This is a genomic window from Anaeromicropila populeti (genome assembly GCF_900112775.1).
Classification (GTDB): domain Bacteria; phylum Bacillota; class Clostridia; order Lachnospirales; family Lachnospiraceae; genus Anaeromicropila_A; species Anaeromicropila_A populeti.
In genome coordinates, this window is sequence record NZ_FOYZ01000012.1 from 1 (window position 1) to 57671 (window position 57671).

The following is a 57671-nucleotide window of genomic DNA, read 5'->3' on the forward strand; positions in this document are numbered from 1 at the left end:
AATAGTACAAATGTACAGCAGTGGGGAGCTTCCAGTGCAGCATCTTATAATACCTGGAAGGTTGTCAGCACAGGAGATGGCTACTACAAATTGTATTCCCAGGTAGGAGATGGAAACACCTATGTATTAGATATTGCTGGAATGAAAACAGCAGATGGAACCAACGTTTTGATTTATACAGATAAAGGTTCTTCAAATCAGATGTTTAAGTTTGTGAAAAATTCCGATGGAACATATGGTATTTTATCGAAACTTGCAGGGGATGTCAGTGGAATTGAGATAGCATCCAGCAGTACTGGTTCAGGTGGAAATGTTCAGCTTTACCAGTATACAGGCAGTGCTAACCAGAAATGGACATTGGAAAAGGTAACATTAGCTACGCCAACGCCAGTAGTAACGCCAACGCCAGTAGTAACGCCAACACCAGCCGCTCAAACAAGTGTGCTTGACATTACTGCCAGCGGAAGTGGATGGAGTACAGGCTATAATTTAAATGTAACACTAAAGAACACATCATCTTCCAATATTACAAGCTGGAAACTCTATTTGCAGAAATCAGAAACAGATATTACAAATATCTGGTGTGCAAAAATGAGTACGACAGGTACAACAATTGAAATTACGCCTGAAAGCTATACCTCTAATATTTATTCTGGCGGAACGGTTTCATTTGGATTTGGTGCAAACGGAACCATCCCAACAAAATTAACCTATAAGTTCGTTTATGTTGTAAATGGAACAGAGTATACTTGTCAGGGAACCGACAGCAGTTTATAATTTGTATTCCTCGGAAAGACTTTTAATCACAGGGGTGGCCAGTTAAATGGCTGCCCCGTTTGTTCTGTGATAGGAACTACGTTGACAAACATTCATGTAAAATTTATAATAAATAGTATCAATGACAGACAGCAATATGTCTTAGTAGTAAAAGGGAGAGATTGATTATGGACGAACAAACTCTTTGTGTAAGTATTCTTCAAAACATTAATGACGGCGTTTACTTTGTTGATAAAGAGCGGAATATAACCTTTTGGAATAAGAGCGCTGAACGAATTACAGGTTTTACGGCATCAGAGGTTATCCATACATCTTGCTATCAAAATTTGCTTAATCATGTGAATGAGGAAGGCGAAGAGATTTGCAAAAATGGTTGTCCCCTTCATAAAACCATGCAGGATGGAATAACCCGAGAGGGTCTGGTTTATCTGCATCATAAAAATGGTTACCGCATTCCTGTTCAAATGAAATCCATTGCAATCATGGAGAATCTTGAAATTGTTGGTGCAATGGAGATATTTCATGACTATACAGAACAGAATACGTTATTACACCAGCTGGAAGAATTAAAGTCTTTGGCATTACGAGATCAGTTGACCAATCTTCCTAACCGGCGGTATATTGAATCCTTTTTAGAATTGAAAAAAAACGATTTTATGTCATTTGGAATTCCTTTTGGAATTGCTTTTATTGATCTAGATCGATTTAAAAGTATCAACGATCAGTACGGACACAATATAGGAGATGAAGTGCTTCAGGTAGCAGCTAAAACCTTTAGCAGAATGGTAAGAAACAGTGATTTAATTGGCAGATGGGGCGGTGAAGAGTTTTTAGGAGTTTTTTGTGGTGTTGACATGGACTCCCTGAGGAAAATATGTACTAAATTAAAAACCATGATTGAAAAATCCAGTATCAGCAGGGATATAGATTTGAAAATCACGATTTCCATCGGGGCAACGCTTTTTCGTCTCGAGGATACGATTGAACAGGCAATTCAGCGTGCAGACCAATTTCTTTATAAAAGTAAAGAAGCTGGAAGAAACCGCGTGACAACGGATGATAATAAATGATGAAATTGGGTATTTACATTTTTATCATTTTGTTGTATCTTTAAAGTATACCAATTAAGTGTATTATTAGAGGAGAATTTATGGGGATAACGCAGGAATGTGATTACGCACTAAGGGTAGTTCTGTTTTTATCAGAAATGGATTCTGATGATAAAACTGAGGCTAAAGTTATTTCAGAAAAGTTAAACATCCCGTTACGTTTTTTATTAAAATTACTTAGAAAACTAACTGTGGCAGGCATACTTAATTCTTACAGGGGTGTGGGAGGAGGCTATTCCCTTGCCAGGTGTCCAGTGGATATTTCATTGAAGGATGTAATTGTAGCAATAGATGGACCTATTTATATGAACCGCTGTCAGTATGACAGTGCCTATTGCTCCTTAAACCGCTGTACTACCTGTAAGATTCATCTGGCTTTGGATACGATTCAGACTCAGCTGGATACTCAATTGCAGACAGTCAATTTTCAAGAGATACGTTTATCAGGGAATCGCATTTTTCCAGAACATAATTAGGATACAATAGCCACATGGAAAAATTTTTATGTGGCTATAAACAAGGTGATTAGTAAAGGCTTTATAAAAATCAAAACTATACCATTTTGGTATACAATAGGAGGAATATGAATTATGTCAAATCAAAAAATATGTAGTACTTGTCAGTCCGCAGATACCATTTTACAGGAGTTTATTGCAAATCTTGATGTGGATACGTCCCATCATCGTGTAGAAACCCAAAAACTGAAATGTGGTTTTGGTCTTCAGGGTGTATGCTGCCGTCTTTGCTCCAATGGGCCTTGTAGAATTACACCAAGTTCTCCAAAGGGAGTATGCGGAGCGACAGCAGATACCATTGTAGCAAGGAACTTTCTCAGGGCAGTAGCTGCTGGTTCAGGCTGTTATATTCATATTGTGGAAAATACAGCAAGAAATCTAAAGGCTTTTTCTTCCAAAAATAAGGAAATTAAAAGTGAAGCAACGTTAAATAAACTGGCAGATTTGTTTGGTGTTAATGCTGAGAATATTAATGAAAGGGCGGAACTGGTTGCAGATAAGGTTCTGGCGGATTTATATAAGCCGTCATTTGATAAGATGGAACTGGTCGAACAGCTTGCGTATAGACCAAGATACGAGAAATGGAAGGAAATGGGAATTCTGCCAGGCGGTGCAAAATCCGAGGTTTTTGACGGTGTGGTCAAAACATCCACTAATTTAAGCAGTGATCCTGTGAACATGCTGCTTCATTGTCTGAGATTAGGAATATCTACAGGCCTTTATGGGCTTACGCTTACCAATCTGCTGAATGATGTTATGCTTGGGGCACCTGTGCTTAGAAAGGCTTCAGTCGGTCTGAGAGTCATTGATTCTGGCTATATTAACATTATGATTACAGGACATCAGCATTCTATGTTTACATATTTACAGGAAAGACTGGTGGAAGAGGATATTACAAAGCTAGCAGAAAAAGCTGGAGCAAAAGGTTTTCGGTTAATTGGCTGTACTTGTGTTGGTCAGGATCTTCAGCTGCGGGGAGAACATTGCCAAGAGGTATTTTCAGGTCATGCTGGAAATAATTTTACTAGTGAGGCGGTGATGGCTACTGGTGCTATTGATCTGGTTGTATCGGAGTTTAATTGTACTCTCCCTGGCATAGAGCCCATTGCTGATAAATATAAAATAAAAATGATTTGTATTGACGACGTGGCAAAAAAAGCAAATGCCGAATATATTCCTTATGACTATGAGGATAGTACTAGTCTTGTTGAATATATTGTGAAGGAAGCTGTTACAAGCTATCAGGACAGAAGGCCTTTGGTTGAAATAAATGTATCAAAGGAACATGGAGATGATGAAGTGCTTACCGGAGTCAGCGAAGGTTCCTTAAAGAAGTTCCTGGGAGGCAGCTGGAAGCCGCTAATTGATTTGCTGGCATCAGGTAAAATCAAAGGAATTGCAGGAATTGTAGGCTGTTCTAATTTGACAGCAAAGGGACATGATGTATTTACCGTAGAGCTTGCGAAAGAACTGATTAAAAGGGATATTATTGTGCTTTCAGCAGGATGCTCCAGTGGAGGTTTGGAAAATGTAGGGCTTATGTCTGCAAAGGCGGCACAGCTGGCTGGTGAAAATTTAAAAAGTGTATGTGAAGCGCTGGGCATTCCACCTGTACTTAATTTTGGCCCATGTCTGGCAATTGGACGGCTGGAAATGGTTGCGTCGGAAATCGCAGAAGAGTTAAATGTTGATTTGCCACAGCTTCCACTGGTACTATCTGCACCCCAATGGCTGGAGGAACAGGCACTGGCAGACGGTTCTTTTGGACTGGCGCTGGGACTCCCACTCCATCTTGCCCTGCCACCTTTTACGACGGGAAGTAAGCTTGTAACGCAGATATTGACAGAGGATATGAAAGCATTAACAGGCGGCCAGCTGATTATTGAAGGCGATGTAAAAAGGGCTGCGGATCAGTTAGAAGAAATTATTGTGAACAGAAGAAAAGAACTTGGTCTATAAAATACCTGACAGAAAGAGGTGATTTTTGTGAAACGGATTATGATAAATAAGGATTTGTGCTATGGGTGCCTCAGCTGTAGTTTAGCCTGTATGGCAGAGCATGGTAAGGAGAAAACGACTCTTTATCATCTGGATTTGGAGAATAAGGAAAACAGCAGTCGTAATTTTATCGCACTGGATAGTAACAATAAACCAGTTCCGATTTTCTGCCGGCATTGTGATGAACCAGAGTGTGTGGACGCCTGTATTAGCGGGGCTATGACTAAGGACAAGAATACAGGCTTGGTTACTTATAATCAGGAAAAGTGTGCATCCTGCTATATGTGTATAATGTCTTGTCCATATGGAGTTTTGAAGGCCGATGACAGTGCTAGAAAAATAATCATGAAATGTGACTTTTGCGGAGAGAACAGTATGCCAAAGTGTGTTGAAAGCTGTCCGAATCAAGCAATCTATCTAATTGAGGTGAATGCCATATGAAATATGTGATAATAGGTGCCGGTGCTGCGGGAATCAGTGCTGCAAAAACGCTATTGGATTTTGATGAAAAGAACCAGATTGTTCTAATTTCTGAGGATGAAAAGGCATATTCCCGATGTATGCTTCATTTTGTAATCGCTGGTAAACGAGATATTGATACCATTTCCTTTGTGGATGAAAAATTATTTGATTCCGACAGAATCTCATGGATAAGTGGAAAAAAAGTGACGGAGCTTATATTTGTTGAAAGGGAAGTAGTATTGGAGGACAAAAGTCATGTTAGTTATGATAAGCTGTTGATTGCAGCAGGAGCAAATGCTGTTATTCCGCCAATTAAGGGCATGGAACACAGTAAAAATGTGTTTGTGCTCCGGAATATTGGGGATGCCAATGCCATCAGAGAAGTGGCTTCTTTTGCAAAGAGGGCTGTTATTATTGGTGCCGGACTAGTTGGCCTGGATGCGGCATCTGCCTTATTGAGTCTTGGTTTGGAGGTAACGGTTGTTGAGATGGCCGATCGCATTCTTTCTCTACAGCTAGATTCTTATTCTGCCAGCCAATATCAAAGGGTTATGGAGGACATGGGGGCTGTCATCTATACAGGTGTTTCTGTAGTTGAGGTGAAACAAAACAGAAATGGTTTTGTGGAGACGGTTCATTTAAATAATGGAGCGGTATTAGAATGTGATTTGGTAGTAACTGCCGCAGGGGTACGGCCTAATACAATCTTTATTCCTGATAATAGTCTGGAAATGAACCGCGGGATTCAGGTAAACGATTGTATGCAGACTTCTATTCCTGATGTATTTGCAGCAGGAGATGTTACAGGCATTACAGGAATCTGGCCAGCGGCAACAAAACAGGGCAAAATAGCAGCTTATAATATGGCAGGAAAGGACGAACATTTTGACGACTATTTTTCTGCTAAAAATGCCATTCATTTATTTGGCATAGGAACCGTAGCAATTGGAATGCCTGTGGCTCCCGATAACAGCTATGTGGAAGCTGTCTGGAAAAACGACGCTGTCTATAAAAAAATAATTTATAAGGACGGAATTGTTTATGGAATTATCCTGCAAAATGATGTTTCCAGAAGCGGCTTCTGGACTAGGGTAATTAAAGAGAAATGGAAGATAAATACTTCTGTAAAAAATATTTTTGATGTGACTTATGCAGACTTTTTTTGCATAAATGAAGAGGGTGAATATACATTTAGGCAGCAACCGTAGGATTTTGTCTGAGCAGGAATCTCTTTAGAAGAGTATCAATTGAAAGAAGAGTTCAGTGAACATTGAATTACGGAGTTAGAAAATGGTATTGCACTAAGCATGAATAAATGTTAATGAATGAAGAACAGAACGTTCTTTTGTTGCTAATTGTATTCTGTATCGTTTCGATCTTGCCATAGAAAACACTGCCAATCGTTTCCTTTTAGCATTTAATAAATTGCTTATAAGAAAATAACAATTTATTTAATGCCCTTGCTCTTTTCGGCGAAAGTATTACAGAATCCATTGATACAGTTTTTTAATAGAATAGCTATTATTTTACAGATACAAAGAAACTTCCAAAAAGATTTTCTTCGTATCTGTTTTTTAGTAGATCAAAAATAACCCAACTTGTGTTACAATAAAAAGGATAAAAAACATCAATGCAGTCTCCACGACATAACGATAAAAAATCTATAAAGAAATCACCATCTATCATTCATGAAAAAGCAGAACTCAATTATTAAAAAGTTCAAATCCCAAGGAGGAACCCCTATGAACCAACACGATGTATATTTATATGGAATGATTTTAATTACTAACAGCTACCTGTTAGCTGGGAAGTATCCAGAGCCGGATACTTACGGAGAAATTACACAAAAATATGTGCTGCCAGGAGGAGAAACTGGAACCAGTGCTACCGTATTAGCAAGTCTTGGATGTCAGGTGAAAATGGACGGTACCCACATGGGGAAGAATACCTATCCCAAAATTGCAAAGTTTTATGAAGACAAGACCGTTGATATAACCAGTCTTTATCTGGATGACAGCTTTGACGGACTGGAGGACTATGTCATAATTGATCAAACTACCAGAACTCCATTTGGTATGTTTCAACAATATTTCTCTGATGAAAAGAAAAGATGGAATGCGCCATTAGAGGAAGATATTATTTCTTGTAAAGTGGCAGGCATTGATCCATTTTTTCAGGCTCAGTCAGAAAAAACGGCTGAACTCTGCCAAAAACATCATAAGCCATTCGTAATGATAGATGCCCCTTATGACAGCATTTTACACCAATACTCCAGTATACATGTGATTTCAACAGAGTTTATACATAACCAGTATCCAGAGGCAGACCGGAACCAGCTGTTTGAAGAATATACCCAAAGGACAAATGGACTTGTACTATTTACCCATGGTGCCAAAGATATTATGTACGGTAGAAAAGGTGAACCTGTCAGACATTTTCAGCCTTACCGCGTTCCAGTGGTCAGTACGCTGGGGGCAGGAGACACTTTTAAAGCAGGCTGTGTCTATGCACTTCTGCACCAGATGAACGATGAAGAAACTGTAAAATTTGCCAGTGCAGCTGCGGCTTCTGCATGCAGTTCATTTCCTATCCCATTAGATCCACCTACTTTAGAAAAGATCGAACGAATTTATTCTTGACATACGAATAAAACTTGCTATACTTTATTTATCCCCTAATGGGGGATGCCTACAAAAGAGGGATAATAAATACATAGGATAGTTATCCCCTATAACTTTAGCGTGGTAAACTGCTACTGTTGTAACAAAGAAATGGAGGAAAGTATGAAAAGAAAAATTGCTTTAGTATTAGTAATGGTATTTGTAATCAGCACCTTGGCTGCATGTGGAGAAAAAAAGTCTTCAAAGGAGCAATTTGTAGTTGGTTTTGATGCAGAATTTGAACCATATGGATTTAAAAATGAAGAAGGCGAATACGTTGGTTTCGATTTGGACTTGGCACAAGAGGTTTGTAACCGTAGAGATTGGGAGTTAGTAAAACAGCCAATTGACTGGGATGCTAAAGATATGGAATTATCATCAGGTTCTATCGACTGCATTTGGAATGGATTTACAATTAATGATCGTGAAGATAAATATACATGGAGTTCTCCTTATGTAAATAACAGTCAGGTATTTGTAGTAGCTACAGATGCAGGTATTGAAAACCAGGCTGGTCTGGCTGGTAAGATAATAGCCGTACAAAAAGATTCTTCTGCACTGGCAGCAATCAATGACGAAGCAAACCAGGCATTAAAAGAATCCTTTGCTGAAGTTGTGGAGCTTAGTGATTATAACACAGCATTTATGGAATTAGAAATGGGAACAGTAGATGCCATTGCAATGGATATTGGTGTGGCTAAAGCGCAAATGTCTTCTCGTGACAATGCCAAGTTTACTATTTTGGAAGAATATCTATCCAGTGAACAATATGGAGTAGGCTTTCTGTTGGGAAATGAAGAGTTAAGAGATAAAGTAGAAGCAACGCTGATGGATATGGTTGAAGATGGAACCTTTATGAAAATTGCAGAGGATTGGGATTTACAAGATAGCGTTTGTTTAGGTGAATAACCAATTATTGCTGGAGGAAGTATTATGAGTTTAGATTTTATGTTTTTTGAGTTAGGTAAGGGATTTATTACTACCGTAGAAATATTTATTCTGACCTTGCTCTTTTCCCTGCCACTTGGATTACTTATTTCCTTTGGAAGAATGTCAAAGCACTTTATATTGCGCCTTATCACAAAGTTTTACATCTCTGTAATGCGTGGAACTCCACTGATGCTGCAATTAATCGTAGTATATTTTGGTCCTTATTACATTTTTGGTGCCCAGCTGGGTCGTTCCTATCGTTTTGCAGCAGTAATCATTGCATTTTCTTTAAACTATGCAGCTTATTTTGCTGAAATATACCGTTCTGGAATTGAGTCAATGCCAATTGGCCAGTACGAAGCGGCTAAGGTGCTTGGCTACACGAAAGTACAAACATTTTTGAAAATTATTTTACCACAGGTCATCAAGAGAATTTTACCAGCTATTACAAATGAGACAATTACTTTGGTAAAGGATACCTCTCTGGCGTTTGTTCTGTCTATTGTAGAAATGTTTACGACTGCCAAACAGATAGCGGCTTCTGAAACGACAATTATGCCATTAATGGTCGCAGGGCTGTTCTATTACATCTTTAATTTAGTAGTTGCACTGGGAATGGAGCAGATAGAAAAGAAACTAAATTATTATAGATAGAGACAGGATGTGAAAGGAAATTATATATGAATATATTAGAAATCAATCACATGAAAAAAGCATTTGGAGACTTACAGGTTATTAAAGATATTTCCTTATCCGTAAAGGAAGGAGAGGTTTTATCCATCATTGGACCGTCTGGTTCTGGAAAATCAACCATTCTCCGCTGTGCAACCATGTTGGAAAAAATGGATAGTGGAGAATTAATATATCTGGGAGAAGCTGCGGCACGAAACAATGGTGAAGGAAAAAGTGTATATTCTTCTAAAAAAGATTTAAAAAGAATGCACCAATATTTTGGTCTTGTTTTTCAGAATTTTAACCTTTTTCCTCACTACAGTGTTTTGAAAAACATAATGGATGCCCCAATGGCTGTAAGTAAAATAGGAAAAGAAGAAGCAGAAGAACGAGCCATGTCTTTGCTGAAAAAGCTGGGGTTAGAAGAAAAAGCAAAAGCCTATCCTTGCCAATTGTCTGGTGGACAGCAGCAACGTGTATCCATTGCAAGAGCATTAGCACTTCAGCCAAAAATGTTATTTTTTGATGAGCCAACCTCCGCGCTGGATCCTGAGTTAACAGGAGAAATACTAAAAGTGATTAAGGAACTGGCAAAAGAAAAAATGACCATGATTATTGTAACTCATGAAATGCAGTTTGCCAGAGAGCTTTCGGACCGGATTATTTTTATGGAAAATGGAGTAATTCAAGAGGAAGGTTCTCCTGAACAGATTTTCGCAACTGATAATGCCAGAATTAAAGAGTTTATTGGTAAATTCGTTGGATAGCATGGTAAAGGAGGAATTTTGTGACAAAGGAACATCCAGAAACAAAAAAAGTAATGGATAGAATGTCCCGGGCAATCGGACATATGGAAGCAATTAAAAGAATGATTGAAGAAGAGAGAGATTGTCGTGAAATTCTGATTCAGCTTTCCGCAGTAAGGTCCGCAATAAACAATGTTGGCAAAATCATTTTACAGGATCACATTAATCAATGTGTGACAGATGCACTAGAAACAGGAGATACCAAGACATTAGAAGAGTTAAATAGTGCAGTTGATAAGTTTTTAAAATAAACAGTAGAATTAGATAATTTGCTACAATGCTTGTATTAAAGTGTTGTAGCTTTTTAATTGAGAAGAACATGAGAACATCGCAATATATTACATCAAATTCTACATATTAAACATAAGTTCTACTTTTTTAGAAAAAAATGTCCTATAGTAATAATATCAATAAAATATAGGAGGAATTTTAATGAAACGTTTAAACAAAATATTATCATTCGTTTTAGTGTTTGCAATAATGGTTACCGTGATACCAGTAACCGTATCCGCAGATACAGCGACGGGGAGTGGAACTGTTAATTTATTCTCAGGTTCCAAAGCAGCATCTACCTGGACACAGGTACTCACTTATGACACAGTTAAAAATAATGGAACTTTTAATCCTGCCATTATTAAAGAAAATGGATACTTTCAGGCAACTTTTACAGGCAATAAAGAAGGGCTTCAGATGATTTTTCAGAGCTGGTCAGGCGGATCTGGATGGGCCATTGTAGTGCCATCTGAAATCACAACATCACTTGATGGTTCTTATTTGGCAAAATTTACATATAGTGATATTACCGCTTCATACGGAACAAATTTTTCAGTGCTGGATAGATTGTATTTCAACACTACAACAGGTGCTATCACATTAACTTCCCTGGATTATGTATCTGAGGCACCAGCACCAACTGAAACCGTAGAACCAACAATAATACCAACACCAGTACCTAGCGCAACCGTAGAACCAACAATAACACCAACGCCAGTACCAAGCGCAACTGTTGAACCAACTGTAACACCAACGCCAGTACCAAGCGCGACCGTTGAAACAACAATAACACCAACGCCAGTACCAAGCGCAACTGTTGAACCAACTGTAACACCAACACAATCAGCGCCTGCTGATGAAAATAGAATAAATCTATTTAATGGTTCAGAAGATGTTCCAACATGGACACAGGGACTTCGTATTCCAACTTTGAAAAATGGGGGTGTTTTAGATACTTCCGTTGTAAATGAAGACGGTTACTTTGCAGTAACGTATACAGAGTCTAGAGACAGCTTGAAATTAATTTTCCAAAGCTGGTCAGGCGGAGGAGGATGGATTACAGTATCTCCAACCATTATAAAAAAGAATTCTTATAAAAACTATACAGCAATTTTCGATTACGATACAGTTGCTGCTGACTATGGCACAAAATTTACAGCATTAGATGCAATCTATGTGTTAACAACAAACGGAGCCATTACATTAAAATCAGTAGATTATGTTACAAGTGGTGTGCAGAATGCAATAGCAGATGCCTCCCCTACACCTGTACCAAGCGTTGAGCCTACTTATGTACCAGGTGAATTAGCAGAAAGAACCTTTTTGCCAGATGATACTCACGTTAAAGCAATAGGAAGAACCTATGTTGATGCTGATGGCACAAGATGGATTACCAATACAGCATCTGGAATTGAATTTACATTTACAGGTACAAAAGCATCTGTTACAGTCAAAACAAGCTACACAGAAGATACTACAAATCAAGCTAGAATCGGTATTTTTGTAAATGGTGCCTTAGTAATGGATGATATGATAGACGAAATGGAAAAAACATATACTTTTTTTCAGAACGCAACATCAAAAGCAGTGTCGGTACGAATTATTAAATTATCTGAATCCCCATTTATACCATTGGCAATCAGTAATATTTCTGTAACTTCCACAGCTGATATTCAGCCAGAGCAGGAAAAGACTCATAAGATAGAATTTATTGGTGACTCCATAACCTGCGGATATGGTGTAGACGACGAAAACATTTATGGTGGATTTAAAACAGCAACTGAAAATGGTTCTAAAACATATGCTTATAAAACAGCTGCCGCATTAAATGCAGATTATAGTATTATTGCAGCAAGTGGCTTTGGTATTATATCAGGATATACGTCTGGAGCAATCAATTCAACACAGACAATACCTCCATACTATAACGACCTTGGTTTTTCCTGGTATTCCTTTGCAGATGGCAGTAATCCTACCAATATGGAATGGGATTTTAATCAGTTCCAGCCAGATGCTGTAGTAATTAATTTAGGAACAAATGATAATTCATATTGTGGAACTAATGCCTTAAGAAAAGCAGAATTTGTAGAAGGTTACATTGCTTTCTTAAAGCAAATCCGCGCTAAAAATCCAGACGCAATGATTTTTTGTACATTAGGTATTATGGGACAAGAATTATATCCTCAGATTCAAGAAGCGGTTTTACAATATACTGCGGAAACCAATGATACCAGAGTAACCTGTATGCAGTTTGATGTACAAGCTATGTCCGATGGAATTTGCGTAGACTGGCATCCATCTGAAAAAACGCATACAAAAGCAGCTGACCTTTTAACCGATTATATTGGTTATGTTATGGGCTGGTAAATATAAAATAAAAATATAGCAGTCAAATTGTAATTTATATGTATATTATAGACATACTATTAGTATCTAGAGTAATTAGAAATGGAGGTACTAATGTATGTCTTTTCATTTGCAGAGAGAACAGCAGTTCAAGGAACTGGAAGATTTTATTGATTCCGTTCCGGAAAAAACAAGTTCTCTAATTACTGTGCTGCATAAAGCACAGGAGATTTTCGGATATTTACCTGAAGATGTACAAAAATTTGTTGCAGTTAAATTGGATCAGCCTATTGCAGAAGTAAATGGAGTTGTTACCTTTTACTCTTATTTTACGGAAACACCTACTGGAAAGCATATTATCAATGTCTGCATGGGAACCGCCTGTTTTGTAAAGGGATCTGCTGAAATTTTAGATGAATTTGAACGAAAGCTGAATATTAAAGTAGGTGAGACTACGCCAGATGGTAAATACACCCTTCAGGTTTTGCGGTGTGTCGGAGCATGTGGTCTGGCTCCTGTTGTTACAGTGGACGACAGGGTCTATGGTCATTTTACAAAACAAATGGTTGGAAAAACCTTAGAGGAATATAATTAGGGGGTGTCAGGTTGAACAGAATTAACTCGTATGAAGAATTGCAGAAGATAAATCAGGAAAATTCCGAAAAATTAAAAATGAGAACGCCTTCTCACGAAGAAGAGCTGGCTGTTGAAAATAAACGATGTCAGCGTATTATTACAGTGTGTGGAGGAACTGGCTGCCAGTCCTCTGACAGCACGAAAATCATGGATTGTCTGAAACAGGAAATTGAAAAGGAAGGTCTTTCCGATGAAGTTACAGTATCTATAACGGGATGTTTTGGATTTTGTGAAAAAGGTCCTATTGTCAAAATAAATCCAGACAATACTTTTTATGTTCATGTTACCCCTGCTGATGCCAGAGAAATTGTAACAGAGCATCTGCTGAATGGAAGAGCTGTCCGAAGGTTACTATATGAAGAACCTGCTGTGAAACAAGCAGTTAGGCGGCAGGATGAGATGTGCTTTTATAAAAAGCAAAACAGAATTGCATTACGAAATTGTGGCTTCATTAATCCAGAAGATATTACAGAATTTATCGGTGCCAAAGGCTATCTGGCACTTGGAAAGGTGCTCACCACGATGTCACCTGATGATGTAATTAAAGTGATAACGGATTCAGGTCTACGTGGAAGAGGCGGTGGAGGTTACCCCACAGGAAAAAAATGGTATTTTGCAAAAATAAAGGAAGCGGATCAAAAGTATATTATTTGTAATGCTGATGAAGGAGATCCAGGGGCATTTATGGATCGCTCGATTCTAGAGGGAGATCCAAACAGTGTGTTGGAAGCAATGGCTATTGCTGGATACTCAATTGGTGCCTCCAAAGGTTATATTTATATCCGTGCCGAATATCCGCTGGCAGTTAACCGTATTATGATTGCGTTAAACCAAGCAAGAGAACTGGGACTTCTGGGTAACAACATTCTCGGAACAGATTTTCATTTTGACGTTGAACTAAAGTATGGTGCTGGCGCTTTTGTCTGCGGAGAGGAAACAGCATTAATTCATTCTATTGAAGGAAAACGCGGGGAACCAACGAATAAACCTCCTTTTCCAGCAGAAAGTGGATTATGGGAGAAGCCAACTTGTGTAAATAACGTGGAAACCCTGGCAAATGTTCCAGCCATTATTCTAAATGGTGCTGACTGGTACAGTTCGATTGGAACAGCAGGTTCAAAAGGAACAAAAGTATTTGCACTGGCAGGAAAAATTAATAATGTAGGTTTAGTAGAGGTTCCAATGGGAACTACGTTACGTGAAATCATTTATGATATCGGTGGTGGCATTAAAAACGGAAGAAAATTCAAGGCAGTTCAGACAGGTGGTCCGTCTGGCGGCTGCATTCCTGCGGAAAATCTAGATCTGCCCATTGATTATGAATCCTTGACTGCCATAGGCTCCATGATGGGCTCTGGCGGCATGATAGTAATGGATGAAGATAATTGCATGGTAGACATCGCAAAATTTTATCTGGAATTTACCGTAGAAGAATCCTGTGGAAAATGTACACCATGCAGAATCGGTAACAAGAGACTTCTTGAAATATTAACGAGGATTACCAACGGAAATGGCACAGAGGACGATTTAAAGACCTTGAAGGAACTGGGACAAATTATTAAAGACACTTCGTTGTGCGGACTTGGACAAACGGCACCTAACCCTGTTTTAAGCACAATGAAATATTTCTGGAATGAATATGTGGCACATGTAAAGGAACACAGATGTCCTGCGGGGGTGTGTAAAACCCTGGTTCAGTTTGAAATTACAGATAAATGCATCGGTTGTACTAAGTGTGCCAAGAACTGTCCTGTTTCCTGTATTTCTGGTGATGTTAAGAAAAAACATCTGATTCATCAGGACAGATGCATAAAATGTGGTGCCTGTTACTCCAGCTGCCCAGTTAACGCTATTATCAAAGTTTGATAAACTCCTGAGTTTAAGAAAGAGGTGAATGTTTTGAGTTTAGTTACGGTTACAATAAATGACAAGAAATTGCAGGTGGAAGAGGGCACCAGTATTCTAGAAGCGGCAAAATCAGCCAATATCTATATTCCTACATTATGCCATATGAATCTTCATGGCGGAGTAGAGCACAATCCAGGTTCCTGCCGGGTCTGTGTTGTTGAAATTGAAGGAAGAAAAAACCTTGCTCCTTCCTGCAATACAATGGTAGCAGAAGGGATGGTGATAAATACTAATTCCATTCGTGCGATTACATCAAGAAGGACAGTTGTGGAGCTGCTTTTGTCAGATCATCCTCAGGACTGCCTACTTTGTGAAAAAAATATGCATTGTGAATTACAGGCATTGGCAGCAGATATGGGAATTCGCGAAATGAAGTATAAAGGTGAGATGTCTACATTTCCAAAGGATTTTTCCAGTGCATCCATTGAACGAAATCTGGATAAGTGTATTCTGTGCCGAAGATGTGTCACTGCATGCGGGAAAATTCAGACCGTTTCTGTACTTTCAGCTGTAAATAGAGGCTTTCATACCATCATTTCACCTGCATTTGGGCTGCCTATGGTTGATACCAACTGTACCTTCTGTGGCCAGTGTGTTTCTGTCTGTCCTACTGGGGCATTAACCCAGGTAAATAATACCACAAAAGTATGGGAGGCACTGAACCATAAAGATAAATTTGTGATTGTTCAGACAGCTCCCGCTGTTCGTGCTGCTTTGGGGGAATGTTTCGGAGATACCAGCGGCAAAGCTGTCACTGGCAAAATGGTTGCGGCTCTTCGTGCTATGGGCTTTGATAAGGTGTTTGACACCGATTTTGCAGCAGATTTGACTATTATGGAAGAGGCAGCTGAATTAATTGACCGAATGAATAATGGTGGAAGGCTTCCTATGCTTACTAGCTGCTGTCCAGCATGGATTAATTATTTTGAACATGAGTTTAAAGACATGCTTGATGTGCCATCCAGCTGTAAATCACCCCAGCAGATGTTTGGAGCAATTGCAAAAAATTATTATGCTAAGAAAATGAATCTTAACCCTGAAAATATGGTTGTGGTATCTGTCATGCCTTGTCTTGCTAAAAAATATGAGGCGTCCAGGGAAGAAATGAAAAATGATGTGGATATTGTAATTAGTACGCGAGAGCTTGCCAAAATGATTAAAGAGGCCGGAATATCCTTTCATTCTCTTCCAAATGAGGAATTTGACAGCTTTTTGGGTGAATCCACTGGGGCATCGGTTTTATTTGGAGTAACAGGTGGTGTAATGGAGGCAGCGCTTCGAACCGCCTATGAATGGATTACTGGTGAAGGGTTAGAAAACGTAGAGTTTTCCATGATTCGTGGCTTAGATGGTATAAGGGAAGCAACGGTTCAGATAAAGGATCGGGAAGTAAAAGCTGCCATCGCCAATGGACTAGGCAATGCCAGAATCCTTTTGAATAAAATAAGAAATGGAGAAGCAGATTATCAGATTATAGAAATTATGGCATGTCCAGGAGGCTGTATTAATGGCGGCGGCCAGCCGTATTTGCGTGGAGATTATGAAGTACTGAAAAGGAGAGCCGGCGCGCTATATGAAGAGGATCAGAATAAGCCAATTCGTAAATCCCATGAAAACCCTGCAATCATCAAACTTTATGAAGAATTTTTGGATAAGCCTAACAGCGAAATTGCGCACCATTTGCTTCATACCCAGTATTTTTATAAAGAAATTTCATAGCTGAATTTGCTGTTGATAAACCGAAGTACAAGAATTGTATTTTATATAGATTCTTGTACTTTTATATATATCAATAATGCAAAACAAATTGAATTTATTGCGGAGAAATTGTATCATTAAGTATGCAAAAAGCATAGAATTATAATGAAAAAAATGAAAGTGCTTACAATTCATTTTATCGCAAATAATTAGCAATGATATGGGGATTGCTTTGCTGTAAAATGTTGTAACGAAAGGAGAATGTATAATGCGTTTACACAAAAAGATAGCGTCTGTATTACTATCTGCGGCTGTGGTTGTTTCTTCATTAGCAGCACCTAGCCTTAGAAATTCTATTTCATCGGATTTGTCAGTTACAGTTCAGGCAGCTGCCAATAGCACCAGCACCTTTGACAATCTTGATCAAAGTGCCATGGTTACGGCAATGGGAGCTGGATGGAATCTTGGAAATCAGCTGGAAGCAATAAATAATGGCTATCCAGGGGAAACAAACTGGGGTAATCCTGTTATTACAGAAAATTTAATTAAAGCAGTTAAGAACGCCGGTTTTAATACAATTCGTGTTCCGGTCTCTTACATGAATTACATAGGAAGTGACTCCAACTACACGATTAATGCTACATGGCTTAACCGCGTTCAGGAAGTAGTTGACATGTGTATTAATAATGGTCTTTTTGTTATGATTAATATGCATGGTGATGGCTATACATCTATCACAAATAGCTGGCTGCTCTGCGGAAGTTCTAACCAGACTGCTATTAAAGCAAAATACGGTGCTGCCTGGAAACAGATTGCAGAGCGTTTTAAAAACTATGACGAGCATTTGATTTTTGAGTCTATGAACGAAGAGTTCAATGGAAATTATGGTACACCTGATGCAACAGCATATAGCAATATTAATGATTATAATCAGATTTTTGTAAATACTGTAAGACAAACTGGTGGTAATAACGATAAACGGTGGCTTTTAATCCCTGGCTGGAACACAAATATTGATTATACAGCAGGAAATTATGGTTTTAAACTACCAACAGACAATTATCTGTCCAGTACCCTTTCAGGCAAAAAGAGAATTATGATTTCTGTTCACTACTATTCTCCATGGGAATTTTGTGGAACGGAATCAAGTGCTGTTACCCAGTGGGGAAGTACGGCGACCAATAGTTCAAAGGTTGCTTCATGGGGCGGTGAATCTTATATGCAGCAGCAGCTGAACATGATGTATACTAAATTTGTTCAGGCTGGTTATCCTGTGGTGATTGGTGAATACGGTTCAATTGACAAGTCCGCATATGATTCTAATAATGCAGCATGCCGCGCAGATTATGCCAAAAAACTCTGTTCGTATTCAAAGTCCTATGGTTTAGTTCCTGTATTATGGGACAATGGCTATAATGGTACTTATGGATTTGGTGTATTTAATCGTAGTACTTGTGCTGTAACACAGCAGAACATTATTTCAGCTATTATGTCTGTGTATACTGGCTCCACTAGTACACCAACACCAGTTGTGACACCTACGCCAGTGGTAACACCAACTCCAGTGGTAACACCTACGCCAGTAGTAACACCAACTCCAGTAGTAACACCAACTCCAGTGGTAACACCAACTCCAGTAGTAACGCCTACGCCAGTGGTAACACCAACTCCAAGTGCTTCAACAGGTGGTTCTTTACCTAGTGGAATTACATGTGAATATAAGGTAGTAAGCGACTGGGGAAGCAGCTTCCAGGGACAAATTGTATTAAAAAACAATTCCACTAAGACTTACAACGGATGGACTTTACAATTCAATTACAATAGTAAAATTACTAGTTTATGGGGAGCCCAGTTATCTGGACAATCTGGAACAAAGGTTACTGTGAAAAATCCATCTTGGGATGCAACCCTTGCACCTGGTTCGTCTGTAACAATTTATTTTATTGCCACACTGGGAAGTGACAAAAATACACCTGTGAATTATTCATTTAGTTAAAGGTTGGAGAAAATGAGGGGTATGTAAACGTAATGAATGTGTTTAACTAGTTATTAGGACTTTTGCAAAATAGGTTAGAAATAATCTGTGGAGCAAAAGTTCTTTTTTGTACATCAGAAAGAATATTTATTATCTATTCCATAAAATATGATAATTACCAGGGGGATTTATTCATTTTATGCAACTAATATGGTGAAAGGAGTTGATAAAATGAATGAGAATTCAGCTATAGATACCTGTAATATTAGTAAAAGCTTTGGTGATTGCAGAGCTATTAACAATTTATCCATTTCTGTTCCTCAGGGAGAGATATTTGGATTTATAGGTAAGAATGGTGCAGGAAAAACAACCTTTATGAGGATAATATGTGGGTTGATGAAAGCAAGCAGCGGAAGTTTAAAGGTAAAGAAGCATATAAGCTTCTTGCCACAGAATGTCAGATTTCGTGATAACATGAATGCTATTGAGGTAATACAATTCTTTGCTAAATTAAGAAAGGGCAACATAGAGGAATGTATAGCATTTGCAAAGGAACTGGAAATTGATTTATATAAAAAAATCAGTAGTCTTTCACCAGGACAGCAGAGAAAACTGCAGCTTGTTATAGCAACCATTGGAGAACCAGAAATTCTTGTATTAGACGAACCAACAGCTGGACTAGATCCAATGGGTGTTCAACAGGTCAGAGGAATTATAAAAGTATTAAACCAAAAGGGATGTACAATCTTCATTTCCTCACATGTTTTAATGGAACTTGAAAACCTATGCCATTCTATAGCGGTAATTGAAAAAGGTGAGCTTCTCTATGAAGGAGCCTGTAGTATAGTTTACGAGATAGAAGCAGAAGGTATAGACGAAAAAACAATTAAGCTATTAACACAGTTGAAAAAGAAAAAGTTTGAAGTGAAGGGTAATATGTTGATTGCGGAAGTCAACAGGCACGAGTTACCAGATGTACTGTGGCTTCTTTCTGAAAATTGTATTAAAGTTTACGGTGTTAAGCGGCAAGGAATCGAGGCTCTATATAATCAACTTATAAAGGAGGCATCTTGTAATGAACGACATCATGATTTTGTTAAAGAGGGATATTAAAAACAGCTTTCATAAAAGGCTTGTTATAATGCTTTTATTTCTGATTTTATTTCAATTCTGGTTTATTCTCGGTTCTGACAGCATTGAGCAGGTGAGAAAAACAGGAATAATGAATTATATGGCGGTGGTTTTTTCAATTAATTTTTTAGGAACAATTGTAGCTTCTATTTTGAACTATGATGGAATATCAAGTGAAAGGGAATCTAAGTTTTTGGATTTAATACTTACGGTGTTTTATTGATACCAAGACTGTTTACAATGGCAGTAGATAGTTTGAGTAGTTTATTTTGTTTCAATGAAACGGTAACACAGATAATCTACTTGGTCTCACCGGCCCTTACTATGAATGCTTTAAGTGGTTATTCAGAAATAAAACAGGTTGTATGTGCATTGCTTTTACTTGCATTTTATCTCACAGTTAATGTAATATTAGGTTTATATGTGTTTCAGAGACAAGATGAACTAAATTACGGCGAATAAATAAATTTTATATGGGAGTGAGGATTAGTTATATGAAAAAGAAGACATCTTTAATTGTACTGATGATTTTTATCGTCCTTGCAATATTAATAGGTTTTGTTCTTGTTAATAAGGGCGATGGTCCTGTTTCAGGTATGATATTGGCAGATAAAGTTTTGGATAATATAGATGAATATAACAGTGCCGAAGAAACGCAAGGCAGCGAAATCTACCTTGTAGTATCAAGTGCATACAACAAATTAGAAGAAGAATATAAAACCAGCATTCCAGAATCCGAGAATTTATATGCAACCATCCACATTGTAGAATGTCCTAAAGGTTCTGAGTTTACGGGAAAATGGTTGAAAGATGACGAAGTCATTAAAGAGGATGTAGTAACTTTAGCTACGGATTCTGAAGGTGTAGTTACGTGTATGCTTGATGGTGATAATGTAACCAAAGGCAGTTATAGTTTTGAATTATATGAAGGAGACAGAAAGATATTGGAAAAGACATTTTCTGTAGAATGAGTATGAATATGTGGATAAACGAGGTAAAAAAGAAAGAGTATTTTACTGATCAATATGCTCAATGTTTTGATTATGTTTACTCATATATCTATGCCAGAACAGCAGGAAATAGACAAATGACGGAGGATATTGTACAAGAGACTTTTTCTGCTGCATGGCTAGCTCTTGATCGGTTTAATAATAGAAGCTCATTTCGAACATGGCTCTGCTCAATAGCGAAAAACAAGCTTAGGGAAAGTTATCGTAAATCGATTTGTAGAGAAAAGTATGAGATTCTAGATAATGACAGCTGTATTGAATCTGTCAGTAGCTTTGACCTGGAACAGTTTGAAATTGACAAAGAAAAGCGCCAGTGTGTACAAAAGGCTCTTAATCAAATAAACCCCCTTTACAGGTATGTGCTGATTTTGAAATATATGGATGATATGAGTGTAAAAGAAATTGCAAAAGAATTAGAAAAATCGGTTAAGAGCGTGGACGGTATACTCCAACGGGCAAAAACAGCATTTGAAAAAGTGTATTCGAAGATGAAAGGTTGTGATAAAAATGATGGACGATAGAAAAGTTGAAAAGCTTATTAAATCACTAGATACGGAAGTGATATCACCTGAAGGAATGAAAGAAAAAATTTTATTGAAAGTATTTTTAGAAAATAAAAATGAGCCTGTCTTGACGTCCTTCGAAAAATTTATTTTTGTAAATCCATTAAGATTTGCATGTGTTATATCTGTAAGTGTGTCTGGAGCTTTGTGGATGGTTTTAGGTAGTAGTTTTTCAAAATTGATAATTGGTATTATGGGATAGGTGGTGAACTCAATATGAATATTTTGTATCAATCAATATTTGCTCCGCTTGGCGTTTTTAATAATAACTATGTGAAATATAGGTTTCAGACAGCAATGATTATAGTACTTTCTACTGCGGTTTTAGAAACGATACTTGCTCCAATTATATATTTCTGTACTTATAGGAACAGGTATAAAATTAATTTGGATATCAGTAGTATGTTCCTTAGACTGGTCGTTGTAATCATCACCTGGGTTGTTGTATGTACAGTTTTCTGGATGTTCTCTAAATATTTTCACAAAAGAATAAGCTTTAGTCAGACAGTATCTATATGGGGGCTAAGCTATATACCAAATTTTTTATGTATTATTTTATATAATATCCTATTGATAAAACCAGAGATTTATAATGGAAGTGGGTTTTCAACCTTTATTATCAGTTCACTTTTTATCATGTTTCTTATCTGGAAGGCGATATATTACTTTATGTACATGCGCTCTGTACTTAATACCACATTACGTGAGATTACTATTATTACGGTAGTATCAGCACTTTTATTTGTTTCATTGATAGTGATAGAGTTCATGGTTGGGGTACAAGTGCCTGTTTTATAGATAACATTTCACTTATATATTTACGATTATGTGGACAGGAAATTGTGGAGTATCTGTCAAGCAAATATTCTTTGGTTTCTTTTCATGATGAGCAAGCAAAAAGAACTGTGATTCAAAATGTTCTATATGATGAACTGTGTGCCTTTCAAGGATTAGATGAAAAAGATTTAGATAATTATTTTTGCGCAGCCAGATATGTTACATGCCTCAAGAAATTTAATATACAGATATGAAAGATCGACAAATAAAGATATCCTCTTGAATTAATGCTAAAGCAAATATTAATCCAAGGGGATTATTTTATGGCTAGACAAAGGAAGGTTTCACATAAATTTATCAGTTTAAAATAGCATCAATTTCTGCTAACTCATCATCAGTAAAATCAAGATGTGACAGCATATTAACATTATTAATAATTTGAGATGGCGTACTTGCGCCTACAAGCAGAGAAGTCAGTTCGCCAGTTTTTACCGCCCAAGACAATGCAAGCTGGGCAATCGTTTGATTTCTATTTTGCGCAATGTGATTAAGTTTATGTACTTTTTCTATAACAGCATCTGTAATATTTTTTTGAGTTAAAAAGTTACTATTCTGATCGGCAGCTCTGGAATTTTCAGGAATCCCATTAAGATATTTATCAGTAAGAATCCCTTGAGCAAGTGGTGAAAATGCAATTGATCCAATTTTCTTTTCCCTGTGAACCTGAATCAATCCATTTTTTATTTGTTGTTCCATCATAGAGTACTTGGTTTGATGAATAATTGCGGGTGTTCCTAATGAATTTAAAATGTCACATGCTTTTTTTAGTTGCTCTGGCTGGTAGTTGGATAAACCAATATATAGGGCTTTACCAGAACGAACGACATGGTCTAATGCAGACATTGTTTCTTCAAGGGGAGTAGAAGGATCTGGTCTATGATGATAAAAAATATCAACGTAATCCAGTCCAAGTCTGCTTAAACTTTGATCCAGACTTGCAATTAAATATTTACGACTTCCCCAGTTTCCATAAGGACCTGGCCACATAACATATCCAGCTTTCGTAGAAATAATACATTCATCTCGATACGGATATAACTGGTTATTAATTATTTTACCAAAATTCACTTCCGCAGCACCACGGTTTGGACCATAATTATTAGCTAAATCAAAGTGGGTAATTCCACAATCAAAAGCGGTTGTAATCATTTGAGTCATGTTTTCTAGTGTATTCGTATTTCCAAAATTATGCCATAGACCTAAAGAAACAACAGGAAGTTTTAATCCACTGTTACCACAACTTTTATAAATCATGGAACAATAGCGCTGTTCATTTGCTAAGTACATCAATATATTCTCCTTACATTTATAATAATTAACATAAATATTATTATAGCACAAATAGTCTGTCTATATAAATAATAAATTGTACAATTCAATATTTATATGGCACATTTAAGTGCAATATGGTATAATGTACTAAATAAAAACAATTGGAGAATTATGATGGAACGTATTAAAAATATGAAGGAATTTTATTGTTCAACTCCCAGATATTGCGACATTCCTACTTTTATGAGAATTCCGCAATATGGTCAGATAGACAATCCGGATATTATAGTCATAGGAATACCATTTGATGATACTTCTAGCTATCGTTCTGGATCTCGATTTGGACCAAGGGAAATAAGAAATGCATCAACCTGTTTAAAAAAATATAACAGATGTTTAGATGTAGATATATTTGCTGACAGCATTACTGTAGATTACGGTGATATTCCAGTGATTCCTGGGTACATAGAAAAATCATATACATTAATTTCTGAGTGTATAAAGAAAGTAGTTGTTCATGATAATGCCATACCCATTTCAATAGGCGGTGATCATGGAATTATTTTGCCAGAATTAAGAGGGTTAAAAGAGAAACATGGAAAGCTTTCTGTAATCTCATTTGATGCTCACAGAGATTGCTCGAAATCCCACTTTGGAGAATTGTATGGACATGGTACAACTTTAAGACGTGCCATAGAAGAGGAACTAATTGAACCATCCACATCGGTAATCTTAGGAGTAAGAGGAAGTGGATACTCACCAAATGATTATAAAATAGCTCAAGATTTAAGTTTTAATCTTATAGACATGGAAACATATATCGAATCTAACCCAAAAGATATTGTAAAAACCATAAGAGAGACAGTTGGGAAAAATAAATGTATTCTGACATTTGATATGGACTGCGTTGATCCAGCTTATGCGCCAGCAATTAACACACCTGAGATTGGTGGTTTCACTAGCAGGGAATGTTTATATATGATACGGAATTTAACAGGTATTAATATCGTGGCAGCCGATCTGGTTGAAGTGAACCCACAATATGATAGTGGAGGAATTACTAATTTCCTGGCAGCAAGCATTCTATTTGAAATCATATCTGTGATTGTTAAAAATTTAAAAATATGATTTGGGTAATGTAAATCTGATATTCATTATTAATAAAGGGGAAAAGGAAAATGAACTGGAAAGAAAGCAAAAAAGGAGTATGGCAGTTGTATACTGGCAACGCCTTAGATGAGGAAAATAAAATTATTGCAAAGGGTGAAGGTATCTATCTTTGGGATGTGCAAGGCAAAAAATATATAGATGCTCTAAGTGGTCTTGGAGTAGTAAATATTGGGCATTGTAATCAACAAGTTGTGGCGGCAATTAAAGAACAATCGGAACAGTTAGAATATATTAGTCCTTTTATGGGTTTTTCGCATCCATCCGTTTTAAAACTTGTTGATTTATTATCACCTCTAATACCAATAAAAAATCCCAAATTCTATTTTGTGAATAGTGGTTCCGAAGCAGTTGAACGTGCTATTATGATTGCTAAGCAATACCACATAAGAAGGAATATGCCGAACAAACAAATGATCATTGGACTTGAAGGTTCATTTCATGGTTCCACATTAGCTTGTTTCAGCGTAGGTGGTCTTCCTAATCTTTCACATTTTTATGGTCCATTGCTGCCAGGTACGATAAAGGCAGACTGTCCAAACTGTTACAGATGTGAATTTCAAAAGGAATCTTGTAATTATTATTGTATTCAGAAACTCAAAAAACTGATTCAGTATTATCGAAGTGAAAATATTGCAGCATTTATTATGGAACCAATAATGAATGCAAAGGGAATTGTAGTACCTCCAACGGGGTATGTAAAAAAAGCATATGAACTATGCAGAGAAAATGACATTTTGTTTATATGTGATGAGATTGTAACTGGATTTGGAAGAACAGGAAGCATGTTTGTTGCTCAAGAAGCAGGGATCCAACCAGATATTATTACAGTTGCCAAGGGATTAAGCAGTGGCTACATACCTATTAGTGCGGCTATCATCAGCGAGCAGATCGCAGATGAATTTACAAAAAGAAGCTCCATTCAAAATGTTTACGGAAGTACTTTTGGAGGTCATCCAATTGCATGTGCTGCTGCGTATGCGAATGTAAAAGTAATACTGGAGGATAATTTAGTTGAAAATGCCAATGAAATTGGGCAGTACATAGAGGAAAAGTTCAAGTCCCTATATCAATTCAACTTTGTAGGAGATATTAGAGGGCGCGGACTTATGTGGGGAATAGAATTAGTAAAAGACAAAAAATCTAAAGAACGTTATCCTTTGAGTATGAAATTAAGTCAACGTATGGAAAGCGGATTGTATGAAAAAGGACTTCTTTGCCGGGTAGCAGCAGATGTAATCAGACTTTGCCCACCATTGATATCATCCAAAGAGGATATAGATAACATTTATACAATTCTGTATGATTTCTTTTCCAACTTGGATCTTAATAATAATTTATAGAAAAGGAGAATTTTTATGTCAGTACCATACTTTAAATTGTCACAAGATGAAGTAAACCAAAAGATTGATAAATTAGTGCAATATCTAGTTGATTGCAAAATGGATGATGTCTGTGTAATCAATCCGAAAGAATTAATCTTTGATAAAAAAGTACGAATGAAATGCAGATATGCATGCAGGGTGTATAACACTAATCTTCGGTGCCCGCCCAACGCACCTTCTGTAGAGGAATGTAAGGAGTATGTACATTCCTTTGAAAAAGGAATTATTTATAGAAAAACAGCTCCCGCAGATCATTTTGCTGGAGAAGACGCAAAAAAAGATTATAAATGGACTAAAGTTTCTAAGTTCATTCAAGATACCTCCGCTGAACTGGAGTCCATGGCATTTTATGAAGGGTTTTATCTGGCAATGGCTTTCGGAGCAGGAAGATGTCGTCAGTGTGTTGATATCGGTGGAAAGTGTCAGGGACTTGCCGATGGCGTATGTCGTCATCAATTAGAATCAAGACCTTCACTAGAAGGAATTGGGGTTGATTTGATTCGTTCAATATCAAATTTAAACTGGAATTTCTCTATTATTGGAAAAAGAAGTGAGATAGCAGATATTGAAATAGCAGGATATATAGGTTTTATTGCATTATATTAGAAGAGTTCTTTATAACTAAGCTGGAGGTGGAAAATATGAAGTGTCAAAAGGAATTATTTGATATTGAAGAAGATGTTTCTTATCTAAATGGTGCATTGATGAGTCCGTTGTTAAAATCATCAGTAGAAGCAGGAATTGAAGGAATGAAAAAAAAAATGCGTCCATATTCTTTGACAGAAGGCGATTTTTTTGAACCTGGAGATATCATCCGAAAGGAATTTGCAGATATTATAAACTGCAAAGAGCCAGAAAGAATAGCAATACTGCCTTCTGTATCTTATGGAATGTCAATATTGTCAAAAAACATTAAACTGGATCAAAGAAAATCTATTCTTGTAGTTGGCGAAGAATTTCCTAGTAATTATTACCCCTGGAAAAAAGCAACAGATGAGCAGGGCGGTATTTTAACTGTAATAAAGGCGCCTTCCGTTCTTGAAAACAGAGGTGAGCTGTGGAATCAGCAAATATTAGCTGCGATTGATGAGAATACAAAAGCCGTGTGTATCGGAAATATTCATTGGACATGTGGAACAATCTTTAATCTAAAAGAAATTAGAAAACGAACAAAAGAAGCAGGTGCCCTACTTATTATTGACGCATCTCAAACAATAGGTGCCTTTCCGTTCTCGCTTCAGGAAGTTGAAGCCGACGCGATTATTGTTGCCGGATGGAAATGGCTTTTAGGACCATATAGTATAGCATTAGGATACTTTGGACCGGCATTCGATAATAGTGAAACAATTGAAGAAAATTGGATTAATAAAAAAAATTCAAATCAATTTGATAAATTACTTTATTATCAAGATCAATACATTCCGTCAGCACAAAGGCATAATGTTGGTGAGTTTTCAAACTTTACTCTTCTTCCAATGATGATTAACGGAATTAGAACAGCCAAAAAGTGGGATGCACTGCAAATTCAAGAGTATTGTGCAGATTTAATCAGACCATTTGTTCCAGAATTTCAAAAGTTAGGGTGTTGGATTGAACATGAAAATTACCGTACCAGTCATGTATTTGGCATTCTTTTACCTGATGGCACTTCTATAGAAGCCTTAAAACAGGAATTGTCTAAAAATAAAGTTTATATTTCGGTCAGGGGGAATTTTTTGAGAATATCTCCTAATGTTTATAACGATGAAAACGATATAGAAAAATTACTTATTTCAGTTAGAAATGTTATCGAACATATTACGACATTTAATAATGAAAAAATTAATTATGGACTACACTAATTTATGAAAGAGGTAAAAATGAAACTTGAAAATATTAAAGAATATATGTCTAAAAATAAGGACAGTTACCTTGAGTATTTTGAACGTGGGCATTATTATAAAAAACGATATGAAGAAGTTCTTTCAGATGTCTTAAAATTGGTTTCTTTTATAAATGAAAAGAAGGTTAAAAAACAGGAACGTATTGGAATTGTTGGTACTAATTCTTATGCATGGGTACTGGCTGATCTAGCATGTCTCATTGGTGGATGGGTTTCTGTAACTTTTCATGAAAAGAATTTTGAAATGCATAAAGAACAACTAATAAATCAATTTGATGTGAAACTTGTTTTTATGGATGAGAAGTATTTTGATGAAAAAGCAGATGATATTTACATTCAACTTTCTTTAATACCACAAATTATTGAAAAATTTGAACCATCTGTTATAGAAGGAGCAGCATTTACAGATGAAGATATTTTTACAATTATATTTACATCAGGAACAACAGGAACACCAAAGGCACTTTCTATTAAAATAGAAGGAACTAGTCATTTTATTACAGGAGTGTGCGATTTATTTCAATTCAATAACTCTGATAAACTGTTCATTTTCCTTCCATTATCTGTATTAACATGCAGAACATATATATATGGTGCATTACTACATAATTTTCATATAGCACTTTCAACAATGGATACGTTTTCTCTTGCCATGAAAAAAACTCAGCCAACTGTTATGCAAGGAGTTCCCTATCTCTTTGAAACAATACATGATACTTTTTATAATATGCTGCGAGAGTCCAAATTTAAATTATTTTTTGTGAATATTCTTTTTGGACTAAATAATAAAAATCTGATACCTAAAAAAATGATGAGAGCAGCACAAAATAAATTTTTTAAAGAATTTCATAATTTCTGGGGTGGAAAAATGAGATTGATGATAACTGGCTCAGCCAGTATCAGTGCTAACATTATACGATTTTATCAAAATACGGGGATTAACTTATACGAAGCATATGCGACAAATGAAGCTGGACTATTAACTATAAATTATCCAGGAAAATGTAAAATTGGAAGTGTAGGAACTACATTTGTTGGACGTGAGATTATAATTAGTGATGAAGGTGAAATCTTGATTAAATCAGATAATCTTGCCTATCGTTATGAAATGGAATCCGATGAGTTTAACAGTCGTGTTTTTCGAAGTGATGGTTACATTGCTACTGGAGATATGGGCTTCTTTGACAAAGAGGGATTTTTGTTTCTTCGTGGTCGTATAAAGGATATCATCACAATGAGTAATGGTGAAAAAGTAATGCCTGGAGCAATAGAAAATAAACTAAAGGAATCTCCTCTTATTAAGCAAGTTTGTATTTATGGAGAAAAGAGCCCTTTTTTAACTGCTATAGTAACAAAAGGAAATCCTAAAGTAACAAAAGAAATGATTGAAAATGAATTGGAAAAATACATGTCAGAACTAAAGGAAGTTTCAAAAATTAAACAAATTATTTTTACATCGGAACCCTTTTCGATAGAAAATAAATTACTAAATGTTAATATGAAGATGGATAGAAACAAAATTTTTGAACAATACAAAAAGGAACTAGCAGAAATCTATACAAGCTGAGGAGGCGCTATATGCTGATTGATATACATACACACTTAGGATATTCAAAAGTTTATTCCGATTATTTTATCAATGGAATAATAGAAAGTATAGAAAATCCATTAAAGGAACAAATGGGGGCAGCATTTAATAAAGCCATCGTAAGTAATATTATCAGAGGCTCATTAAATGATAAAGATGGGTCCAAATTAATCAAGCAAATGGATGACGCTGGAATTGATAAATGTGTACTGCTCATGACAGACTTTGGATATGAGGATACTAATATGGAATTTTCTGTTTCAGAAATATTGGAAGTACATAATCAAGTAAGAATAAAATATCCAGATAGAGTAATCCCCTTTTTTGGAATCGACTGTAGGAGAGATGTGTCCTATGTTGACCTCTTTGAAAAAAGTATTCGGGATTATCATTTTGCAGGTTTAAAAATATACCCTCCATGTGGATTTGATTTAACGGATAAAAGATTATTTCCATATTATGAAATTTGTCAGTCATATGGAATTCCAGTATTATCCCATACAGGTGATTCATTGGTTACTATGCATAATGATTATGATTATATTGGACAAGTGAAAGACTTAACGAAAATGTTTAAGAACCTTCAGTTTATTCTTGCCCATATCACTTTTGAACGATTTGAAGAGAATATAAGGTTAGCATCTGAGCTAGAAAATGTCTATTTTGATTTGGCTGCGTTTCAATTAGATTGGGGAAAAGAAAATTTAACCTATAAGGTAAAGAAAATATTTGAACTGATACCAGATAAGATATTATTCGGTACAGATTGGCCAATCTATAGTATGTTAGGACAGCAGAAAAGATGGGTTGATTATTTTAGAAATAATGTTGAAATTAGCGAAGAAAATAAAAAGAAACTGTTCTATCTTAATGCACAAAATGTACTAAAAATTTGAGGTGAAAGTATGGATGATGAAAAAATTAAAAAGGTAGTTTTAGAAATAATAAAATCAATTGTTCCTAAAAACATGAAAAAAACAGTAACTTTAGAGATGGAACTTAGAGATGAATTAAATCTTGATTCGATAAAATTAATTTCATTGGTTACAATTTTAGAAGAAAAGGCTAATTTTGATTCTATGCTTGCAAGCAGTGAAGTGGATTTTACAGAAATTATGTCTGGGAATGATTTGGTAAAGGTAGTTCTTGAATATCAAAAGTAGTTAACAGGAGGAACGTTGGATGCATATAGTTGAAATTGAAAGCAAAAATAATACATATAGTTTTGATTATTTAACTTGTTATGAAAAACCAATGGCACTAGCATTATCGGTATTTTCGGAATTTGAACCAAATTTATTTTTGCTCTATTTAAAGACAATTCAAAGTTATCACATGAAAAATTTTCAAGAAGAAAATATTATTATTCCTGACTTTGAAGATACCATACAGTGGATTATTGAAGAAAAAATGAAAAAAAATCTCACTATCGAAGATATAGAATGTGATGAAATATTCATATGGATTGAACAGCAAATAGAGAAGAATATTCCAGTTATGCTTACTGTGAATTTGAAAGAACTCTTTTATTCACAATACTATAAGGAAACAGATTGGCCTTATTTAATGCTGATAAATGGATATGATGCAGAAAAAAAATTGTTTTATGTGATTGATACTACTCAGACAGAGTATTTAGAACTGAAAGAAGGGCAGGTTTATGAGCAGTTTGTAATTACATATGAGATGGCATCAAATATGATTCAGTCTTATAAAAAGGTGATGAAACGTGCATATGCTGCAACTATTACAAATTCAGATAACAATACGGCTACTAATACAGATAAAACGTTTCTTTCAGAATTTTTGGATTTTTATTGCAATGCCAGAGAAGAACAGCCATTTAAAGAACTTACTTTTATGAATGAAATTTTGGATAAAGTAAAAGAAGGCAAGGTAGTAAAAAGATCTAGTATTTTTGAACTTACAAATCATGTAGAGTTCTTATTTACCAGAACATTAAGTTATAAAGAATTTTTATACAAACTTTTAAGTGATTATATGATTCATTTCGTAGAGAAAGAAGAAAGATATATAACAATAGAAAAAGAATTAATTTCTAGTTGGAAAAAGTGTTTAAATACAGCTTCTCTTGGAATGAATTTGAACAGAGAATTTGATCCAGAAAGACTTTCCAAAAAAGCCTGTGAGCAGGAAAAAGAAATGTTATGTACAATCATGAATGGATTATCGGCTCAAAAGGATTCAAACCAAATAGTAACTGCACATAAAAAGCTGAATGAAGAAGATGCTATATCAGAAAAGACAAGAGAAATTATTAAAACTACATATGAAGAACCTCAAACTGATATAGAAAAAGAATTACAAGAATTTTGGCAGACTCTGTTTAAAAAACAACGTATTGGTGTATTAGATAACTTTTTTGATTTGGGGGGTAATTCATTAACAGGTGTTAAAATTCAAGCTACTGTTATCAAAAAATTTAATGTAGAACTTCCAATGGACATATTTTTTACTGCACCTACAATTCGTGAATTATCTATGTATATAGAAGAAAACAAAAACCGAAATCTGTTTGTACCAATAGAAATTGCACCTAAAAGTGAACGATACATTTTGTCATCTGCTCAGAAAAGATTGTTTATAATGAATCAGTTCGAACCAGACAGCACAGTGTACAATATTATGCTTTCCTTGGAGGTAAAAGGAGCTGTCAATACTTCATTGGCAGAAAGCTGTTTAAATGAAGTGATTATGAGGCATGATAGTCTTAGAACTAATTTTCAAGTAATTGAAGGAACAGCATATCAAGTGATTAGAACATCGCTAGAAGTAAAAGCGGAATTAGCATTTCTTGAACCATGGCAGATAGATGATTATTTAGAACAAATAGATAAACCATTTCGATTGGATAGAGACGCATTAATTAGACTGCACATCATTCATATAGCAGTTGAACATAGAACAATCTTGTGCTTTACAGCACATCATATCGTAGTAGACGGAACATCCTTTGGGATTATTGTAAAAGAATTTGCAGAACTGTACAATAATAGAAAGCTGGATGATGTAAAACTCCAATACAAAGATTTTACAATTTGGCAAGAACAACAACAGCAAGGTGAAAAATATAGAAAACAAATTGATTACTGGGTAAATAAAATGAAGGACAGAGCTCCAATGCTCAATCTGCCTTACGATTTTGCTAAAAATAATACAATGAATTCTACTGGAGATATTTTAAATTTTAAGATAAATCAGGAATTGACAAAAAAAATAGAACTGTTTTCTAAAGAAAACGAAACAACTCTATTTATGGTTCTTTTTGGTATTGTCAATATTGTATTACATAAATATTCGTCACAGGAAGATATTATTATTGGAACTCCAATTGCTGATAGACCACATGTTGATTTACAGGACATGGTTGGAATGTTTGTGAATATGATGCCTTTAAGAAATTTTCCTAATAAGAATAAAAAATTTAGAGATTTTTTAAGGGAAGTACGTAACAATGCATTGGAAGCATTTGAAAATCAAGATTGCCAGTTTGATGTATTAATTGAAGAGTTGGGGTTAAAAGGGAATACCATAAATAATCCAATGTTCAATGTTGTGTTTATTCTGCAAAATATGGACTTGAGCGATGTTTTGCTTGAAAAAGAAATTGCTCATCTAAAGCAATTAAAAAACAAAACATCAAAATTTGATATTACAATTGAATTAATGCAAGTTAAGGATGGAATAGAATGCCTCATAGAATATAGTACAGAATTGTTTAAAGTACGTACGATAGAAAGGCTTGCCCAACATTTTATTAATTGTATTTCTTATGTATTACAAAATCCAGATACCCGCATATGGGAAATTGACTGTATGGGAATAGATGAGAAGAAGCAGCTCCTTTTCGATTTTAATCATACGAAAAAGGAATACCATTTCAAAGAAAGAATATTTGATCAATTTATAAAACAGGTGGATGAAAATGGAGAAGCAATAGCAGTTGAATGGAATGGTTTGGCTTATACATATAAGCAGTTGAGTGAGGATTCATCCAGAATAGCAAATACTTTAGTAGAAGCAGGATTACAGATTGGTGAAGCAGTGGGTGTCTTTTTAGAACGTTCATATGAAATGATTGCAGCGGTTATGGGTATTGTCTGTGCTGGTGGTGTCTATATTCCGTTAGAACCCTATCTTCCTGATGACAGAGTATTGACTATTTGGGAAAACTTAAATGTTAAATTTATTATTACATATAGCAAAGAGTTACAGAGAATTTTAGAGTTAACAGAAGAAAAAGACCTAATTCATAAAGTTTTATCTATGTCAGAGCTTGATGAAGATACACAGAATAAAACAGCAAAAAAATACGATAAGTACATTTATTCCAAACAAGATATATGGAAAAGATCCATGCGAATGCCAGATGTAAATGTAAGTCCAGAAGACCTTGCATATATTATTTTTACTTCTGGTTCAACCGGTAATCCTAAAGGTGTTATGATTCAACATACTAAAGCAGTCAATTTGATTGAATGGGTGAATAAGACCTTTCAGATATCTCCGAAGGATAAGGTATTAGCAGTAACTTCTATAAGTTTTGATTTATCTGTGTATGATATATTTGGCCTGCTATCAGCAGGTGGAACTATATATATGACATCGCGAGAAGAGTTAATGCATCCAAAGGAACTTCTTCAGACAATTGTGGAGAAAAAAATTACCTTTTGGAACTCAGCTCCTCAGACATTGATGCAGTTAGAACCATTTTTTGATGAAACTAATGCAAAAGAACATTGTCTTAGCCATGTATTTCTCAGTGGTGACTGGATACCAGTTTCTTTGCCAGACAGAATAAAGCAGACTTTCTCAGGAGTAGAAGTTATTAGTCTGGGAGGTGCAACAGAAGCAACAGTATGGTCTAATTACTACATAATAGATGAAGTAAAATCTTATTGGAAAAGCATACCGTACGGAAAGCCTATACAAAATGCTGCTTACTATATATTAGACAGTAATTTAATGTTATTACCAGTTGGTATACCAGGGGATTTGTATATCGGAGGGGATTGTCTGGCGTTAGGTTATTTCAATGAGCCAGAACTGACAAAAAAACAGTTTATATCAAATCCATTTGTAGAAGGGGAAATAATATATAAAACAGGTGATTTGGCAAAATGGCATACTAATGGAAATATGGAATTTTTGGGCAGGGCTGATACCCAAGTGAAAATACGTGGATTTCGTGTAGAACTAGGTGAAATTGAAGGTACATTATTGAAGTATCCAGGTATAAAAGAAGCAGTTGTAATTGCTGGAGAAGAAAAGTGGCAAGAAAAAAAACTGTATGCCTTTTTTACCAGTTCAAAAGAAATTACGTATGCTGAATTAAAGGAATTTTTGCTAAAGAAGCTTCCAGATTATTTTATTCCGGATGTCTTTATTCCGTTGGAAAATTTTCCAGTTACTGCAAATGGGAAATTAGATAGAAAAAAACTTTTAGAACATAAAAAATCAGAAAAGCTAGATACTGGTGTGAAGTATGTAAAGCCTCAAAATCAAACAGAAGAACTACTTCTTTTTATGTGGAAGGAAGAATTAGAAATACAAAACATTGGTGTTAATGATAATTTTTTTGATATTGGTGGGAACTCTATAAAGTTCATACAATTTACCAATAAACTAAAAGAAAAAATGAATGTAGATATACCTGTTGTACAATTATTTCAAGATGCAACAGTAAGTGGCATATCAAAAATATTGTTAGATATAGGAAACAATATTAAAAAGCCAGATAATCCAGACAAACAAATATCAAAAAATGTAGCTGTTATGAAAAATAAAATTAACCTGATTCGAAAAAATAAGTAAATAGTTGGAGATGAAATATGGGTAACTTAGATGAAAACTATGAATATACAGGACTAGAAGTTGCCATTATTGGAATGGCTGGAAAATTTCCAAATGCTGATAACGTAGAAGAATTTTGGGAATTGCTGATAAACTCCAAAGATGTGGTAACTGTATTATCGGATGAACAAATGCTAAGTGACGGAATATCTGAAAACATAATAAAAGATGATAAATATGTGAGAAGAAAAGGTTTATTAAAAAATTTATGGGGATTTGATGGGGAGTTTTTTGGATATTTAGATAAGGAAGTTGAAATCATGGATCCTCAAATAAGGCTATTGCATGAAGTAACCTATGAGGCATTGGAAGATGCGGGTTACTATTCTGGCTCATTTAGTGGAGACATTGGTTTATATGCAGGCGGCATTTCCAATAGAGTTTGGGAAACTAAGGCTGTAGGTCTTAGAAGTAGCTTTCAGGAAATGTTTGATGCAATACACTTCTTAGACAAAGATTTTTCCTGCTCCAGAGTTTCGCATAAACTGGACTTGCAAGGTCCAAGTATATCTGTATCAACAGCATGTACGTCTTCTTTAACAGCGGTACATTTGGCCTGTAGAGGATTGATGACAGGTGACTGTAATATTGCAATAGCTGGAGGCTATTCCGTAATGCTTCCTGAAAACTCTGGACACTACTATGTCGAAAATTCAATTACATCAAAAGATGGTATGTGCCGTCCCTTTGATGCAGATGGGACAGGAAGCTGTGGGGGAGATGGAATTGGCCTTGTTGTCTTAAAACTTTTAGAAGATGCAATTCAAGATAATGATAATATTTATGCAGTGATTAAAGGAACTGCCATTGACAATGATGGAAGTGACAAACCAATGTATACGGCCGCAGGTATAAAAGGAATAGAGAATGCTATAAGGAAAGCAATTAATTTTTCAAATGTACTTCCAGAAACAATTAACTTTGTAGAAACTCATGGCACTGGTACGCAAATGGGAGATTATTTAGAAGTTATGGCATTAGCTTCTGCATTTGATACAGAACAAAAAGAATACTGTTATCTTAGCTCACATAAACCTAACATTGGTTATTTAGGACCTGCCTCTGGAATAGTCGGTTTAATTAAGGCAGCATTGTCATTGAAACATCGCTTGCTTCCTGCGACCTTAAACTATGCACATCCTAATCCTAATATTACATTTTCAAAAACTCCGTTTACTGTAAATGCAAAGTTGATACAGCTGGAAAATTTACAAGGGACATTAAGATTACGTGCCGCTGTAAATAATATTGCAGTTGGTGGGACAAATGCACATATAATTTTAGAAGAAGCACCAGAGCAGAAAGTGCAGAATATTCAAAAAGAGTGGTATTTGTTACCCGTATCAGCAAAATCTGAATGGGCGTTAGAGCAGTTCGGAATATCTTTATCAGAATTTTTAAAAACGCAGAAATCGGTTTCTATGTATGATGTGGCTTATACCTTGCAAAAGGGCAGAAAAAAATATGATTTTCGTCAATTTATCCTTTGCAATGGAGTACAGATGGCTCATGATAATTTCTTACGTATGCCTTCTACCTATGCAAAAAGAAACGAAATACGAAAGGAACGAAATATAGTGTTTCTTCTTCCCCACATGAATACAAAGAGTATTATTTATTTTCAAAAGTTATATGAACAATATGATTATTTTCACCAATTGCTGGATCAACTCTTTACGTTAACAAAAGCTAAATTTGATGTAGATATAAAAGAACTGTTTTTTTCTGAAGTACAAGTTAGTAAATATAACGAACTTCTTGTATTTACAGCAGAATATGTTATGGCAAAATATTTTATCGATTCTGGTATTAACCCCAATGCAATTGTCAGTACTGGCACGGGGGAATTTGCTGCTGCATGCATAACAGGAAGCTTACAGCCAGAGGACGCTTACCGGCTTCTGATGGCAAAGGTTAAAATAAAGGAAATGGCAAAGGCTTATATATATTTTACAATCTATACAACAAAAACAAATATAGAAAAGTATTTTGATGGCTTGTGCATCCTTTTCGTAGAAGAAACGTCCTCAAAATGCCTTGTTGGCGTTAATGCAGAACAAAAGAAAGAATTTTTATTGATTGCAGAAGAAAATGCTATCAGAATCTATGAAGAAAAACAATTGGATCAAATTTATTATGAAATAACAGATGACATGATGAAATTATATGAGAAATCTTTAGAGCAGATTGAAGTACAAATGGACAAGTTTGAATTTATAGAGTTCTGGAAAAACCAGCTTACCAATCCAATTTGTATGTACTCATGCTTTGAAAAAGCTATAAAAGAATCAAAAACAAATGTCATTATCAATTTAGGACCAGGTAAAGTTTTTCACAGACTTATTCAGAGTTATGAAAATGAGGGCACAGAACATATTTTATTAGATCCTTTTAGAAATATTAGAGAGGACTTTGACGAAAATCAGAAAATGCTATTTTGTGCAGGAAGTTTATGGACTTTAGGCGAAAACTTTGATTTTGAAGTTTTAAATAATGGTGAAATAGGAAGAAGGATTTCTTTACCTAAATATCCGTTTCGACATAAAGTAAATAAATTATAAAGGAGGTATTGGTTTGATTTATTTTAATAATGCTGCTACTAGTTATCCCAAACCACAATGTGTACTGGATGCAGTTTCTTTTTATGCAGCACACCCACCGATAGACGCAGGAAGATCGTCTATGGTTGAAGATGAAAAAGACGTCATATTATCTTGCAGGAATAAATTGGCAAAACTGTTTGGTGCAGCAAATAGTAGTTGTATTTCCTTTACTTCTGGTTCTACCCAATCAATTAATATGATTGTAAAAGGACTTGGATTGGATAATAAACACGTTATTACTACAACTACGGAACACAGTTCGGTTGTCAGGGCACTGAAGGTGGCGGAAAAGGAAAGAAATGTAAACTTGTCCTTTGTGCCTTGTGATGAACAAGGATTTATACATGTTGATGACATCAGAAATCAGATTAATAAAGATACAAAAGCAATTTTTGTTAATCATTCCTCAAATGTTGTTGGTACAGAAGTTGACTTATATGCAATTTCAGAACTTGCACATGATGAGAATTTATTACTTATTGTAGATGCTTCTCAATCCGCAGGGACGATACCTATAAACGTAAGGGAACTGGATATTGATATTATGGCATTTACAGGACATAAATCTTTACATGGTATTGCAGGCATTGGTGGACTATATGTAAAGGAAGATGTGGATATTCAGCCATTAATTGTTGGAGGTACAGGTGTAAAATCTACATCGCTTTATCAAATCGAGGAGCGTCCAATTTATTTTGAAGCTGGAACACAGAATTTTGTAGGAATTGCATCATTAGAAGCAGGTGTATCTTATATATTGGATAAAGGAATTGATGCGGCTAATGTAGTGAAAAGCAAACTTTATTATTCATTACGTGATAAATTAGAGAACATTCCTGAAATAAAATTGTATGGAACAGACAAATATTATTCACCGATTATTGGAATGAATGTAAATGGAGTGGATCCAAAAGAGGTTGGAAACTATTTGTCAAAGCGGCACAATATTGTTGTCAGAACAGGAATATTATGTGCACCGTTAATTCATCATAATTTGGGTTCAGATCCAAATGGTCTTGTTCGAATCAGCCTTTCAAGTTTTAATACAGAAGATGAAATATTAACTTTTGTTGATGCAATTAAAGAAATGATTGATATTTCAAAAACAAACCAGGAGGAATTGCATCTGGATAATTCAAATTTGTCCTGTGTATAAAGCAATATGAAAATAAAAGAAAAGATTCTACAAGATAAGAAAAAATATTTGGATGAATTGTATGAAATTCTTCAAATTCCAAGTGTTGCTGTTGAAGGTAACGGAGTATATGAAGTTGTAGAAAAAATCAAAGATATGTTTTTAGAAATTGGTGTTGAAACAAATACATTTGAGGTAAATGGTTCTTATCCTTATTTATTTGCTGAATTTGGAGAAGGTAGTTTTACTTTATTAATTTACGATCATTATGATGTACAACCTACTGGAGATTTAAACTTGTGGAAATCCAATCCATTTCAGCCTGAAATTCGCGAAGGAAAAATATATGCAAGAGGTGTGGCAGATAATAAGGGAAACTTGATGCTGCGACTGCAAGCAATCCGCTTGCTAAAAGATAGATATAAAAAAATCCCTATTAAAATCAAATGGATTATAGAAGGTGAAGAGGAACTGGGTAGTCCAAACTTAGAGGCATTCTCACAAAAATATGGACATCTATGGAATGATTCAGACCTTTGTCTTTGGGAATCTGGTGGTGTAGACGAAAGTGGAAGACCAGTCATTCTATTTGGATATAAGGGAATTAGTTATATGGAACTATCTTGTAAATTAGGTGAAAAGGATTTACATTCAGGAAATGCTTCTTATTTTGACAGTGCAGTATGGAAATTGGTACAGGCATTGAATACTTTGCGTGACAAAGATGGATATTTAACAATTCCTAAATTGACAGAATGTATTGAAAAGCCCACAGAACAAGAAATGCAGTTGTTGATACAAGAAAAGTTTGATGCGGAAAAGTTTTTAAATGCCAAAGGAAGAACAGATTTCATTGGTAACCACACAGATAAAATAGAAATATTAAAGAGGCATTATTTTTATAATACATGTAATATATCTGGATTATGGGCTGGTTATACAGGTCAGGGAATAAAATCTGTTATGCCATGTGAAGCACATGCAAAACTTGATATTCGTTTGGTCAAAAATCAAAATTCAAAAGAAGTGGCTGGCATAGTGTCAGAACATTTGAAAGAGCATGGCTTTGATGACATCACAGTTCGCGAATTAATCAATGAACCTGTATCAACAACGGATATTGATAATCCAATTATTAATTTTTTAATTCAACAAATAGAAATAAGTTTTGAAAAAGAAGTGAATGTGAAATTAAGTGCTGCGGGAACAGGACCAGCATACTTTTTAAGTACGCAGTACAAGATTCCTATTTTCAGCTTAGGAGCATTATATCCTGGAGTAAATGCTCATGCTCCCAATGAACATGTTCGAGAAGATGATTATTTTACAGCACTATCTGCAACTTATGATATTTTATTAAGTTTATCTGAATACAAAAGTAAAGATAAGAGGTGAGAAAATGAGCTTGCGAACTACATTTTATAATATTATTATGTATCCAGTTTTCCATTCGGCTCGAACACGAATTGATAAGAACATCGATTTATTACATATTCAGACTATACTTGATATATGCTGTGGAACAGGTACCCAGTTAAAACGGCTGAACAAAAAAGGGTACCATGGAATTGGTGTTGACAATTCTGAGCAAATGCTTGAAGATGCAAGAAAAGGTAAGTATGCTCCAGAATGTAGAAAACAAGATGCAACAAATCTAGAATTTAACAATGATTCTTTTGATTTGGTGTTGTTATCGCTTGCATTACATGAAAAAGAACTTACTATGGCACAAAAAATGGTACATGAAGCAGTTAGAGTTACAAAAAAAGGGAACTATATCATGATTGTTGAATTTTGCATTGAAAAGGATATTTCTATAATACACAAGATGCTTATTTATTTCATAGAAAAAATTTCAGGAAAAGAACACTATTCTAATTTCTTGAATTTTAAAAATAACTTGTTGTTAGATAATATGATTGATAAAGATACTATGAGATTAGTAAAACAAGATATTATGAAACAAAATGGCATACAAATTAATATTTATAAAAAAATTTAAAGATGAGAAGGAGAATGACACATGTACTGGACACGGGAAGAAGTAACCAATAAATATATATTTAAATATTCAGATGGAAAAGATCCAATTAGTGAAGCAGACAGAAATAAGATTATTTCTGATTTGGCAGAAGGCATGCCTGGAATGAAGGTTAAAGACTATTTTGAAAATCAATTGGAAATATTTAATAAATACGAAATTGTATTGTGCGCAATTGATAAAGAAACAAATAAATATGTAGGAATATTTGGTTCAAAATGGTATGAAAATTATGATACGCCATTTTTATATTTATGGACAGCTTTTGTTGCAGCTCAATATCAAGGCAGCATTTTGTTTCTGGAAATGGCAATGAGACATATAAAGGATTCTATGGCTGAAAGCAAAGATTTGAAATTAATTGTTACAAAAACATATCACCCAACCGTGTATAGAACTTTAGAAATGTTTTCTAAAAATGCAAAGCTGAATCTATATCCTTCTATTGATATTGATAATCATGAGCATCTTTTGGCAGAAGACGCAAGAAAGATTGCAAATATTGTTGCACCAGTGGCAAAGCTGGACGAGAAAACAGGAGCATTAGTAGATGGTATGGCAACAGCTGGTATTGAGTTTTATAGCGAAAGGCCAACTTGTTCTGTTCAGGCAATAAATGAGTATTTTGCGGCAGCATTAAATACTTATGATCAAATGCTTTGTATTATTAAATTTGATCAAGAAGGTTCTCTAAATAAATGTCTTGAATTATTAAATAAAATGAAGTAATAGATTGTATTTTTTGCAGCTAGATAGGAGTTGATTTATGAAATCAGAAGGAGTAACGGAGTTATTATTACTATCATGCCCAAGTAAAGTAATAGATTATCCTGCGTTGGCTTTACCAGCCTTGACAGGCTTTTTAAAAAAAAGAAATGTATCTGTATTACAGAAAGATTTAAATATAGAAGTAAAAATGCTATTCTTGAAAAAGGAAAATTTGGATTATTTGTTCCACATAGGAATACCCTACTTTGTTCGTGTTAATATGACCAACGAAGCGGAACATCAAAAGTTAATGCAGTTTTACAATATTTTGAAAAAAGTTAATACAGAATCTTCTTTTAATGAGTTACAAGAATTGATTGAATTGTGTCAGAGCAGAAAGTATGGATTTCTAAAAGAAAAAAGAAAAGCGAATCTTATGAATACTATATTCGATATTTCCAAATGTTTTGATTTTTTCATATCATATATTTGTTTGTATTACGACGAGATAGAGAAGAATGGGTTGTTTCCGTTTTTTACACAATACATAAGAAATACAACAGAAGAAATTCTAGAAGAAAATCCTAAAATCATAGGTTTTTCAATTATTACGACGCAAAATACGTTTTCGATCTGGTACAGTCAGTTTTTGAAGAAGAATAGTAAATATAAAGGATGGATTCTTTTCGGGGGAGCACATCCGACAAAATATAAAGAACAGTTTTTATATGATAATCCTCATATTGATTTTATTATTACAGGCGAAGGAGAAATGTCACTGTATCAATTAGTGACCATGTTAAGAAAAGGCGAAAAAAATTTTTCTGAAATCCCTCGTTTGATTTATCGAAATGAATTAGAAATAAAGAAAAATACAAATAGTAAATTTTTAACCGATTGTTATAAAACAGATTTTCCATGTTATGACGGTTTGCCACTAGATTTATATTTATCACCAATATTCCCAATTATATCATCTAGTAATTGCCCTTGGAAAAAATGTAAATTCTGTGCTCACAAGACATCCTTTCGAGAAGACTATAACGAACGCGATCCAGAGGATGTTGTTAATGAGATGGAATATATGTATCAGAAATATGGAACGAGACTATTTCATTTTGCAGATGAAACAATTTCTGCCGAGCATGGTGCCAGAATTGGTGAAATGATTTCAGAACGAAAGCTTCCATTTTTTTGGATGTCATTTGGTAGATTAGATGATGAGTTTAATGAGGATAACTTAAAAAAATGGTATCAAGGTGGCGCACGTATTGTCGAATGGGGGCTTGAATCTGGTTCCGAAAAGATTTTAAATGGAATGAATAAGGGGATTCATATTAAAAAGGCTCAAGAAATAATGCATATTGCAGGAACGCTTGGAATAAAAAACAAACTGCTTACATGGCACAACTATCCAAAAGAAGAATTGGATGATTTAATTAAAACCATAAACTTTGTAGAAAAAAACGTAAAGTCTGGTTTTAGTGCCACTATGCTTACTTTAAAACAAAAGCTGGTATTACAGGTTGGCTCGGAACTTTATGAAGAAACCTTTTATAAAAAGGAAAATCGTGATGATTTTTATAAAGTATGGTTACCTGGATCCATTTACAGTATTAATGCTAAGTATTATTGTAAATATTCGGCTGATGAAGAAAAGAAAATGTTAATTGAATTATATTTAAAAGATATGATTAAGTATTGCAATGAAAAGGATATATTTATTGCTTCAAATGAAAATATATCGTTTGATTTAATATTAACACAATTGAAGGAAGGATGAGTGCACAAATGAGTGATACTATAAGATTTACTGAAAATAGTTTCCCAATGACAAATCGTATTTGGGTTGATATGTCTATGAACACAACGAAAGAAAAGGTACTGGAGTTTATTGAAAATCATATTGAAGAAATGCCAGAAGCTATTAATTTGGAAATTCATTTATACGTTAGTGACCCTTCGGAAACTACGGATAGAAATATGGAAGAAATATTGAAAGAAGTATATCAATATAAGACAGGATATGAAAAAAGTTTTCCAATTGTATCTATTTATTATCCAGAAACATCTTTGAAAAATGAAATGATTGATACAATAAATGAACTTGACATATATCGTCCTGGTACAAGACTATACATTATTGTAACAGATGAGGAACTTCCACAGATAAAGACTTTAGCAGATGAAAGGGCAATGGCAGAAAATCTTTTTAAAAAGATTGTGTATTCACAACAACTTGGACTTGATACAACACTACTTTTCAATGTAGAAAAAAATCCAGATACAATTGAAACATGCTTAGATATCAGAAGATATGTATATACATGGGATACCTCGATCGATATAAAAAGACCATTAATTCAAGTAAATCCATGTTTAACTTTAAATAAAAATCATACAAAGCTTCTTTTAAATTATATTGAGCAGGAAAATGGACTGACTGGAATATTTAATGTACTTTGTGGTTATACCACCTTGTTGGCTCGATATATACAAAATCAGAAGGTTCCTGCTACAATCGTACCTTTGTTAAGCTGCGGAACAGGTATTAGTGAAAAAACATTGTGTAAAGATGGAAAAATTGTTGATTGCTTTTATGCTAAAAATACATTAGACAAAAAAGATATTTTGGAAAAGTGTAAAACCTGCGAGCAAGTGGAAGGATGCACTGGATGCATGTGTGTAATAGATATGGGAAAAAATTGTCGTTTGTCTGAATTATTTCAGCAACTATAAGAATATGTCGATTAAGAAGGAGAAAAAATATGATTAAAAATGATTTAGATATTCTTATGTTATCAATGCCAGTTAGAACCATAGATCGTCCATCAATGAGTTTGCCAGTCTTGACATCCCATTTGCTAAAAAAAGGATTTTCTGTACAACAGATGGACAATAATATGTTACTTCAAGATATTCTTCTAGATGGAAAAGAACTAAAAAAAATATATAAAGATATTTTACCCATGTTAATCCGAATGAACCAAAACTGTACAAAAATTTATAGTAAATTAATGGACTTTTACGTATTGTTAAAAAAAATTGATGATAGTTATGGACTAGATAAAATCGGTTCATCAAAAAGAGATATGCAGTCACGTAAGTATGAATTATTAACAGACAGACTGGAGTTACAGGCAGTAACAGATATATTTCAAATTAGCGGAAACTTAGCTTTTTATTTTACAAGTGTGGCATATTATTATAATTTTTATAAAGACAATAATGTGAAAGAGACTGTTACATATGAAATGGATATGCTGATAGAAGAAATTGTACAAGCTAATCCTAAAATTGCTGCATTTTCAGTGATGGAAGTCCAAAGAACATTTAGTATCTGGGCCGCTAAACTTTTAAATATGAAATTTGATGGAGTAATATGTTTTGGGGGTTCTGACTTATCCTTAAATAAGGAAAAGTACTTAGAGGAAAATGATTTTATTGATTTTGTAAGTTGGGCAGATGGTGAAGATACATTAAGCCGACTTATTGAAATGATACATTCGGGAAAAAATGATTACCAAACAATCCCTAATTTGTTATATCGCAACGGTTCTGAGATGATTATGACAGAATATGAAGCGTATCCGCTTGAAAAGTTTGATATACCTGAATATGAAGGTTTTCCTCTAGACCTATATATTTTTCCTGCGCTACAGTTGTTAACATCTAAAGGATGTACTTGGTCAAAATGTAAGTTTTGTATGCATTGGAATTCTTATGGTCAGAATTTTAGACAACGTATGGCAGAAGATGTTGTTGATGAAATAGAATATGACATGAGAAAATATAATACCAGATTGTTTTCTATTGTGGATGAAGCAATCTCAGCTGAATATGGACTGGAATTATCTAAGGAAATCATTAAAAGAAAGTTAGATATCAGATGGATTCAAATGAGTCGTTTGGATACTGATTTTTCAGAAGAGGTCTTTCAGAAAATGCATCAAGCAGGCGCCAGATTTATTGAATGGGGGCTTGAGAGTGGTTCACAAAATGTACTGAATGATATGTGCAAAGGTATTGATGTAAAAGAGGTACAAAGATTAATACACGAATCAGCAAGAGCGGGAATTGTAAATAAAATGCTAATGTTTCATAATTATCCAACAGAAGGTATTGATGATATTATGAAATCTATTAATATTATTAAAAAGAATACTTATATGCATTTAATTAAACCTATGCTTACACTTAGGCATTCATTTGTTTTAAAAATGGGATCTCCTTTATCTATTATAGCTTTTCAAAATAGTGACAGCCAGGAGCGTGCAAAATTATTTAAGAAGGTCTGGAAACCAGAGTCTATATACAATGTGAATGCGAAATACTTACCAGCTAAAGATACTAGTATGATTAAGGAAAAACTGGTTATGGATTATTTAGAGGAAATGAAAGCTTATTTGAAAAAAACAGATGTTTTGATTACAGATAACAATAATATTACAATGGACTTAGTTTTACTTGATTTGCTCGATAAAGGATACCAGCTTCCAGTCGATGCATACATACCAAGAAAACAAGGCGGAGTTGGTGAATATGTTCTATCCTAAAGAAAATGATAATCCAATAAAGCGCTCTAGTTTTCGATATGCTTCAGTTGATTTCTTAATTGAAAAAGATGGTACACCAGTATTCATGGAAGTAAATGACAACACTCTGGCACCATATTATGTAGAACTGAAAAGCAAACTGGCTGGAGCAATAGAAAGAAAAAAACCCAAATTAGAAAATGTAAACAGTGAGCATTTGTTTAAGTTTTTGAATATCTTCAGAAGCGTAAGTCAGGAATTACCCAAAAAAAGTATAGCCATTTTATGCAAAAGAAAGGATCAGCCTCTTGCGATAGAAAAGGAAATACGTTATCTTATTAAGTTATTTCAGAAACAGGGATATTATTCTGAAATGTATATTCCAAGTGATTGTGAGATACGAAACAACCGATTATATATTCCGAAAGAAGCGTATTATCCAGATATAATTTTTCGTCGCAATTTTTCTTTTCCATCTGAGAAAATTGAACAAGTAGTAATAAATGATTTAGATGTTCGGTTAATAACTGGTAATAAATATAATACTCATCGAGTGATTAATAAATATTTAAATATGAGCGGGCAATCTTTTCGACAACCAGAAACATATTTAGCGGCCAATAGTAAAGAATTACTCCATATCATTCAAATGTTTCATTCAAGAGGACAGGATTGTATTACTAAGCCAAATACCTCATATGGTGGAGAGGGTTTTGGGGTGTTTCTTCAAAATAAGGATAACTCTTTTGAATATAAACAGCAGATGCAAATAATAGAAAAACACTTTAAAAACCATGAGGAATACTTAGTACAGGAAAAAGTAGATGCTGCCTTATTTGATTCTAATGATGGAAAGCAATATTGTTTTGATTTACGCATCATGGTTTATAATGGTGTATTTGCGGGTATAGAAGGACGGCGTTCTAGCAATCCGTTATCAAAAGGACGACAGGCAGCAAATAGCCTTGTAACAAACATTAATAGTGGTGGAATGGATTTATTGGTTATGCAGGGTACAGAAGAAATAGTTCCTTATAGTTCTCAAACATTATTGACACAGGATGAAAAAAGCAGTATATCATTTGATATTGATTCAAATATTTTAATTCTGAATACAAAGTTATTTAACAAATTAAAATACTCTGCTGAAGCAATAGTAAAAGCGGTTGATGAAGCCATATATTTTGAAGATTATACTGCTAAAAGCGAAAGGAATGGATGTAAGGTATGAATAATAAAATTGGTATTGTCTCTATGACATTAGACAAATGGGAAATGAAGGAGATATGTAAGTATATAAATCAAAATGGCTTCGAATACGAAATGATAAATAGGGATAATACAATATTAAAGTTTGAGAATAGCGGATTTGAAACGAAAAAATATCATTCTGTCTATGGTCGGGTCGAACGGCCAATATTGCAAGAAGGATTAATGATATTAAAATTCTTGGAAATGACAGGAGAGAAAATTTATAATAATGCACTTGCTATTCAATATGGACAGAATAAAGCCTATACAAGTGTTATGCTTTCAGCAGCAGGTATCCCACATCCCAAAACAATTTTTGCATTCCCTAATACGGATTTGGATAACGAACTAGAAAATTTACAATTTCCAGTTGTAATGAAACCGTGGATAGGGGGAAGGGGCGCAGGCATTGTAAAAGCCCAAAATATTGAGATTGCAAGAAGCTATATCGAGATATTGAAAAATGGAAATCAACCTATTTATATTCAAGAATATGTACGTCAGAAGCAAAATGAAAAATTACGGGATATGCGTGTTTTTGTTGTTGGAGGAAAACCTCTTGGAGTCTTTTATCGAGAAGCTACAGAAAAAGGCTGGAAGACCAATATTTGCAATGGAGGAATTGGGAAAGTATGTGAATTAAATTCCGAAATTGCAACTATTGCCACAAAAGCAATGACTGCCATTCATGCGGATATTGGAGGTGTCGATGTAATCGAAAGTGAAGATGGATATAATGTCTTAGAAGTGAATGTCTGTCCTTTGTTTGGCGGTTTTTATAAAGTTACTGGAATCAATCCTGCTGAGAAGATTGCTGAATTATTGTGTTCTAAATAGCTTTTATTATATTATCGAATTTATGTCTTTTGGACAGGCATAAGTTCGATAATTTTGATAATATTGGAGGACAAAAATTTATCTGATTGAAAGAATTTATTATCTATCTACCTCTCTTCGACAAATCCCAGTTTATCAAAAAGACTTGACTAGAAAAGGAGAATGTCTATGAAATGTGTTTATGGCTTTATTAAGGGTATTGAAATTAATTATTGCTTTATGTGCGATTGCTCTTGTAAGAACCCTTGTGAGGACTGTCAGAGTTTCAAGGAATACAAGAAACCTTATTATATGGTTTCTGTTTCTGATTTGTATTATATTTGTGATACTGAAACAGATACAATAATTAATGTTGTTCGTAAACTTTCTAATGCTAGAATTATTTTCGATGCACTTACAAATGATTCTTTGAAAAAATAAATAAGCTTCACAAAAAAAATAGACTAGGATTATTCTTCCTGGTCTATTTCTATTTTACCATGTTCTTTTTCATACATCTCAATGTAATATCTTATCATTCTTTCATATTGTTTACTTAATGCTCTATCATCTTTATTTGCTATGATTTCAACTTTTTGTCTTAAATCATTATCTAGTCTTAATGGGTATGTTTTATTTTTATAAGTTCCCAAAAGAAATTCCTCCTATTAAAATAATTAGTAGATATCTATTGTATAATGTATTTAGTAGATATCTATTGATTCTCCTTGATGTTTACTTTTGGTCTTTGGTTAGTGGGATATGGTGTCCGTTTAAAATCCCTCGTTGGTGCGTTGGCTTTTCTGCCTTACTTTGAAAAATACGTTTCAAAGTTTGCGACCTTGATAATTGAATACTGGTCTTTTGGATGGCTGTTCAGCTGTTCAATGTATGATATTATTTATTATTAATTTTAACTCACTTGTAACGAATAGTCAACAAGTTGCTAAAAAGTTGCTAACTAAAAGGAGGATTTTATATATGATGAAAGTTGAATTTGAACGAATGACATTAAGAGGAAATGAAGAAATTTCCTCTACACTGTATGATACTATTGAAAGATTTTACATGAGTCAAAATGATTATCATAGAGTGCATGGTGGAATTAATGAAACTAAAGAAGATTTTTGTAAACGAGTGTTTGGCGGTAAAGTGAATACAGCTAAAACAATAGCTGTTAAGATTCTGAAAGAACGAATTAGCGAAAATGAGTTTTGTACTGGAAGAAAAAACTATAGGGAAAATATTCTTTTAGCTGAACAGACAGCTTATGAATTTTGTAATAACTACATTGGCTGTAGGTATGAAGTTATGAAAGATATTTTAAGGAAAGCTGTTTAATTGATGTGAAATTGAGTAGGAGGGGAAACTAAATACTCTCCTCTCCTACTCTTCAAATAAATTTTTAAGGAGGTTTTTTATGAAAGTCGAGGGAAATTTTAAATTTCTCGGTACAGAGGAATTCAAGAACAAAGAGGGAAAAAGTTTCACGTCAGCCGGGTTTTTGCAAGGCTTGGACGTTGAAAAGATTCTTTTGAATGAGGAACATCAGCAGATTATACGTGGATTGAAACCAATGCAAGATGTGAAGTGTGTATTGAAAATATCAATCAATCAAGACCGTACCTATGTCAACCTACTGGAAGTTGTCCCAATTTCCGCTAAGTAATTCGTATTACATTTGTATTACGTTGTAGTGTATTACGTATTTCTGCCTTGTCATAGACTTGGCATATGTCAACCCCTCCCATAGGGACGCTTGCGCTTGGGGGTTTACATATTCAATACACCCCAACGCTGTTAGAAAAAGGTTATGCCGCACTTTGGCTTAACCTTGTAACTACCCCTTGCGAACTGAAACAGCCGACATTTTGAAACTTTGATATTGTTTGTCAGCTTGTATGCTTTTCGCCCCTCGTGTTTGACCGAACGTCTTTTGTGAGGGAGTTGACCTTTCCACCTAAAGAGGAAGCTTGGTGGGTGTGAAAATATAAATTTGAATGTGAAAAATAAAAAGTTGGGAGGTGATTTCATGCCTACAGAATTTCCTAGTTTTGCGACGTATGTCGGAGACATGACAAGTGCTAGTAATTTTCTTACTGGTCAACCAATTATTGCATACGCAATTGGTTTAGTTGTTTTTGTTGCTGTGATTGGTGCCGTTGTCGGTGTTATTCAATCATTTGTAAAATAATTATTTAAAAGGAGTTCGGTTTCCGAACTTCTTTTTCTCTATAAGGGGGAATTAAAATTGAATAAAATATTAAAATATTTTTACTTTTTGTGTTTTTGTTTTTTGTTTTTGCCTGCTATGAAATGTAATGCTGAAACTGTAATGGAGGTTAAAACTTCTGTTGATTATTATAGAAGTTCTATTAATTTGCGTACTCATATTGATACTATCCTTTCCATTCCTAATAATTTGGGTAGACTTGCCTTATATCGACATAGTGATGATCGTGTAACATTGGTTTATTATGATGGTGAATATCGTGATTACGTTGGTGATTTTTATGCTTATCAGACAGATAATGGTTCTGTCAGTACTGATGGCATTATTCATATGACATGGAGTAATTTTGGCTCTAGTGAATATGAAGAATATGTTGGTACTGTTAATGCTCCACTGCCTATTTTTACAGATTTTGACAAGTTAAAATCTTATGTTAATGGTTCTGTCTCTCTTGTTGATTTGGTCGGTGATTTTACCGTTGAGGGAGATTACGAATTTGTCAATGGTGAAATTGTTGGAATGAAAAAGGAATACAATCCCGATTTGGGTTATCCTCGAGATATGGAACTTGTTAGAAACTTGTTGAAAGGTGAGGAAGCTGGTGGTATATTAACATGGCAAGATGATACTTTGGTAACTGAGGAATATGGTATTGAGGTTTATTGTGATTGTGATATACGGTATAGGGACTATATTTGGAAAGATTGGGTTGTTTGGGATAGTACGTATGAGCAGATATATAATGATGTTGGTTATGTTCCTAATGATGGAGTTTTGTTTTCTAGTAGTGATTTTAAAAATTTGTTTGATTATCGAACCGCTAATAGTTTTTTGGGTTTTTCAAAGGGAATACCTACATATATGACTTGGGATTTGCATACAAAAGCTAGGTATTATGTTTATGATATGGTTACTGGTGTCTATGAATATGGTGATTGGATTCATTGTTTGTTAAAGGACGCTGGGGGTGGCAAAACGGAAAGTACTAGTTGGTGTGAAAATGGTACGGTCAGCGTTGATGATGATACGACGGATAAGCAAGTTGCGGACTATGATAAAGATAAAGTACTTGATGAAGATTATGGAATATTTGAGCCTATAGTCAGACCGTTCATTAATTTGTTGGATGGCATTAAGAATGGTCTTAATTCTGTTAGTAGATTCGTTAATGAAAATTTAAATCCTTTGTCTAAAATGTCAAATGTAATTAATCAAAGTTTTGGTTTTATGCCGGAGTGGGTTTTAACCTTTATCGGTTCTGCTGTTGTTATCGCTATTTTTGGTGCTTTGATACGCAAGGGAGGTTGATGTTGATATGGAAGTTTTTGGCAGTATATTTGACTTGTTGATATCTATACAAGTCGATATATTTGGAAATTATTTTAGTCTTTATGATATTTTGATTTTTCTTTGCATTTTTACTCTTGTTTGTATGATTACACTGGGTTTGTTTTTAAAAAGGAGTGATGGTTAATATGGTATATATTTATGAAATTGTCATGATTTTAGGTGGTCTTGTTGCTGTTTTTACTTTATATTCTGAATGGAGGTATAGAAAATGAGCGAATTATTTTGTTTAAAATTTATTTGTTTTTGGTTGATTGGTTTTACAATGTTTTATTTTAAGCAGCGGTGGACTGTTGCTTGGGTCCTAAAGCGAATTAATAAAGGAGGTATGTAAATGCAAGGAATAATGGATTTTATCATGGGTGGCAATGAAATAAATGTACTTGATGTTGGTGTTTTTTTGCGTGCATTTGTAATAATTTGTCTTTTTGACTCCATGTATATGGCTGTAATATCAATTTTAAGGATGGTGATTAAGCCATGATAATGCTTTTATTCACTCTTCTATTCTGCGTTATAGGTAATATTATTCCTATTGTTTTTTATAGCTTTAAAGACGTTGTCAAAGCTATAAAAGAACGTGAATGGAGGAAATTTAAGAAAAAGGGAATTGACGTGGAACTAGGATATTTTGGCAAGGGAAAAACCCTTACGGCTGTTTGGAAAACATATAAAATTTGGAAGAAATACAAGGGGAATGTTGAGATAGTAAGCAACATTCCTTTGAATTTCCCTTATACTCCGTTTTCTGATTGGGGGCAACTGACATCTGCGCATATGAAAGATATGGACGATTATCATGGGACTGTATTTTTGTTGGATGAGGGATCGGAACTATTTGATTCTAGGGATTTTAAGACTTTTCCAAAAGAAATAATTGCTTCTATTACGCAATGCCGCAAGAGTAATATATACTTTTTAATTACATTCCCTGAGTGGAATGACGTGGACGTTAAAATACGTCGTTATGTTCGTAATGCATATTTGTGTCGTAAGTTATGGCGATTTCAATGGGAAGTGTCCTATAATGCTAAGGAACTGGAGCGTAAGCAAGGTGACATAGAAATATGTGAACCTAAAAAGTTTATGACTTCCTGTAGGTTTGTTCTCGATAGAAATAGGAATCTCTATAATACTAGAAATAAGGTGCGAAAAGGGAATATAAAAAGGGAGAAATGCGTATAGCGGTTTACCGCGCGCACTCTCCCTTTTTAGTCCCGCGCCTACTTGACTATACCTACACTTAAGAGTCATTTTGGAATGAGGTGATATTTATTGATTTTTATAACATCAAAATTAAAGATTTTGATAATTCTCATAAACAGATAATTATTTATTCAAAAATGAACAGATATAATTTTTCTAATTTGTCTTGTGAGGATAAAAATGATAATGAATTAAGTCCTCATTTAAGTATTGACGAATTAGTTTATAAAGTAAATAAGAGTGCTAAAAGTTCTAAAAATAGGAGTAAAAATATGATTTATGATTATGCGCGGAGTAATGAGTGGAAATGGTTTGTAACTATGACATTTGACCCTAAAAAAGTAGATAGTTTTGATTATGAAATAGTTACTAAAAAGTTAAGTCAATGGTTAAAAAATATTCATAAAAGAAAATGTCCAAATATGAAATATCTTTTTGTCCCTGAGTTACATCCTACTTCGGGACGATTTCATTTTCATGGCATTATGAATAATATTGATGAATTGGAAATACTTGATAGCGGTCATGTGGATAATGATGGAAATATCATTTATAATATTGGTTCTTATAAGCTTGGTTTTACAACTGCGACTAAAATTAGAGATACTGAAAAGGTCGCAATGTATATAGGCAAATATGTTACAAAAGAGTTATCCGCTGTAGCAAAAAATAAGAAAAAATATTGGGTTTCAAAAAATTTAAATATTCCTTCTGTAACGGTTTATGAGGGTGATATGGAAGAATTGGATTTTGGTGTGCATGGTGCTATTATAAATGATTCTGAATATGATATGGTTAATTTTAAGCAAGTAAAAAAGGGTGACGGTTACATTAGGTATTACGAATTGAAAAAAAAGGAGTGATAGAAAATGACGGTTGATACTGCTATTAAGCAACGTGTTGAATGTTTAGAATTGTTGTATTCTATGCAAGAAAATGATGATTTGAAAAAGGTATATGGAGATTATTTCGACCCGTCTTCTATCCTATCATGTATAGATAAGGTCATAGAGGAAAATGTAGTAGATGTAACAGAAGAAGAACCTAGATGTACATATTTTGTTTCTAAGCAAGTACCTAGTGTTTGTAAGTGCTGTGGCGAATGTTTGAAACCATGTAGCTGTTGTAAACATGATGGAAAATGTTTGTATCAATAGTTTGTAAACGTCATTTCTGTTTCGATAAACTGCTATTTTGCAAAGACAGTACATGCGCTACGGCGCGTGGGGCATGATGCGCACTCCGCGTACTCTCTTCGCAAAATATGTTGAGTTTATCGAAAAGACTTGACTGTTTTACGGTTATTCGTTATAATTATCATAGAACAAAATAATTATGTTAAATTAATGAAAGGTTTTATTATATGGACAATCTTACATATCATCAGCAAAAATATATTGAAAACACAAAAAAATTACGAAGCATCTTAGAAACTTTACCCTCCTTTACAAAGGATTATTTTCGAGCTATCGAACCAACAACCTCAACCAAAACAAGAATTTCATATGCCTATGACTTGCGGGTTTTTTTCTTTTTCCTAAGGGAATCCAATTCCTATTTTAGAAATAAAGAAACTTCTCAAATCAAACTATCTGATTTGGATTTGCTACAGCCAACAGATATTGAAGAATATCTGGAATTTTTAAAGGTTTATGAAGGCTTAGACGGAAAAATTCAAAAGAATGATGAACGAGGAATTCATAGAAAATTTTCATCTTTGCGCAGCTTTTACTTGTATTATTCCAAACGAAGAATGATTCAAAACAACCCAACAGTTGTTTTAGACATGCCCAAGCTTCACCAACGTGAAATTATTAGATTAGACTACGATGAAGTTGCTGAATTATTGGATTTGGTGGAATTTGGAGGAGAAAATCTTACCGGAATGAAAAAGATTTATTTTGAAAAAAACAAGGTACGAAATCTAGCTATCTTTACTCTTCTACTAGGCACTGGAATACGAGTATCAGAATGTGTTGGCCTGGATATAAATGACATTGATTTTAAAAACAATCGAATTAAGGTAATACGCAAAGGTGGTAAGGAGGACTATGTGTATTTTGGAGAAGAAGTAGAAAATGCTCTGCAAAATTATCTTGAAGTTTCAAGAAGCTTAATTCATCCTGTTACAGGTCATGAAAATGCGCTGTTTCTTTCGATACAGAAAAAAAGAATGACTGTAAAGGCAATTGAAAATCTTGTGTCAGAACACGCAAAGCAAATCACTAGTTTTAAACATATTACACCACATAAATTACGCAGTACTTATGGAACTAATTTGTACCGGGAAACGGGAGATATTTACCTGGTAGCTGAGGTACTGGGTCACAATGATGTTAATACCACCAGAAAGCATTATGCTGCTTTGGACGAAGATAGAAAACGACTTGCTGCAAAAGCAGTGAAATTAAGGGAATAAATTACGGAAATATTCTACTGCTATTATTTAGAAAGAATAAAAGAGAAGTAACATGTCTGTAGGATACAAACATATCTTCTCTTTTATAATTCATAGAATTCTATTCTTCTAACGCATCTTGTTTCTTTAATATAGGATTTTTTCGCATATTTATAATCAAAGGGAGAACCATTAGAGCCCAAACAATCGGTTCGGATACAATCACGCCCATATATCCTATTACAGGTGCAAACAAGTAGGCAATGATAACCTTACCAGCTAATTCAATCAAACTAGACACTAATGGTGTCGTTTTATCACCAAACCCTTGCATACTATTGCGAAAGATACATATAATAGCAGGCAAAATATAAAAAATAGAGTTAACTCGCAAATACAGTGATGCTGTCTGGATAATATTAGTTTCCTGACTTGCTGTAATGATTCTAATAATTAAAGGTGAAAATATAAATACAATTGCTATTACAACCATACACCAGCAAACAGCAAGTAAGATTGTGTCATGAATTCCTTTTTTAATACGCCCGTATTTTTTTGCCCCGAGATTTTGCCCACAGTAGGTTGCAAGGGCTGTTCCCATTACAAAAAATGGAGTAAGAAATAATGAAGTAGCCTTTCTTGCCGCAGTATGAGCTACAATAATATTTGTTCCAAATGTATTAATGCTAGTCTGAAGTGCCAGAGAACCTAACGTTACAAATGAGATCATAAATCCCATTGATAACCCTGTTGGCAATAGCTTCAAAGTAACTTCTTTGCTTGGTATCATATCTTCCTTATGTAAAACAATTTGCTTATACTTTAATCTCATATAAAAGAAACAAATTACAGCAGATATTGTTTGAGACAGTACCGTTGCAATTGCAGCCCCAGAAACTCCTTTTTGAAAATACAAAATAAATAAGTAATCTAAACCTATATTAAAGAGATTCGATAGAATTAGAAAAATTAAAGGCGTATAGGAGTCACCTATGGCACGAAGGATAGCCGCACATATATTATAAAAAGTAGTTGCAAGCAATCCCAAAACTATAATTCGAATGTATGAAACTGACTCTGGCATAAGTTCTGAAGATACATTTAATACACCTAGTATCTGTGGCAATAAGACTAGACATAAACTGCTTATTGAAATTGTAACAATTCCACCAAACAGAATGGTACCTCCAATTGCCTTTCGCATCTTATCTTCATCCTCAGAGCCAAAATAGATAGAGATAATGATACCAAACCCACAGATAATTCCATTCAAAAACTCCACCAGCATATCACTTAAGGAGGTTGTTGATCCAACAGCTGCAAGTGATGTTTCACCTAAAATGCGGCCAATAATTCTTGTATCGATTAGGCTATACCCCAGTTGAAATAATTGACCAATGTAAATTGGAATTGCAAATAGCAGAATACTCTTTAATGGACTTCCTTTTGCCAAATTGTTCATTTATTATATCCTCCAAAAATAAAGTAATTAAACTACTTCCTTGCTCTCATCACACCAATTAATTCCTTTTTCTTTCAGTGCATTCATTAATAGCATTCTCCATCTCTGAATTTCTTCTGGTCCAAACGTTTTTGTTTTAATTACATATCCAGCAGACTTTTCTTTTCCAACCTGTATATATTTTGAAAAATCACTTTCAATCCATGTAATTCCATAATATTCTGAGCGATGGAACAAATCAGTTCCTGGATAAGCCAGGCAAGGATATACTGTGGCTTCATCCAAATTAAGACCTTCTAGCTGAATGATTGTTTCTTCTACCGTATAATCTGTTTCTCCAGGAAAACCCACAATAAAAAAGCCTCTTGTCTTGATTCCTGCTTCTCTCGCATGGGTTAATCCAACCTTAATACGTTCAATAGAAGTTGCTTTCCCCATTCGTTCCAACATCTCTGAACTCAA

The 57671-nt window shown here is 34.6% G+C and carries 55 protein-coding genes (1 of these 55 running past the window's edge); 51 read left to right on the top strand and 4 right to left on the bottom strand.

The genetic code is table 11. The annotated features are described in order from the left end of the window. The 23 genes from BM305_RS14475 to BM305_RS14580 all read left to right on the top strand — a co-directional run. Positions 1-777, top strand: a 777-nt coding sequence (locus tag BM305_RS14475; RefSeq protein WP_177214741.1) for an RICIN domain-containing protein, incomplete at its 5' end; no start/stop codon positions are given. A 167-nt stretch (positions 778-944) separates the two neighbouring features. Next, entirely contained in the window at positions 945-1847 is a 903-nt protein-coding gene (locus tag BM305_RS14480; protein ID WP_092562235.1) for a GGDEF domain-containing protein, read from the top strand. Between the two features lie 80 nt (positions 1848-1927). After that, positions 1928-2362, top strand: a complete 435-nt coding sequence (locus BM305_RS14485; protein ID WP_092562238.1) for an RrF2 family transcriptional regulator — start codon at positions 1928-1930, stop codon at positions 2360-2362. A gap of 114 nt (positions 2363-2476) precedes the next feature. Further along, positions 2477-4360: an anaerobic carbon-monoxide dehydrogenase catalytic subunit gene (gene cooS, locus BM305_RS14490; protein WP_092562241.1), complete on the top strand. Its 1884-nt coding sequence runs from the start codon at positions 2477-2479 to the stop codon at positions 4358-4360. A gap of 27 nt (positions 4361-4387) precedes the next feature. Then, positions 4388-4840 carry a 4Fe-4S dicluster domain-containing protein gene (locus BM305_RS14495; protein ID WP_092562244.1) on the top strand — a complete coding sequence of 151 codons (453 nt, stop codon included), beginning with the start codon at positions 4388-4390 and terminating at the stop codon, positions 4838-4840. Further along, positions 4837-6069, top strand: coding sequence for an NAD(P)/FAD-dependent oxidoreductase (locus BM305_RS14500; RefSeq protein ID WP_092562247.1), 1233 nt, complete (start codon positions 4837-4839; stop codon positions 6067-6069). The genes BM305_RS14495 and BM305_RS14500 overlap by 4 nt, the downstream gene beginning before the upstream one ends. Positions 6070-6603: 534 nt before the next feature. After that, positions 6604-7500, top strand: coding sequence for a PfkB family carbohydrate kinase (locus BM305_RS14505; RefSeq protein ID WP_092562250.1), 897 nt, complete (start codon positions 6604-6606; stop codon positions 7498-7500). A 144-nt stretch (positions 7501-7644) separates the two neighbouring features. After that, positions 7645-8430 carry an amino acid ABC transporter substrate-binding protein gene (locus BM305_RS14510; protein ID WP_092562253.1) on the top strand — a complete coding sequence of 262 codons (786 nt, stop codon included), beginning with the start codon at positions 7645-7647 and terminating at the stop codon, positions 8428-8430. Positions 8431-8454: 24 nt separating this feature from the next. Further along, entirely contained in the window at positions 8455-9105 is a 651-nt protein-coding gene (locus tag BM305_RS14515; RefSeq protein ID WP_092562256.1) for an amino acid ABC transporter permease, read from the top strand. Positions 9106-9131: 26 nt separating this feature from the next. Continuing rightward, positions 9132-9890 (top strand): amino acid ABC transporter ATP-binding protein, encoded by a 759-nt coding sequence (locus tag BM305_RS14520; RefSeq protein WP_092562259.1) that lies wholly within the window; start codon positions 9132-9134, stop codon positions 9888-9890. A 20-nt stretch (positions 9891-9910) separates the two neighbouring features. Further along, the gene (locus BM305_RS14525) at positions 9911-10180 is read left to right on the top strand and encodes a metal-sensing transcriptional repressor (protein WP_330393503.1); all 270 of its coding nucleotides are present in this window, start codon (positions 9911-9913) and stop codon (positions 10178-10180) included. A 181-nt stretch (positions 10181-10361) separates the two neighbouring features. Further along, positions 10362-12569, top strand: a complete 2208-nt coding sequence (locus tag BM305_RS14530; protein ID WP_092562261.1) for a GDSL-type esterase/lipase family protein — start codon at positions 10362-10364, stop codon at positions 12567-12569. 97 nt (positions 12570-12666) lie between these two features. Next, the gene (locus BM305_RS14535; RefSeq protein ID WP_092562264.1) at positions 12667-13143 is read left to right on the top strand and encodes an NADH-quinone oxidoreductase subunit NuoE family protein; all 477 of its coding nucleotides are present in this window, start codon (positions 12667-12669) and stop codon (positions 13141-13143) included. Between the two features lie 77 nt (positions 13144-13220). Beyond that, positions 13221-15050 carry an NADH-quinone oxidoreductase subunit NuoF gene (locus BM305_RS14540; RefSeq protein ID WP_334292828.1) on the top strand — a complete coding sequence of 610 codons (1830 nt, stop codon included), beginning with the start codon at positions 13221-13223 and terminating at the stop codon, positions 15048-15050. A gap of 33 nt (positions 15051-15083) precedes the next feature. Next, complete coding sequence (locus BM305_RS14545; protein WP_092562270.1) at positions 15084-16811, top strand: NADH-dependent [FeFe] hydrogenase, group A6; 1728 nt, start codon at positions 15084-15086, stop codon at positions 16809-16811. Positions 16812-17058: 247 nt separating this feature from the next. Then, the gene (locus tag BM305_RS14550; RefSeq protein WP_092562273.1) at positions 17059-18786 is read left to right on the top strand and encodes a cellulase family glycosylhydrolase; all 1728 of its coding nucleotides are present in this window, start codon (positions 17059-17061) and stop codon (positions 18784-18786) included. A 210-nt stretch (positions 18787-18996) separates the two neighbouring features. After that, on the top strand, positions 18997-19878 hold the full coding sequence (locus BM305_RS14555) for an ABC transporter ATP-binding protein (protein WP_177214742.1): 882 nt from the start codon (positions 18997-18999) through the stop codon (positions 19876-19878). Next, positions 19841-20119, top strand: a complete 279-nt coding sequence (locus BM305_RS14560) for a hypothetical protein (RefSeq protein ID WP_143099187.1) — start codon at positions 19841-19843, stop codon at positions 20117-20119. The genes BM305_RS14555 and BM305_RS14560 overlap by 38 nt, the downstream gene beginning before the upstream one ends. A 17-nt stretch (positions 20120-20136) precedes the next feature. Then, a complete protein-coding gene (locus tag BM305_RS18830) occupies positions 20137-20358 on the top strand; it encodes a hypothetical protein (protein ID WP_177214743.1) in 222 nt (73 codons plus the stop codon). Between the two features lie 32 nt (positions 20359-20390). Next, positions 20391-20867, top strand: a complete 477-nt coding sequence (locus BM305_RS14565) for a hypothetical protein (protein WP_092562282.1) — start codon at positions 20391-20393, stop codon at positions 20865-20867. Further along, positions 20864-21427, top strand: coding sequence for an RNA polymerase sigma factor (locus BM305_RS14570; protein ID WP_092562285.1), 564 nt, complete (start codon positions 20864-20866; stop codon positions 21425-21427). Before BM305_RS14565 ends, BM305_RS14570 begins: the two co-directional genes overlap by 4 nt. Next, entirely contained in the window at positions 21417-21671 is a 255-nt protein-coding gene (locus tag BM305_RS14575) for a hypothetical protein (protein ID WP_177214744.1), read from the top strand. The genes BM305_RS14570 and BM305_RS14575 overlap by 11 nt, the downstream gene beginning before the upstream one ends. Positions 21672-21685: 14 nt before the next feature. Next, entirely contained in the window at positions 21686-22267 is a 582-nt protein-coding gene (locus tag BM305_RS14580) for a YIP1 family protein (protein WP_092562291.1), read from the top strand. 336 nt (positions 22268-22603) lie between these two features. Here BM305_RS14580 and BM305_RS14590 read toward each other — a convergent pair whose 3' ends face one another. Further along, complete coding sequence (locus BM305_RS14590) at positions 22604-23593, bottom strand: aldo/keto reductase (RefSeq protein WP_272481965.1); 990 nt, start codon at positions 23591-23593, stop codon at positions 22604-22606. Positions 23594-23752: 159 nt separating this feature from the next. Here BM305_RS14590 and speB point away from each other — a divergent pair, with 159 nt between their 5' ends. From speB to BM305_RS14685, 19 genes are all read left to right on the top strand, one after another. Beyond that, entirely contained in the window at positions 23753-24706 is a 954-nt protein-coding gene (speB, locus tag BM305_RS14595; RefSeq protein WP_177214745.1) for an agmatinase, read from the top strand. A gap of 50 nt (positions 24707-24756) precedes the next feature. Further along, positions 24757-26088 carry an aminotransferase family protein gene (locus tag BM305_RS14600; protein WP_092562303.1) on the top strand — a complete coding sequence of 444 codons (1332 nt, stop codon included), beginning with the start codon at positions 24757-24759 and terminating at the stop codon, positions 26086-26088. Between the two features lie 15 nt (positions 26089-26103). Further along, positions 26104-26736: a DUF2284 domain-containing protein gene (locus tag BM305_RS14605; protein ID WP_092562306.1), complete on the top strand. Its 633-nt coding sequence runs from the start codon at positions 26104-26106 to the stop codon at positions 26734-26736. 35 nt (positions 26737-26771) lie between these two features. After that, the gene (locus BM305_RS14610; RefSeq protein WP_092562309.1) at positions 26772-27971 is read left to right on the top strand and encodes an aminotransferase class V-fold PLP-dependent enzyme; all 1200 of its coding nucleotides are present in this window, start codon (positions 26772-26774) and stop codon (positions 27969-27971) included. 18 nt (positions 27972-27989) lie between these two features. Then, positions 27990-29579, top strand: a complete 1590-nt coding sequence (locus BM305_RS14615) for an AMP-binding protein (RefSeq protein WP_177214746.1) — start codon at positions 27990-27992, stop codon at positions 29577-29579. 11 nt (positions 29580-29590) lie between these two features. After that, positions 29591-30496, top strand: a complete 906-nt coding sequence (locus BM305_RS14620; protein WP_092562316.1) for an amidohydrolase family protein — start codon at positions 29591-29593, stop codon at positions 30494-30496. Positions 30497-30505: 9 nt separating this feature from the next. Then, complete coding sequence (locus tag BM305_RS14625; RefSeq protein ID WP_092562319.1) at positions 30506-30763, top strand: hypothetical protein; 258 nt, start codon at positions 30506-30508, stop codon at positions 30761-30763. A gap of 19 nt (positions 30764-30782) precedes the next feature. Then, positions 30783-35435, top strand: a complete 4653-nt coding sequence (locus tag BM305_RS14630; protein WP_092562322.1) for a non-ribosomal peptide synthetase — start codon at positions 30783-30785, stop codon at positions 35433-35435. A gap of 17 nt (positions 35436-35452) precedes the next feature. Further along, the gene (locus BM305_RS14635; RefSeq protein ID WP_092562325.1) at positions 35453-38035 is read left to right on the top strand and encodes a type I polyketide synthase; all 2583 of its coding nucleotides are present in this window, start codon (positions 35453-35455) and stop codon (positions 38033-38035) included. A 13-nt stretch (positions 38036-38048) separates the two neighbouring features. Then, positions 38049-39233 carry an aminotransferase class V-fold PLP-dependent enzyme gene (locus BM305_RS14640; RefSeq protein WP_177214747.1) on the top strand — a complete coding sequence of 395 codons (1185 nt, stop codon included), beginning with the start codon at positions 38049-38051 and terminating at the stop codon, positions 39231-39233. 6 nt (positions 39234-39239) lie between these two features. After that, positions 39240-40607 (top strand): M20/M25/M40 family metallo-hydrolase, encoded by a 1368-nt coding sequence (locus BM305_RS14645; RefSeq protein ID WP_092562331.1) that lies wholly within the window; start codon positions 39240-39242, stop codon positions 40605-40607. Positions 40608-40611: 4 nt separating this feature from the next. Further along, on the top strand, positions 40612-41214 hold the full coding sequence (locus BM305_RS14650; RefSeq protein ID WP_092562334.1) for a class I SAM-dependent methyltransferase: 603 nt from the start codon (positions 40612-40614) through the stop codon (positions 41212-41214). 21 nt (positions 41215-41235) lie between these two features. After that, positions 41236-41982 (top strand): hypothetical protein, encoded by a 747-nt coding sequence (locus BM305_RS14655; protein WP_092562337.1) that lies wholly within the window; start codon positions 41236-41238, stop codon positions 41980-41982. 37 nt (positions 41983-42019) lie between these two features. Next, positions 42020-43744 (top strand): B12-binding domain-containing radical SAM protein, encoded by a 1725-nt coding sequence (locus tag BM305_RS14660; RefSeq protein ID WP_092562340.1) that lies wholly within the window; start codon positions 42020-42022, stop codon positions 43742-43744. Between the two features lie 8 nt (positions 43745-43752). Beyond that, positions 43753-44700, top strand: a complete 948-nt coding sequence (locus BM305_RS14665) for a hypothetical protein (RefSeq protein WP_143099189.1) — start codon at positions 43753-43755, stop codon at positions 44698-44700. 29 nt (positions 44701-44729) lie between these two features. After that, positions 44730-46517: a B12-binding domain-containing radical SAM protein gene (locus BM305_RS14670; RefSeq protein WP_092562346.1), complete on the top strand. Its 1788-nt coding sequence runs from the start codon at positions 44730-44732 to the stop codon at positions 46515-46517. Further along, positions 46504-47727 (top strand): ATP-grasp domain-containing protein, encoded by a 1224-nt coding sequence (locus BM305_RS14675; RefSeq protein WP_092562349.1) that lies wholly within the window; start codon positions 46504-46506, stop codon positions 47725-47727. Before BM305_RS14670 ends, BM305_RS14675 begins: the two co-directional genes overlap by 14 nt. Further along, on the top strand, positions 47724-48584 hold the full coding sequence (locus BM305_RS14680) for an ATP-grasp domain-containing protein (protein ID WP_092562352.1): 861 nt from the start codon (positions 47724-47726) through the stop codon (positions 48582-48584). Before BM305_RS14675 ends, BM305_RS14680 begins: the two co-directional genes overlap by 4 nt. 168 nt (positions 48585-48752) lie before the next feature. After that, positions 48753-49004, top strand: coding sequence for a hypothetical protein (locus BM305_RS14685; RefSeq protein ID WP_092562354.1), 252 nt, complete (start codon positions 48753-48755; stop codon positions 49002-49004). Between the two features lie 29 nt (positions 49005-49033). Here the strand turns inward: BM305_RS14685 and BM305_RS14690 are convergent, their stop codons facing one another. Next, entirely contained in the window at positions 49034-49216 is a 183-nt protein-coding gene (locus BM305_RS14690; RefSeq protein ID WP_092562357.1) for a hypothetical protein, read from the bottom strand. A gap of 328 nt (positions 49217-49544) precedes the next feature. Here BM305_RS14690 and BM305_RS14695 point away from each other — a divergent pair, with 328 nt between their 5' ends. From BM305_RS14695 to BM305_RS14725, 9 genes are all read left to right on the top strand, one after another. After that, positions 49545-49904: a hypothetical protein gene (locus tag BM305_RS14695; RefSeq protein ID WP_092562360.1), complete on the top strand. Its 360-nt coding sequence runs from the start codon at positions 49545-49547 to the stop codon at positions 49902-49904. Between the two features lie 79 nt (positions 49905-49983). Beyond that, complete coding sequence (locus tag BM305_RS14700) at positions 49984-50232, top strand: hypothetical protein (RefSeq protein WP_092562363.1); 249 nt, start codon at positions 49984-49986, stop codon at positions 50230-50232. Between the two features lie 333 nt (positions 50233-50565). Continuing rightward, positions 50566-50757, top strand: coding sequence for a hypothetical protein (locus BM305_RS19210; protein ID WP_207649497.1), 192 nt, complete (start codon positions 50566-50568; stop codon positions 50755-50757). Between the two features lie 141 nt (positions 50758-50898). Continuing rightward, positions 50899-52104, top strand: coding sequence for a hypothetical protein (locus tag BM305_RS14705; protein WP_143099190.1), 1206 nt, complete (start codon positions 50899-50901; stop codon positions 52102-52104). A 373-nt stretch (positions 52105-52477) separates the two neighbouring features. After that, positions 52478-52627, top strand: coding sequence for a hypothetical protein (locus BM305_RS19215; RefSeq protein WP_177214749.1), 150 nt, complete (start codon positions 52478-52480; stop codon positions 52625-52627). Further along, positions 52624-53328, top strand: coding sequence for a zonular occludens toxin domain-containing protein (locus BM305_RS14710; protein WP_092562369.1), 705 nt, complete (start codon positions 52624-52626; stop codon positions 53326-53328). Before BM305_RS19215 ends, BM305_RS14710 begins: the two co-directional genes overlap by 4 nt. Before the next feature lie 80 nt (positions 53329-53408). Next, positions 53409-54212, top strand: coding sequence for a rolling circle replication-associated protein (locus tag BM305_RS14715; protein WP_092562372.1), 804 nt, complete (start codon positions 53409-53411; stop codon positions 54210-54212). Between the two features lie 6 nt (positions 54213-54218). Continuing rightward, positions 54219-54506, top strand: coding sequence for a hypothetical protein (locus BM305_RS14720; RefSeq protein WP_092562375.1), 288 nt, complete (start codon positions 54219-54221; stop codon positions 54504-54506). Positions 54507-54712: 206 nt separating this feature from the next. Beyond that, positions 54713-55768: a tyrosine-type recombinase/integrase gene (locus tag BM305_RS14725; RefSeq protein WP_092562378.1), complete on the top strand. Its 1056-nt coding sequence runs from the start codon at positions 54713-54715 to the stop codon at positions 55766-55768. Between the two features lie 100 nt (positions 55769-55868). Here BM305_RS14725 and BM305_RS14730 read toward each other — a convergent pair whose 3' ends face one another. Next, the gene (locus BM305_RS14730) at positions 55869-57209 is read right to left on the bottom strand and encodes an MATE family efflux transporter (protein ID WP_092562381.1); all 1341 of its coding nucleotides are present in this window, start codon (positions 57207-57209) and stop codon (positions 55869-55871) included. Positions 57210-57236: 27 nt separating this feature from the next. After that, positions 57237-57671 carry the final stretch of a B12-binding domain-containing radical SAM protein gene (locus tag BM305_RS14735; protein ID WP_242940555.1) on the bottom strand. It continues 1278 nt past the right edge of the window, so only the last 435 of its 1713 coding nucleotides appear in the window; its start codon lies off the right edge, out of view — the gene reads right to left on this strand; its stop codon occupies positions 57237-57239.

What these genes read in the sequence shown, in the direction of transcription:
- BM305_RS14675 (WP_092562349.1), top strand. Translation starts at nt 46,504, where the DNA reads ATGTTCTATCCTAAAGAAAATGATAATCCAATAAAGCGCTCTAGTTTT.
- BM305_RS14605 (WP_092562306.1), top strand. Translation starts at nt 26,104, where the DNA reads ATGTCAGTACCATACTTTAAATTGTCACAAGATGAAGTAAACCAAAAG.
- BM305_RS14575 (WP_177214744.1), top strand. Translation starts at nt 21,417, where the DNA reads ATGGACGATAGAAAAGTTGAAAAGCTTATTAAATCACTAGATACGGAA.
- BM305_RS14625 (WP_092562319.1), top strand. Translation starts at nt 30,506, where the DNA reads ATGGATGATGAAAAAATTAAAAAGGTAGTTTTAGAAATAATAAAATCA.
- BM305_RS14600 (WP_092562303.1), top strand. Translation starts at nt 24,757, where the DNA reads ATGAACTGGAAAGAAAGCAAAAAAGGAGTATGGCAGTTGTATACTGGC.
- BM305_RS14685 (WP_092562354.1), top strand. Translation starts at nt 48,753, where the DNA reads ATGAAATGTGTTTATGGCTTTATTAAGGGTATTGAAATTAATTATTGC.
- BM305_RS14535 (WP_092562264.1), top strand. Translation starts at nt 12,667, where the DNA reads ATGTCTTTTCATTTGCAGAGAGAACAGCAGTTCAAGGAACTGGAAGAT.
- BM305_RS14630 (WP_092562322.1), top strand. Translation starts at nt 30,783, where the DNA reads ATGCATATAGTTGAAATTGAAAGCAAAAATAATACATATAGTTTTGAT.
- BM305_RS14720 (WP_092562375.1), top strand. Translation starts at nt 54,219, where the DNA reads ATGACGGTTGATACTGCTATTAAGCAACGTGTTGAATGTTTAGAATTG.
- BM305_RS14680 (WP_092562352.1), top strand. Translation starts at nt 47,724, where the DNA reads ATGAATAATAAAATTGGTATTGTCTCTATGACATTAGACAAATGGGAA.
- BM305_RS14660 (WP_092562340.1), top strand. Translation starts at nt 42,020, where the DNA reads ATGAAATCAGAAGGAGTAACGGAGTTATTATTACTATCATGCCCAAGT.
- BM305_RS14695 (WP_092562360.1), top strand. Translation starts at nt 49,545, where the DNA reads ATGATGAAAGTTGAATTTGAACGAATGACATTAAGAGGAAATGAAGAA.
- BM305_RS14580 (WP_092562291.1), top strand. Translation starts at nt 21,686, where the DNA reads ATGAATATTTTGTATCAATCAATATTTGCTCCGCTTGGCGTTTTTAAT.
- BM305_RS14550 (WP_092562273.1), top strand. Translation starts at nt 17,059, where the DNA reads ATGCGTTTACACAAAAAGATAGCGTCTGTATTACTATCTGCGGCTGTG.
- BM305_RS19215 (WP_177214749.1), top strand. Translation starts at nt 52,478, where the DNA reads ATGCAAGGAATAATGGATTTTATCATGGGTGGCAATGAAATAAATGTA.
- BM305_RS14620 (WP_092562316.1), top strand. Translation starts at nt 29,591, where the DNA reads ATGCTGATTGATATACATACACACTTAGGATATTCAAAAGTTTATTCC.
- BM305_RS14725 (WP_092562378.1), top strand. Translation starts at nt 54,713, where the DNA reads ATGGACAATCTTACATATCATCAGCAAAAATATATTGAAAACACAAAA.
- BM305_RS14510 (WP_092562253.1), top strand. Translation starts at nt 7,645, where the DNA reads ATGAAAAGAAAAATTGCTTTAGTATTAGTAATGGTATTTGTAATCAGC.
- BM305_RS14700 (WP_092562363.1), top strand. Translation starts at nt 49,984, where the DNA reads ATGAAAGTCGAGGGAAATTTTAAATTTCTCGGTACAGAGGAATTCAAG.
- BM305_RS14485 (WP_092562238.1), top strand. Translation starts at nt 1,928, where the DNA reads ATGGGGATAACGCAGGAATGTGATTACGCACTAAGGGTAGTTCTGTTT.
- BM305_RS14615 (WP_177214746.1), top strand. Translation starts at nt 27,990, where the DNA reads ATGAAACTTGAAAATATTAAAGAATATATGTCTAAAAATAAGGACAGT.
- BM305_RS14665 (WP_143099189.1), top strand. Translation starts at nt 43,753, where the DNA reads ATGAGTGATACTATAAGATTTACTGAAAATAGTTTCCCAATGACAAAT.
- BM305_RS14560 (WP_143099187.1), top strand. Translation starts at nt 19,841, where the DNA reads ATGAACGACATCATGATTTTGTTAAAGAGGGATATTAAAAACAGCTTT.
- BM305_RS14670 (WP_092562346.1), top strand. Translation starts at nt 44,730, where the DNA reads ATGATTAAAAATGATTTAGATATTCTTATGTTATCAATGCCAGTTAGA.
- BM305_RS14650 (WP_092562334.1), top strand. Translation starts at nt 40,612, where the DNA reads ATGAGCTTGCGAACTACATTTTATAATATTATTATGTATCCAGTTTTC.
- BM305_RS14590 (WP_272481965.1), bottom strand. Translation starts at nt 23,593, where the DNA reads ATGTACTTAGCAAATGAACAGCGCTATTGTTCCATGATTTATAAAAGT.
- BM305_RS14500 (WP_092562247.1), top strand. Translation starts at nt 4,837, where the DNA reads ATGAAATATGTGATAATAGGTGCCGGTGCTGCGGGAATCAGTGCTGCA.
- BM305_RS14520 (WP_092562259.1), top strand. Translation starts at nt 9,132, where the DNA reads ATGAATATATTAGAAATCAATCACATGAAAAAAGCATTTGGAGACTTA.
- BM305_RS18830 (WP_177214743.1), top strand. Translation starts at nt 20,137, where the DNA reads ATGGCAGTAGATAGTTTGAGTAGTTTATTTTGTTTCAATGAAACGGTA.
- speB (WP_177214745.1), top strand. Translation starts at nt 23,753, where the DNA reads ATGGAACGTATTAAAAATATGAAGGAATTTTATTGTTCAACTCCCAGA.
- BM305_RS14515 (WP_092562256.1), top strand. Translation starts at nt 8,455, where the DNA reads ATGAGTTTAGATTTTATGTTTTTTGAGTTAGGTAAGGGATTTATTACT.
- BM305_RS14555 (WP_177214742.1), top strand. Translation starts at nt 18,997, where the DNA reads ATGAATGAGAATTCAGCTATAGATACCTGTAATATTAGTAAAAGCTTT.
- BM305_RS14480 (WP_092562235.1), top strand. Translation starts at nt 945, where the DNA reads ATGGACGAACAAACTCTTTGTGTAAGTATTCTTCAAAACATTAATGAC.
- BM305_RS14730 (WP_092562381.1), bottom strand. Translation starts at nt 57,209, where the DNA reads ATGAACAATTTGGCAAAAGGAAGTCCATTAAAGAGTATTCTGCTATTT.
- BM305_RS14645 (WP_092562331.1), top strand. Translation starts at nt 39,240, where the DNA reads ATGAAAATAAAAGAAAAGATTCTACAAGATAAGAAAAAATATTTGGAT.
- cooS (WP_092562241.1), top strand. Translation starts at nt 2,477, where the DNA reads ATGTCAAATCAAAAAATATGTAGTACTTGTCAGTCCGCAGATACCATT.
- BM305_RS14705 (WP_143099190.1), top strand. Translation starts at nt 50,899, where the DNA reads ATGGAGGTTAAAACTTCTGTTGATTATTATAGAAGTTCTATTAATTTG.
- BM305_RS14570 (WP_092562285.1), top strand. Translation starts at nt 20,864, where the DNA reads ATGAGTATGAATATGTGGATAAACGAGGTAAAAAAGAAAGAGTATTTT.
- BM305_RS14540 (WP_334292828.1), top strand. Translation starts at nt 13,221, where the DNA reads ATGAGAACGCCTTCTCACGAAGAAGAGCTGGCTGTTGAAAATAAACGA.
- BM305_RS14710 (WP_092562369.1), top strand. Translation starts at nt 52,624, where the DNA reads ATGATAATGCTTTTATTCACTCTTCTATTCTGCGTTATAGGTAATATT.
- BM305_RS14655 (WP_092562337.1), top strand. Translation starts at nt 41,236, where the DNA reads ATGTACTGGACACGGGAAGAAGTAACCAATAAATATATATTTAAATAT.
- BM305_RS14610 (WP_092562309.1), top strand. Translation starts at nt 26,772, where the DNA reads ATGAAGTGTCAAAAGGAATTATTTGATATTGAAGAAGATGTTTCTTAT.
- BM305_RS14635 (WP_092562325.1), top strand. Translation starts at nt 35,453, where the DNA reads ATGGGTAACTTAGATGAAAACTATGAATATACAGGACTAGAAGTTGCC.
- BM305_RS14530 (WP_092562261.1), top strand. Translation starts at nt 10,362, where the DNA reads ATGAAACGTTTAAACAAAATATTATCATTCGTTTTAGTGTTTGCAATA.
- BM305_RS14505 (WP_092562250.1), top strand. Translation starts at nt 6,604, where the DNA reads ATGAACCAACACGATGTATATTTATATGGAATGATTTTAATTACTAAC.
- BM305_RS14565 (WP_092562282.1), top strand. Translation starts at nt 20,391, where the DNA reads ATGAAAAAGAAGACATCTTTAATTGTACTGATGATTTTTATCGTCCTT.